Annotated in this window: 52 protein-coding genes (1 of these 52 running past the window's edge); 22 read left to right on the top strand and 30 right to left on the bottom strand. The window is 71.8% G+C overall.

The window, feature by feature from the left end:
- Complete coding sequence (locus tag FXF51_RS47615; RefSeq protein WP_187414977.1) at nt 1–1,326, bottom strand: S41 family peptidase; 1,326 nt, start codon at nt 1,324–1,326, stop codon at nt 1–3.
- A gap of 88 nt (nt 1,327–1,414) precedes the next feature.
- On the opposite strand from FXF51_RS47615, the gene FXF51_RS47620 reads away from it, so the two are divergent.
- Nucleotides 1,415–2,068 (top strand): response regulator transcription factor, encoded by a 654-nt coding sequence (locus tag FXF51_RS47620; RefSeq protein WP_148441439.1) that lies wholly within the window; start codon nt 1,415–1,417, stop codon nt 2,066–2,068.
- Complete coding sequence (locus FXF51_RS47625; protein ID WP_148441440.1) at nt 2,065–3,174, top strand: sensor histidine kinase; 1,110 nt, start codon at nt 2,065–2,067, stop codon at nt 3,172–3,174. Before FXF51_RS47620 ends, FXF51_RS47625 begins: the two co-directional genes overlap by 4 nt.
- Here FXF51_RS47625 and FXF51_RS47630 read toward each other — a convergent pair whose 3' ends face one another.
- The 4 genes from FXF51_RS47630 to FXF51_RS47645 form a co-directional block, all read right to left on the bottom strand.
- Complete coding sequence (locus tag FXF51_RS47630; protein ID WP_148441441.1) at nt 3,175–3,978, bottom strand: class I SAM-dependent methyltransferase; 804 nt, start codon at nt 3,976–3,978, stop codon at nt 3,175–3,177.
- Nucleotides 3,979–4,018: 40 nt separating this feature from the next.
- On the bottom strand, nt 4,019–4,597 hold the full coding sequence (locus tag FXF51_RS47635) for a hypothetical protein (protein WP_148441442.1): 579 nt from the start codon (nt 4,595–4,597) through the stop codon (nt 4,019–4,021).
- Between the two features lie 54 nt (nt 4,598–4,651).
- Nucleotides 4,652–4,846, bottom strand: a complete 195-nt coding sequence (locus tag FXF51_RS47640) for a hypothetical protein (protein WP_148441443.1) — start codon at nt 4,844–4,846, stop codon at nt 4,652–4,654.
- A 64-nt stretch (nt 4,847–4,910) separates the two neighbouring features.
- Complete coding sequence (locus FXF51_RS47645) at nt 4,911–5,429, bottom strand: DUF1772 domain-containing protein (protein ID WP_262380323.1); 519 nt, start codon at nt 5,427–5,429, stop codon at nt 4,911–4,913.
- 91 nt (nt 5,430–5,520) lie between these two features.
- Between FXF51_RS47645 and FXF51_RS47650 the strand changes: the two genes are divergently transcribed.
- Nucleotides 5,521–6,186 (top strand): TetR/AcrR family transcriptional regulator, encoded by a 666-nt coding sequence (locus tag FXF51_RS47650; RefSeq protein ID WP_148441444.1) that lies wholly within the window; start codon nt 5,521–5,523, stop codon nt 6,184–6,186.
- Nucleotide 6,187: 1 nt separating this feature from the next.
- Here the strand turns inward: FXF51_RS47650 and FXF51_RS47655 are convergent, their stop codons facing one another.
- The gene (locus tag FXF51_RS47655) at nt 6,188–6,817 is read right to left on the bottom strand and encodes a DUF4386 domain-containing protein (protein WP_148441445.1); all 630 of its coding nucleotides are present in this window, start codon (nt 6,815–6,817) and stop codon (nt 6,188–6,190) included.
- Nucleotides 6,818–7,034: 217 nt separating this feature from the next.
- On the opposite strand from FXF51_RS47655, the gene FXF51_RS47660 reads away from it, so the two are divergent.
- A complete protein-coding gene (locus tag FXF51_RS47660; RefSeq protein ID WP_148441446.1) occupies nt 7,035–8,132 on the top strand; it encodes a hypothetical protein in 1,098 nt (365 codons plus the stop codon).
- Between the two features lie 97 nt (nt 8,133–8,229).
- Nucleotides 8,230–11,355, top strand: a complete 3,126-nt coding sequence (locus FXF51_RS47665; RefSeq protein WP_148441447.1) for an amidohydrolase family protein — start codon at nt 8,230–8,232, stop codon at nt 11,353–11,355.
- Nucleotides 11,356–11,365: 10 nt separating this feature from the next.
- On the opposite strand, the gene FXF51_RS47670 is transcribed toward FXF51_RS47665, so the two are convergent.
- Together FXF51_RS47670 and FXF51_RS47675 are read right to left on the bottom strand one after the other, a co-directional pair.
- On the bottom strand, nt 11,366–13,111 hold the full coding sequence (locus FXF51_RS47670; RefSeq protein WP_148441448.1) for a serine/threonine protein kinase: 1,746 nt from the start codon (nt 13,109–13,111) through the stop codon (nt 11,366–11,368).
- 124 nt (nt 13,112–13,235) lie between these two features.
- Complete coding sequence (locus tag FXF51_RS47675) at nt 13,236–13,982, bottom strand: SDR family oxidoreductase (RefSeq protein WP_148441449.1); 747 nt, start codon at nt 13,980–13,982, stop codon at nt 13,236–13,238.
- A gap of 159 nt (nt 13,983–14,141) precedes the next feature.
- Here FXF51_RS47675 and FXF51_RS47680 point away from each other — a divergent pair, with 159 nt between their 5' ends.
- A complete protein-coding gene (locus tag FXF51_RS47680) occupies nt 14,142–15,416 on the top strand; it encodes an acyltransferase family protein (RefSeq protein ID WP_148441450.1) in 1,275 nt (424 codons plus the stop codon).
- A gap of 4 nt (nt 15,417–15,420) precedes the next feature.
- Here the strand turns inward: FXF51_RS47680 and FXF51_RS47685 are convergent, their stop codons facing one another.
- Nucleotides 15,421–16,176: a glucose 1-dehydrogenase gene (locus FXF51_RS47685; protein WP_148441451.1), complete on the bottom strand. Its 756-nt coding sequence runs from the start codon at nt 16,174–16,176 to the stop codon at nt 15,421–15,423.
- Between the two features lie 44 nt (nt 16,177–16,220).
- Nucleotides 16,221–17,063, bottom strand: coding sequence for a helix-turn-helix transcriptional regulator (locus FXF51_RS47690; RefSeq protein ID WP_148441452.1), 843 nt, complete (start codon nt 17,061–17,063; stop codon nt 16,221–16,223).
- Nucleotides 17,064–17,129: 66 nt separating this feature from the next.
- Here FXF51_RS47690 and FXF51_RS47695 point away from each other — a divergent pair, with 66 nt between their 5' ends.
- The 3 genes from FXF51_RS47695 (at nt 17,130) to FXF51_RS47705 (ending at nt 20,667) form a co-directional block, all read left to right on the top strand.
- Nucleotides 17,130–18,356, top strand: coding sequence for a cytochrome P450 (locus FXF51_RS47695; RefSeq protein ID WP_187414978.1), 1,227 nt, complete (start codon nt 17,130–17,132; stop codon nt 18,354–18,356).
- Between the two features lie 87 nt (nt 18,357–18,443).
- Nucleotides 18,444–19,094 (top strand): TetR/AcrR family transcriptional regulator C-terminal domain-containing protein, encoded by a 651-nt coding sequence (locus FXF51_RS47700; protein ID WP_148441454.1) that lies wholly within the window; start codon nt 18,444–18,446, stop codon nt 19,092–19,094.
- 31 nt (nt 19,095–19,125) lie between these two features.
- Complete coding sequence (locus FXF51_RS47705) at nt 19,126–20,667, top strand: serine/threonine-protein kinase (RefSeq protein WP_148441455.1); 1,542 nt, start codon at nt 19,126–19,128, stop codon at nt 20,665–20,667.
- A gap of 424 nt (nt 20,668–21,091) precedes the next feature.
- On the opposite strand, the gene aroQ is transcribed toward FXF51_RS47705, so the two are convergent.
- Nucleotides 21,092–21,739, bottom strand: coding sequence for a gamma subclass chorismate mutase AroQ (aroQ, locus tag FXF51_RS47710; protein WP_148441456.1), 648 nt, complete (start codon nt 21,737–21,739; stop codon nt 21,092–21,094).
- A 66-nt stretch (nt 21,740–21,805) separates the two neighbouring features.
- Here aroQ and FXF51_RS47715 point away from each other — a divergent pair, with 66 nt between their 5' ends.
- The 5 genes from FXF51_RS47715 to FXF51_RS47735 all read left to right on the top strand — a co-directional run bounded on the left by FXF51_RS47715 (nt 21,806) and on the right by FXF51_RS47735 (nt 27,431).
- The gene (locus FXF51_RS47715) at nt 21,806–22,555 is read left to right on the top strand and encodes an MBL fold metallo-hydrolase (RefSeq protein ID WP_148441457.1); all 750 of its coding nucleotides are present in this window, start codon (nt 21,806–21,808) and stop codon (nt 22,553–22,555) included.
- Between the two features lie 64 nt (nt 22,556–22,619).
- Entirely contained in the window at nt 22,620–23,084 is a 465-nt protein-coding gene (locus tag FXF51_RS47720) for an RrF2 family transcriptional regulator (protein WP_222871793.1), read from the top strand.
- Between the two features lie 47 nt (nt 23,085–23,131).
- Nucleotides 23,132–24,313, top strand: coding sequence for an MFS transporter (locus FXF51_RS47725; RefSeq protein ID WP_222871794.1), 1,182 nt, complete (start codon nt 23,132–23,134; stop codon nt 24,311–24,313).
- Between the two features lie 65 nt (nt 24,314–24,378).
- Nucleotides 24,379–25,347 carry a zinc-binding dehydrogenase gene (locus FXF51_RS47730; protein WP_148441460.1) on the top strand — a complete coding sequence of 323 codons (969 nt, stop codon included), beginning with the start codon at nt 24,379–24,381 and terminating at the stop codon, nt 25,345–25,347.
- A gap of 401 nt (nt 25,348–25,748) precedes the next feature.
- A complete protein-coding gene (locus FXF51_RS47735) occupies nt 25,749–27,431 on the top strand; it encodes a tetratricopeptide repeat protein (RefSeq protein ID WP_148441461.1) in 1,683 nt (560 codons plus the stop codon).
- A gap of 74 nt (nt 27,432–27,505) precedes the next feature.
- Here the strand turns inward: FXF51_RS47735 and FXF51_RS47740 are convergent, their stop codons facing one another.
- From FXF51_RS47740 to FXF51_RS47770, 7 genes are all read right to left on the bottom strand, one after another.
- Nucleotides 27,506–28,309 carry a glycerophosphodiester phosphodiesterase gene (locus FXF51_RS47740; protein ID WP_148441462.1) on the bottom strand — a complete coding sequence of 268 codons (804 nt, stop codon included), beginning with the start codon at nt 28,307–28,309 and terminating at the stop codon, nt 27,506–27,508.
- Nucleotides 28,310–28,404: 95 nt separating this feature from the next.
- Complete coding sequence (locus FXF51_RS47745; protein WP_148441463.1) at nt 28,405–29,304, bottom strand: sugar phosphate isomerase/epimerase family protein; 900 nt, start codon at nt 29,302–29,304, stop codon at nt 28,405–28,407.
- 11 nt (nt 29,305–29,315) lie between these two features.
- Nucleotides 29,316–31,409: a PQQ-dependent sugar dehydrogenase gene (locus FXF51_RS47750; RefSeq protein WP_148441464.1), complete on the bottom strand. Its 2,094-nt coding sequence runs from the start codon at nt 31,407–31,409 to the stop codon at nt 29,316–29,318.
- A 188-nt stretch (nt 31,410–31,597) separates the two neighbouring features.
- A complete protein-coding gene (locus tag FXF51_RS47755) occupies nt 31,598–32,824 on the bottom strand; it encodes a S1C family serine protease (protein ID WP_148441465.1) in 1,227 nt (408 codons plus the stop codon).
- A 148-nt stretch (nt 32,825–32,972) separates the two neighbouring features.
- On the bottom strand, nt 32,973–33,635 hold the full coding sequence (locus FXF51_RS47760) for a response regulator (RefSeq protein WP_148441466.1): 663 nt from the start codon (nt 33,633–33,635) through the stop codon (nt 32,973–32,975).
- The gene (locus FXF51_RS47765; protein ID WP_148441467.1) at nt 33,632–34,792 is read right to left on the bottom strand and encodes a sensor histidine kinase; all 1,161 of its coding nucleotides are present in this window, start codon (nt 34,790–34,792) and stop codon (nt 33,632–33,634) included. Before FXF51_RS47765 ends, FXF51_RS47760 begins: the two co-directional genes overlap by 4 nt.
- Nucleotides 34,793–34,816: 24 nt before the next feature.
- Nucleotides 34,817–35,395: a hypothetical protein gene (locus FXF51_RS47770; protein WP_148441468.1), complete on the bottom strand. Its 579-nt coding sequence runs from the start codon at nt 35,393–35,395 to the stop codon at nt 34,817–34,819.
- 166 nt (nt 35,396–35,561) lie between these two features.
- Between FXF51_RS47770 and FXF51_RS47775 the strand changes: the two genes are divergently transcribed.
- Complete coding sequence (locus tag FXF51_RS47775) at nt 35,562–36,758, top strand: serine hydrolase domain-containing protein (protein WP_148441469.1); 1,197 nt, start codon at nt 35,562–35,564, stop codon at nt 36,756–36,758.
- A 312-nt stretch (nt 36,759–37,070) separates the two neighbouring features.
- Here FXF51_RS47775 and FXF51_RS47780 read toward each other — a convergent pair whose 3' ends face one another.
- A complete protein-coding gene (locus FXF51_RS47780) occupies nt 37,071–37,691 on the bottom strand; it encodes a hypothetical protein (RefSeq protein ID WP_148441470.1) in 621 nt (206 codons plus the stop codon).
- Nucleotides 37,692–38,013: 322 nt separating this feature from the next.
- Between FXF51_RS47780 and FXF51_RS47785 the strand changes: the two genes are divergently transcribed.
- From FXF51_RS47785 to FXF51_RS47805, 5 genes are all read left to right on the top strand, one after another.
- Nucleotides 38,014–39,081 carry a trypsin-like serine peptidase gene (locus FXF51_RS47785; RefSeq protein ID WP_148441471.1) on the top strand — a complete coding sequence of 356 codons (1,068 nt, stop codon included), beginning with the start codon at nt 38,014–38,016 and terminating at the stop codon, nt 39,079–39,081.
- 48 nt (nt 39,082–39,129) lie between these two features.
- A complete protein-coding gene (locus FXF51_RS47790; RefSeq protein WP_148441472.1) occupies nt 39,130–40,266 on the top strand; it encodes a M20/M25/M40 family metallo-hydrolase in 1,137 nt (378 codons plus the stop codon).
- A 94-nt stretch (nt 40,267–40,360) separates the two neighbouring features.
- The gene (locus FXF51_RS47795) at nt 40,361–40,810 is read left to right on the top strand and encodes a hypothetical protein (protein WP_148441473.1); all 450 of its coding nucleotides are present in this window, start codon (nt 40,361–40,363) and stop codon (nt 40,808–40,810) included.
- A gap of 13 nt (nt 40,811–40,823) precedes the next feature.
- Nucleotides 40,824–41,414: a cell wall protein gene (locus FXF51_RS47800; RefSeq protein WP_148441474.1), complete on the top strand. Its 591-nt coding sequence runs from the start codon at nt 40,824–40,826 to the stop codon at nt 41,412–41,414.
- 15 nt (nt 41,415–41,429) lie between these two features.
- Nucleotides 41,430–42,215: a MauE/DoxX family redox-associated membrane protein gene (locus FXF51_RS47805; RefSeq protein ID WP_148441475.1), complete on the top strand. Its 786-nt coding sequence runs from the start codon at nt 41,430–41,432 to the stop codon at nt 42,213–42,215.
- On the opposite strand, the gene FXF51_RS47810 is transcribed toward FXF51_RS47805, so the two are convergent.
- From FXF51_RS47810 to FXF51_RS47825, 4 genes are all read right to left on the bottom strand, one after another.
- On the bottom strand, nt 42,212–42,517 hold the full coding sequence (locus tag FXF51_RS47810) for a chorismate mutase (protein ID WP_222871795.1): 306 nt from the start codon (nt 42,515–42,517) through the stop codon (nt 42,212–42,214). The two genes, FXF51_RS47805 and FXF51_RS47810, sit on opposite strands and share 4 nt — an antisense overlap.
- Nucleotides 42,518–42,621: 104 nt before the next feature.
- Nucleotides 42,622–43,788 (bottom strand): 4-hydroxybenzoate 3-monooxygenase, encoded by a 1,167-nt coding sequence (locus tag FXF51_RS47815; protein WP_222871796.1) that lies wholly within the window; start codon nt 43,786–43,788, stop codon nt 42,622–42,624.
- 112 nt (nt 43,789–43,900) lie between these two features.
- The gene (locus FXF51_RS47820; RefSeq protein WP_262380326.1) at nt 43,901–44,158 is read right to left on the bottom strand and encodes a hypothetical protein; all 258 of its coding nucleotides are present in this window, start codon (nt 44,156–44,158) and stop codon (nt 43,901–43,903) included.
- A 65-nt stretch (nt 44,159–44,223) separates the two neighbouring features.
- Nucleotides 44,224–44,559, bottom strand: coding sequence for a hypothetical protein (locus FXF51_RS47825; RefSeq protein ID WP_148441478.1), 336 nt, complete (start codon nt 44,557–44,559; stop codon nt 44,224–44,226).
- Between the two features lie 185 nt (nt 44,560–44,744).
- Here FXF51_RS47825 and FXF51_RS47830 point away from each other — a divergent pair, with 185 nt between their 5' ends.
- Nucleotides 44,745–46,076 carry an esterase/lipase family protein gene (locus FXF51_RS47830; RefSeq protein WP_148441479.1) on the top strand — a complete coding sequence of 444 codons (1,332 nt, stop codon included), beginning with the start codon at nt 44,745–44,747 and terminating at the stop codon, nt 46,074–46,076.
- Nucleotides 46,077–46,128: 52 nt separating this feature from the next.
- On the opposite strand, the gene FXF51_RS47835 is transcribed toward FXF51_RS47830, so the two are convergent.
- From FXF51_RS47835 to FXF51_RS47865, 7 genes are all read right to left on the bottom strand, one after another.
- A complete protein-coding gene (locus tag FXF51_RS47835; RefSeq protein WP_148441480.1) occupies nt 46,129–47,514 on the bottom strand; it encodes a hypothetical protein in 1,386 nt (461 codons plus the stop codon).
- A gap of 114 nt (nt 47,515–47,628) precedes the next feature.
- Nucleotides 47,629–49,404, bottom strand: a complete 1,776-nt coding sequence (locus FXF51_RS47840) for a pectinesterase family protein (protein WP_148441481.1) — start codon at nt 49,402–49,404, stop codon at nt 47,629–47,631.
- Complete coding sequence (locus FXF51_RS47845) at nt 49,401–50,603, bottom strand: polysaccharide lyase family 1 protein (protein ID WP_148441482.1); 1,203 nt, start codon at nt 50,601–50,603, stop codon at nt 49,401–49,403. The genes FXF51_RS47840 and FXF51_RS47845 overlap by 4 nt, the downstream gene beginning before the upstream one ends.
- A complete protein-coding gene (locus FXF51_RS47850) occupies nt 50,603–51,889 on the bottom strand; it encodes an ABC transporter substrate-binding protein (protein ID WP_148441483.1) in 1,287 nt (428 codons plus the stop codon). Before FXF51_RS47850 ends, FXF51_RS47845 begins: the two co-directional genes overlap by 1 nt.
- Nucleotides 51,890–51,896: 7 nt before the next feature.
- On the bottom strand, nt 51,897–53,315 hold the full coding sequence (locus tag FXF51_RS47855) for a glycoside hydrolase 43 family protein (protein WP_148441484.1): 1,419 nt from the start codon (nt 53,313–53,315) through the stop codon (nt 51,897–51,899).
- A complete protein-coding gene (locus FXF51_RS47860) occupies nt 53,312–54,184 on the bottom strand; it encodes a carbohydrate ABC transporter permease (protein ID WP_148441485.1) in 873 nt (290 codons plus the stop codon). Before FXF51_RS47860 ends, FXF51_RS47855 begins: the two co-directional genes overlap by 4 nt.
- Nucleotides 54,181–55,095 carry a carbohydrate ABC transporter permease gene (locus tag FXF51_RS47865; protein WP_148441486.1) on the bottom strand — a complete coding sequence of 305 codons (915 nt, stop codon included), beginning with the start codon at nt 55,093–55,095 and terminating at the stop codon, nt 54,181–54,183. The genes FXF51_RS47860 and FXF51_RS47865 overlap by 4 nt, the downstream gene beginning before the upstream one ends.
- 183 nt (nt 55,096–55,278) lie before the next feature.
- On the opposite strand from FXF51_RS47865, the gene FXF51_RS47870 reads away from it, so the two are divergent.
- Nucleotides 55,279–55,580, top strand: partial view of a LacI family DNA-binding transcriptional regulator gene (locus FXF51_RS47870; protein WP_148441487.1) — the 5' portion only. 706 nt of this gene lie beyond the right edge of the window; 302 of the gene's 1,008 nt are visible here — the first part of the coding sequence; it begins with the start codon at nt 55,279–55,281; its stop codon lies beyond the right edge, outside the window.

The raw sequence follows: 55,580 nt of genomic DNA on the forward strand, positions 1-55,580 counted from the left end.
CTAGTTCTCCCCGCGCAGCAGGTCGAGCGCCTTGGCCACGCCGGGGTCGCGCCCGGTGGCCAGGTCGAGCGCGGTCATCGGGGCGTGGTGATCCACAGGCACGCCCACCGTGTCGATGGTCTCGCGGGCGGGTCCGAGGTGGCGGACCTTGGGCAGGATCAGGACGCTGCCGTCGTCGAGCAGGTATCCGTCGCCCGGGCCGGAGACGGCTCCGGCCGTGCGCGTGCCGACGAGGGCGCCGATGCCGTTGCCCTTGACGGCCGCGCTGAAGTCGTCGCAGGCCGAGGCGCAGCCGCGGTCGGTGAGGACGACCAGGCGCGCGCCGACCAGCGGGACGCTGTCGTCGGTCCTGTTGGGCACGCAGTCGCCCTCGAACGGGCAGAAGTAGCTGGTGACCTTGCCGTGCGCGAACGCGCCGAGCAGCCGCGTCACCTCGCGGGGCGACCCGCCGCCGTTGCCGCGCAGGTCGAGGACGACCGCCTCCGGCTTGCCCTGCAGCTTGGCGATGACCTGGTCGGCGGCGCCCTGGAAGAAGCCGGGCAGCTTGACGTAGATCGCGCCGCCGGGCAGCGTCTTCGACGTCACCGCCGGGGGCTGCCGCGTGACGGGGGCCGGCTTGATCTCGACGGTGCGGGTCCGTCCGGTCGTGGGGCGCTTGAGCGTGAGCCGGGCCGGGCCGGGAGCGCCGAAGGCGTCAACGAGGCTCTGGTTGACGGTGTCCCCGATGAACGCCGGCACACCGTTGGCCTTGACCAGGATGTCACCGGGCCTGACGTCGGCCTTGGCGGCGGGGCTGCCGGGCAGCACCTGCGTGATGAACAGCGGCGGCCGGGCCGCCGGGTCGAGCCGCGAGCCGTAGGCGGCCGACACACCGGCGATGCCGATGCCGGTCGGCTCGCTCTCCTCCGGCCTCGGCTCGACCCAGTTGGCGTGGTTGTCCTGGAGCCCGGCGACCATGCCGGTGATCGCGGCGCGCAGCGCGGCGGGGTCGCCGGCGCCGAGCGCCTCGGCGAAGGCGGCCCAGTCGGTGTCGCGGTTGCCGGTCAGGGCGGGGAGCTGGAGGTCGTCGCGGTCGGCGCCGCGCCGCATCAGCTCCTGGGTGTAGGCCGACATGGCGTTGCGCAGTAACGTCCTGGAGTCCAGGGCCGGGCCGCTGTAGTAGTTGTCCAGCACGCAGTAGTACGCCTGCCGGAGCGTGTTCACCGAGGTCGGGGGCGCCGACTGCGGCGGTGGCGCCGTGCTGGTGGCGCAGGCGCCGGGGACAGGCTGGGGCGTCGGGGTGAGGCTGACCGCCAGCAGGGCGGCGGCGACGAAGGTTTTGATCATGGCCATGAGGATGGCCGGGGGCGGGTTTCACGGCTGTGAACGTGACCGTTAACGCCGCTGTTACCACCCTTCGGATATGCACGTCGATATGCGGGTTCTGGTAGTGGAAGACGAACGTGATCTGGCCGACCTGGTGGCCGTGGGGCTGCGCCGCCACGCCATGGCCGTCGACGTGGTGTACGACGGGGCCGCCGCCGTGGAGCGGCTGGCGGTGCACGACTACGACGTTCTCGTGCTGGATCGCGACCTGCCCGAGCTGCACGGCGACCTCGTCTGCCGCGAGGTGGTGGCGCGCGGCAGCCGTACCAGGATCCTGATGATGACGGCGGCGGCGTCGGTGCCGGACCGGGTGGCGGGGCTCGGCATGGGAGCCGACGACTACCTGCCCAAGCCGTTCGACTACGCCGAGCTGGTCGCGCGGGTGCGCGCCCTGGGGCGGCGCAGCCGGCCGCAGGCGCCGCCGGTGCTGTCGCGGCACGGCATCGTGCTCGACACCCACCTGCTGCAGGCTTCGCGGGACGGGCGGCACCTGCACCTGTCGCTCAAGGAGTTCGCCGTCCTGGAGGTGCTGATGCGGGCGGAGGGCGCGGTGGTCAGCTCGGAGCGGCTGCTCGAAGAGGCGTGGGACGAGCACACCGACCCGTTCACCACCGTGGTGCGGGTGGTGGTCAGCCGATTACGGGCGAAGCTGGGCGACCCGCCGTGCATCCAGACGGTCCCCGGCGCGGGATACCTGCTGTGACGACGATCCGGGTACGGCTCACGCTGATCTACTCCGGGCTGTTCCTGCTGACCTCGGTCGTGTTGCTGATCACCGTCAACGTGCTGCTGCGGCAGGCGATGGACGCGCGGATCGGCCCGCTCGTCGCGCAGCCGCCCGAGCGGGTGTGGCTCGGGCCCGGGGAGCGGCCTCCGGCGCCGCGGCTGCCCGACCTGGTCGACGACGTGATCAGCTACCAGTGGGAGATGACCGTGTTCACGGTCGCGGTCCTGTCGCTGGTCTCGCTGGTCGTCGGCTGGACGATCGCCAGGCGGATCCTGCGCCCGCTGCACCGGATCACCGCCACCGCGCAGCGGCTGTCCCTGTCGACCCTGCACGAGCGGATCGCGCTCGCCGGGCCGAAGGACGAGCTGAAGGAGCTGGCCGACACCTTCGACGCGATGCTCGACCGGCTCGAACGCTCCGTCGCGGGGCAGCGGCGGTTCATCGCCAACGCCTCCCACGAGTTGCGGACGCCGCTGGCCGTCCAGCGGGCGGCCATCGAGATCGGGCTCCCCGAGGACGTCGGGGAGATCCGCGACAAGCTCCTGCTGCACAACCGCCGCGCCGAGAACCTCATCGACGCCCTCCTGGTGCTGGCCCAGGCGGAGCACGGCCTGGACGACAGAAGCCCGGTCGCCCTGGACGAGGTGGTGCGGCTCGTCCTGGCCGAAGGGCGCCCGGACGAGGTCGCCGTGACGGCGCGGACGGAGCTGTTCGCCGTCGAGGGCGACCCCGTCCTGCTGAACCGGCTCGTCACGAACCTGCTCGACAACGCGGTCCGCTACAACCATCCGGGCGGGACCGTCGAGGTGACGCTCGCCGGCGGGGTGCTGACGGTCCGCAACACCGGCCCGCACGTGCCCGTCGAACGCTTCGGCGATCTCTTCGAGCCCTTCCGGCGGCTGCACACGACCCGTGGACAGGGCGCCGGGCTGGGGTTGTCGATCGTCGCGTCGATCGCGAAGGCGCACGACGCGGAGATGCGGGCGAGCCCCAACCCCGGGGGCGGGCTGGAGATCGTCGTCACCTTCCCCGGGTCGGCCGAGCCGGTGACCGGGCGGCGGGAGCTCAGCCGGGCGCCCTGATCAGGGGGTGCGGGCCGCGACGACCGCCAGCGTCAGGTACGGCACCGTGAACCGGCCGCCGAGCCCGTCGATCGCGGCTCCGACGCCGTCCAGCACCTCGGCCAGCTTGCCAGCCGGGAGCCGGGTGAGCGCGCCGGTCGTGGGCAGCAGGTCCAGCCACTCGTCGCGGGTGTAGTCCCGCTCCCACTCGAACCGCCACAGCTCCGGCTCGCCGAACCCGCCCGCCTCCCGGATCCCGTCGGTGAACTTGGCGAACATCTCCGCGTAGACATCGCGCGCCGGCCGCGCCTGCTGGCCCGCGAAGGGTGAGTCGGGCATCACCCTGCGGAGGACCTCCGCGTACGCCCGCGCGATGGCGGGTGGAGCGTCGAAGACGTGCGCGAAGATCGCCAGCGGCCCGCCGGGACGCAGCAGCCTGGCCGCCTTGGCCGCGCCCGCGACCGGGTCCACCCAGTGCCACGCCTGGCCTGCGATGACCGCGTCGAACGTGCGGCCCGCCGGCTCCCACGCCTCGAACGTGGCGGCCTCGGCCTCGACCCCGCTGCGGCGCGCGACTTCGAGCATGCGCTCGTCGGGGTCGACGCCCAGCACGGTGCAGCCGGCCGCCTGGAACTGGCGGGCCTCGATGCCGGTGCCGCAGCCGACGTCCAGGACGGCGGGGCCGGGGCTGGCGGCGACGACGCGCTTGACCAGGGCGCCGGGGTAGGGCGGCCGGGCGCGGTCGTAGCGTTCCGCGTCCGCGCCGAACGACTCCGCGTACTCCCTGGCTTGGTGCGCTGGTTGTCCTTGCGATGAAGTGGGCATGCGCCCACCATAGTGGGCGGTCGCCCACCACGGCAAGCGGTCACCTCGTGAGACGGTCGCGCGCCAGCCGCCTGAGGTGATCGGGGACGGGGCAGGCGTCCATGGCCCGCCGCAGCAGATCCGCGTCGAAGCCGTGCGTGGCCAGGTGGCCGAGCAGCGGGTCGTACCGATCGGGCCGGTCCCGCATCAGCTCCGTGGCCAGGCGCAGCTCCAGCCGCACCACCGGCACCCGGTGGGAACCGCAGACGACCGGGACGTGGTGCCGCCACGGCCCGCTGCCCACGCACTCCAGCGCGTCGGAGTCGGTCTGGCGCTCGACCGTGCTGAGCTCCAGCACGACCCCGTTCACCTCGAACCTGGTGAAGTACTGCGCCGACCCGGGCAGCCACTGCGCCGGGTGGAGGCAGGGGAAGGCGGAGAGGGCCGCGGCGAAGGCGTCCAGGTCCTTCCTGTCGGCGAGCAGGACGTCGATGTCGCCGGCGGGGAGCCGCACGCCCTGGAGGAGTGCGGCGCTGGTGCCGCACACGCGATACGCCGGCCGCTCTCCGTGGGCCGCGAGCGCGTCGAGGGCCAGGTCCAGCGCCGTGGTGACGTCCATGCGGGTCAGCTTCTCGCTCATGGACGTCAACGTAACGACGCCGGAGGCACGCGCGTCAGGCCTGTCGCGGCGCGATCAGTAGACGGCGCGGCCGACCCGGACGGGCACGCCGGCGGACCACCGGCCGGAGGTGACGTCCTGCGCGCGGGCGTAGGCGTTTGCCGGACGGCCTGGCCCTGAGCAGTCGAACTTGCCGGTCTGCTTGCCCCAGCTCCCGACCTCGGCCATCATCGGGCGGTTCCAGGTGAAGGTCTTGCTGTCGGGACTCATGGCGTTCGCCTCTCCGGCGGGGCCAGGGCGACCAGCGCCACGGCCGCGTTCATGATCCTGCGTGTCACGGGACGTTGCTCTCCAGCGGGAGATCGGTCCGGTTCAGCGGTGCGGGTCTGTCGTGGTCGAGGCCCTGGGCGGCGATCAGGCACGCGAACGCGGCGAGGGCGAGCACCGCGCGCAGGAGGTGCAGGCCGAGCCACCGCTGCCGGATCTCGTGCCAGCCGGCGGGCGGCTGGGCGGGATCCCAGCCGTTCGCGATCCGGTTGAGCGGCTCCATCCCCGCCACGGTGAGGGCGACGGTGGCGACGAGCAGGATCAGCGCGGCCGTGCAGGCGCCGAACGCCGGCCATCCCCGCTGCCACGACAGGGCCGAGGCGACGAGCGTCACCCCGATGCCGGCCAGCAGGAACGGCGGCATGGCCCGGCCGTAGTCGGCGTTGAGCGCCTGCCAGTACGTGACGTAGGCCGCGCCCGGCATCCGCGCCACCGAAGGGGCGATGACGACGAAGAGGACGCCGCCCGCGTACAGGCCGGCCAGCGCCGTCGCGACCATCCGGGACACGGTGAGCAGCAGGGACACGGTGCGCCTCCCCAGACGACACTTTGACTAGAACCGCACCTTTTCATTAGATACGCTTCTAGTCAATATACTTCTGAAATCATGGTTCGCGATGTCCGAGCAGAAGAAGCGCCGCGCCTACTCCAGCGCCCTGCGCCAGGAGCAGGCCCAGGCCACGCGGCAGAAGATCGCGACGGCCGCACGGGAGCTGATGATCAGGAAGGGCTACGCCGACACCACCATGGCGGAGGTGGCGCGCGAGGCGGGCGTCGCGGTTCAGACGCTGTACACGTCCTGCCCGGGCGGCAAGCCGGCGCTGGCCAAGCTGGTCCATGACATCACCCTGGCCGGAGACGCCCGTCCCACGCCGCAGAGCGACCGCCCCGAGGTGCAGGCGATCATCGACGAGCCGGACCCCGTCCGCAAGCTGGCCCTGTACGCCGCCATGGCCACGGCGATCCTGCGGCGCGTCACACCCGTGCACCGCGTGCTGCGCGCGGCGGCCGCCGCGTCGCCGGCCGACACGGGGCTCCAGGACGTGCTGGCCGGCATCGAACGTGAGCGCCTGAGGGGCAGCCGCGGCCCCGCCGAGCACCTGCACGCGATCGGCGTTCTGCGCCCGGGCCTGCCCGCGGCCAGGGCGGCCGAGCAGATCTACGTGCTCACCTCGACGGAGAACTTCGAGAAGCTCACCGAGGTGTGCGGGTGGAGCGCGGCCGAGTACGAGGAGTGGCTGGCCACCCTGCTGGCCGCCGCCCTCCTCAGGCCCGCGACCTGATTCAGGCGTGCCGGGGAAGGCCCCTGACGATCAGCCATCCGGCCAGAACCAGGCCCTGCACGGCGAGCGGCGTCGTCATGGCCAGGTACAGCGGGGTGACGACGCCCGTGCGGCCGAACAGCACCAGGAAGCTCGCCACCAGGGCCGGCACGATCCCGGCGATCCCCCACGCGGACAGCCAGCGCGGGACGGATCTCGACCGGTGGAGGATCCAGAACAGCAGGAGATCGCCGAGGCCCAGGGAGACGACGACCGCGACGTGGTTGACCAGGTCGCGTGCCGTACGCAGCACCGAGGCGGCCGACTCCGACTCCAGCACCAGGAACAGGGGCAGGAGGAGCACGCCGACGAGGTGGAAGCCCGCGGCGATCATCCTGAAGCCGAGGAACCCCAGGCTGAGCGCTTCGCTCTGCGCCTTCAGCGCCGGATACAGGCACAGGGCGAAGCCGACGTAGGCGGGGATCATCACGAACTGGGCCACCGCGCCGATGACGATCTGGCTCTCGTGCGCGGCGACGAGGCCGAGGAAGTGCGGCTCCTCCAGGACGGGGACGACGCTCGACACTCCGGCGATCATGCCTGCGATGATCAGCACGCCCGCCACGACGGTTGCTCGCCTGCGCGAATCCATCTCACCCTTCCCTTACACCTGTAAGTCGAAGGCCGACCCTACCCTTACACCCGTAAGGCCGCAAGGAGTTACCCCGCATCTCCTAGCAAAAGCGCTGATCAGGGACGCGTAACAACGTCAAAACGGCTTCACGCAGGCACCCGATCGAGCATCCTGGGCATGGCCAGCAGCCTCCCGAGCATCGCCCTTCTGTTCCCCCCACCCTGAAGAGGTACTCGTGACTCGGTATGCCATCGACCATGCCCGCAACGTGCTCGTCGCCCTCTGGAGCACCGGCATCGGCGACACCACCACCCTCGTCGCCGAACTGCCCGAGCTGGATGACGCCGGGAACATCCGCCATCTCGCCGCCCAGCTGACCAGGCTGTCGGAGATCTGCTGGCGCTCCTACACCCACCCGGCCAGCGCCGCCGACCGGCACGGCCCGCACAGCCTCGGCTGGCGCAGGCAGCAGGAGCGCGACGCCTTCGCCACCGTCCTGCCGACGCTGATCGCCGCCCACCGGGCCGGTCCCCGGACGGCCGCCACCCAGGTCGGACGGGCCGCGAACGCCGTCGCCACGACCCTGCACACGCTGGGCGTCCCCGGGCTCGACACGCACATCACCACGGACGTCGCCGCCGAACTGGCCGCCATCGAGCAGGCCGAGCTGGGCGACCTGTCCGACCGGGCCGAGCAGGCCGTCGCGCTCAGCCGCGAGGACGCCTCGCCGCTGCAGATCTCGCAGGCCGACACCCTGCTGCGGGCGCAGCCCTTCGGCTGCCCCGCGCTGCTGACCCAGATCGACCCGGCCGCCGCCGCCGTGGCCGCCGCCCACTGGTACCACGCCGCCGTGACCGTGGCCGCCCGGCACACCGGCCTGCACCAGGTGCACGTCGTGGCCTCGGCCGAGCAGCACAGCAAGCCGCTGGCCCTGGAGAGCCTCACCGAGATCACCGCCGTCCTCACGTCAGGCGGGCGCCCCCTGCACGTGGTCATGCCGCTGATCCGCAACGCGCTGCACGTCGCCGACGGTCACCTGCGCGGCATCACCGACATCCACGAGCGCGTCATCGCCGCCCAGGACCTGCTCAGCAAGGCCGACGCCGACCACCCCGATCTGGGTCTCGAACCGAGCACGATCTTTGTGCCGCTCACCCCGCTCGATCCCGCCCGGCCCGCTCCCGACCTGCTCGACAACCTGCTGCACGGCATCCACACCTGCTGGCAGGTGTACCAGGACGGCCAGACGGAGGAGGGCAGGGACGAGCTGCTGCGGCAGTTCCTCGGCGAGCTCCGCCGGGAGGCGCTCGACCACACCGACCGGCTGCTCTAGCGGATCATCCGGCGGCCCTTGACCGATCGTCTTGACCAACGTATGCACCTCGTAGACGAAGATCCGAGTCAAGCGCGAGCAGTGGAGGGAAGCCCCGATGTCACCTGACGCCCCTGGCTCGATGTCCCGCCCGACCCGCCGGACCGTCCTGGCCGGTGGCGCCGGCGCCGCCCTCGCCGCCGCGATCGCGCCCGTCGCGGCGCCGCCGGCGAGGGCCGCCGCCAGGGGCCGGACCTCGGTCGCGACCGGCACCGACTTCGCCGTCGCCCCCTCGCCCGACGGCCGCCTGCTGGCCTTCGACATGCTGGGCGTCCTGTGGGTCTGCTCCGCCTCGGGCGGCACCGCCCGCAGGCTCACCAGCGACCTGTACGACATCGCCCAGCCCGACTGGTCCCCCGACGGCTCCAGCCTGGTGTTCCAGTCGTACCGCGACGGCGTGTTCAACCTGTGGACGATCCGGCCCGACGGGTCCGCGATCAGGCAGTTGACCAAGGGCCCGTTCGACCACCGCGAGCCCCGCCACAGCCCCGACGGCCGCACCATCGCCTACTCCTGCGACGCTGGCGGCAGCTACGGGATCCACCTGCTCGACGTCGCCACCGGGACGTCCCGTGCCCTGGCGGACACCTCCGTCGAGGAGTACGAGCCGGCCTGGTCACCCGACGGCACCAAGCTCGCCTTCGTCGTCGCCGACACCAGGATCGACGTCATCGACGTGGCCACCGGCACGCGCAGCACCGCCGTCACGGTGCCCGCCGGTCAGGTCATCCACCAGCCGTCCTGGCTGCCGAACGGCACCGACCTCGCCTACCACCTCTTCCGCGCGGGCCTGAACGAGGTGGCGAGCACGACGGGCACCCTGGTCGCGGGCGAGGAGGTCTTCCCGTTCCAGGCCCGGTTCCTCCCGGACGGGCGCTACTTCTACACCTCGTCGGGCGCCATCAGGTCCCGCCGCCTCGGCTCCGCCGCCGCCGGCACGGTCGGCTTCACCGCCGCGCTGACCACGACGACCCCGAAGTACAGGAAGAAGGCCAGGGTGTTCGACGCGCCAGGCGCGTTCCCCGTCGTCGGGATCGGCAGCCCGGCGGTGTCCCCTGACGGATCCACCGTCGCGTTCCGCGCGCTCAACGACATCTACCTGGGGCGGCTCGGCGACACCCCGCGGCCGCTCTTCCGCGACCGCTGGTGGAAGGCCGATCCGGACTTCTCACCGGACGGGCGGCGGCTGGCCTTCGTGACGGACCGGACGGGAACGCTCAACATCTGGGTCCGCGACCTGTCCACGGGCGCCGACCGGCAGCTGACCAGGCTCACCGACTCCGCCGCCCTGTCGGTGCGATGGTCACCCGACGGCAGCGAGATCGCCTACCTGGACCAGGACGGCGCCCTCTGGGTCCTGGACGTGGCCTCCGGCGAGCCGCAGAAGATCTTCAACGCCACGTTCGAGCCGGGCAGGCCGACCTGGTCGCCCGACGGCAGGACGATCGCGCTGGCCGCCGTCGTGCCGTACTCGCGGCGCTACCGCGAGGGCCTGTCCAAGATCCTCCTGGTGGACCGGACCACCGGCGCCGGCACGTACGTGGACCCGGCCCCGCACCGCTCCCTGCAGACGCGCGGCGACGACGGCCCCGTCTGGTCGCCGGACGGCACCATGCTGGCCTTCGCCATGGAGTCGGTGATCTGGGTGCTGCCCGTGGACGCGACGGGACGGCCCACCGGCCCCGCCCGCCGGGTCACCCGCGAGGTGTCCGACGCCCCCGTCTGGGCGGGCGACTCCGCCACCCTCCTCTACCTGAACGGCGGGCGGCTGCGCCGCGTACGCGTGGACGGCGCCGCCCCTCGCACCGTCCCGCACCGCCTGACCTGGCGTAACGACCCCGGCCCCGAGCAGGTGGTGATCCACGCGGGGCGCATGTGGGACGGCGTGTCCGCGACCGTCGCCCGCGACGTGGACATCATCGTGCGCGGCCAGCGGATCACCGCGGTCGAGCCGCACCAGGACGGCCGCCCCGGCGCCCTCGTCGACGCCCGCGACAGGTTCGTCATGCCCGGCCTGATCGACATCCACCACCACCGCGAGATGCAGGGCTACGCGTACGGGTCGCGGCAGGGCCCGCTGTGGCTGGCCCTCGGCATCACCACGACCCGCTCACCGGGCTCACCCGCGTACCACATGGTGGAGGAGCGCGAGTCGGTGCAGTCGGGCGCCCGGCTCGCGCCGCGCTACCTGGGCACCGGCGAGGCCATCGACGGGCCGCGCATCTACTACAACTTCATGCGGCCGACGTTCAGCCACGACCAGCTCGCGCTGGAGCTGGAGCGGGCCGCCGACCTCGACTACGACGTGCTGAAGTGCTACGTGCGGCTGCCGGTGATCTGGCACCGGGAGGTGATCGACTGGGCGCACCGCCGGGGCAAGCCGGTGACCTCGCACTATCACTACCCGGCGATCGCCATGGGCGGCGACCAGACCGAGCACGTCGGCGCCACCAGCCGGTTCGGCTACTCCCGCACCGTCACGAACGTGGGCTCCGCCTACTCCGACGTCATCGCCATGTTCAACGCCTCGAAGATGGCCAGGACCCCCACCCTGTTCAACTCCACCGCCCTCTACCGGGACGACACATCGCTGGCCACCGACGAACGGGTGCTGCGCCTCTACCCGAACTGGCGGCTGGCGGCGCTGCGGGCCACGGTCGCCACGGCGCAGAACGCCGACCCGGCGGCCATCCAGGTGACGTTGAAGAACCTGGCCAACCAGGTCGCGCAGCTCGCGGCGATGATCCGCGGCGGCGGGGTGGTCACCGTCGGCACCGACGCGCCCATCGACCACGTCGCCGTGAGCCTGCACATGAACCTGCGCGCCATGGTCAGGTACGGGCTCACGCCGCTGGAGACGCTCACCGCCGCTACCAGCACGTCCGGCGCCTACCTGGGCCTGCCGCTGGGCAGGATCGGCAAGGGCAGGTACGCGGATCTGGCCATCGTGGACGGCGACCCGCTCGCCCGTATCGAGGACGCCGCCAACGTCACCGCCGTCCTCGTCGGCGGCCGGCACCACACCGTGGAGCAGCTCCTGGCCCCTTACCCGCCGTCCACCGGTCAGGCCGCGGGCAAGGTCAAGGATCCCGTCCCCGCGCACCCGAGCACCGCGGGCTACTGGTGGAACGACCCCGCGGAGCTGGACAGGGCCCGCGTCTCCTGCTGCGACCACCACGCGTGACGGTCGACCCCTACGGCTTGGCGATCTTGCCGCCCGCCCGCCAGTTCCGGTAGGTGGTCGTGAAGACCGACTCGTAGGTGCCGGTGCCGCTGACCGGCACCTTCCAGGTGAGGCTGAACTTCGTCGGCCGGTTCTTCGCGTCGATCGTCAGCCGGTAGTTGAGGTAGGAGGCGCCGCTCCCCTCGCTCACGTCCGCGCCCAGCCAGGAGCCCAGCAACGTCCGCAACCGGCCGCCCGCCTCGCTCGCGCGCAGGACACCGGTGTAGGTGCGGCCCTCCGGGTGGATGTCGGTGCTGTTCAGCACGACCTGCTGGATGACGGACGGGCCCGCCGTGCCGGCGACCAGGAGCGCGTACCAGTCAACGCTCTCCGGGGTCTGCTCCTCAAGCACCTTGGCGGCGGCTCCCGCCCGGTCCCGGTAGAACAGCCCGGCGGCGACGACGTAGCGGCCGGCGGACTCCTCGTAGGGGTTGATCGCCATGGTGAAGTCGTCCTCGGCCCTGGCGTCACCGCTCGACAGGCGGCCGGTCGCCTTGGCGCCGGCGCTGCTCTGGGTGAAGCCGCCCTCGAAGGTGAAGTCGGCGGTGGGCGTCACGCTGAGCGACAGGTCGAGGGCCGCGGCCAGGTCCACCGCGGTGCGCGGCACCGGCGACGACGCCACGGGGCTCGCCACGGCGGACCCGCTCGGCGCGGCCGAGGGCGGCGAAGAGGCGCGGACGCCGGTCTTCGCACCCGACGGGAGGTTCAGCACGACCGCCGCCGTGGCTCCGATCGCCGCCACGGCGGCGACGAAGGGCGAGAGCCGGCGCAGGAGGCTGCGCGGCGGCCGGGGCGGCGGCTCCGGCGGCCAGGAGGCGGCGTCCTCCTGCACCGACCAGACGCGGTTCAGCCGGGCCGTCACGTCGGACGCCGGGCTGCCCGCCCTGACCCCGGCGTCACCGTGCCGGTCGCGCCAGGCTTCGGCGACCGCCGCGAGCACCTCCTCCATCGCGGGGCGCGCGCCCGGCTCCTTCGCCAGGGCCGCGTCCACGGTCGGCCGCAGCTCGCGCGGCACCGCCCCGGTGTCCACGGCGTCGTTCATCACCCGGTACGACAGCACCTCGGGGCGGCCCATCCCGTACGGCAGCTTGCCCGTCGCCGCGAACACCACGACCATCGCCCAGCCGTACACGTCGGCGGCCGGGCCGGTCGGGCCGCCCGCGTACTCCTCCGGGCTCACCCAGCCGGGAGAGCCGATCACCAGGCCGGTGCCGGTGAGCGACGTGCCGTCGAGCGAGCGGGCGATGCCGAAGTCGACCAGCCTCGGGCCGGCCGGCGACAACATCACGTTGGACGCCTTGAGATCGCGGTGCACGACCTCCGCGGCGTGCACCGCGACCAGGGCCTCCGCGAGCCCCGCGGCCAGCCCGAACAGGTCGTCGCCCGCCAGCGGGCCGCGCTCCTTGACGTGCTCGTCCAGCGTGCGGCCGTCGATGAACTCGGTCGCCAGCCACGGCTGCTCGGCCTCGGCGTCGGCCGCGAGCATCCGTACGCAGCAGGCGCCCTGCACCCGGCGGAGCATCGCCACCTCGCGCCGGAACCGGACCCTGAACTCGTGGTTGGCGGCGTAGGTGTGGTGGATGAGCTTGACCGCGGCCCGCTGCCCCGCGGCGTCCACGCCCGCGTAGACGATGCCCATGCCACCGGCGCCGAGCCGCCCGATGATCCGGTACGGCCCCACTTTCTCCGGGTCCTGCGGGCGCGGCGGGATGCTCACGAGGTCCTGCTTCGACGGTGTGCCAGTGATCGCCAAGTGATTATGTCAGCCCGCCGCGCCGTCCCCGGCACCTCGGCCGCCTCCACGTCCATGCCGCCGGTCGGCAGGGCGGCAGGACGCCGGGTCAGGGCTTCCTGCCCGGCCAGTCGCGGTAGTGGATCCGGCCGAGGGCCGCGCCCTCGTCCGGCACCAGCGCCCGCTCGCTCACCTCGGTCCCGAAGTAGCGCGCGTGCGGGTCGGTGACGACCTCGCGCGTGTCGCCCCAGGAGGCCAGCGCCTCGCGGAAGAACTCGTCCATCCGGAACTCGTCGGGCCCCGCCACCTCGATCCCGCCGTTCAGCGGCGCGCCCAGCGCGGCCCGGCCGACCGCCTCCGCCACGTCGTCGCCCGCGATGGGCTGGAAGCGGACGGGCGCGATGCGGACCCGGCCGTCCTCGGTGGCCTCGTCGGCGATGCCGCGGACGAACTCGAAGAACTGCGTGGCGTGCACGATCGAGAACGGGACACCCGACTTCGCGATGAGCTCCTCCTGCGCGCGCTTCGCCAGGAAGTAGTCGTTGGTCGGCGTGCGCCCGGTGCCCACCACCGACAGCGCGACATGATGGCCGACGCCCGCCGACACCTCGGCCGCGAGCAGGTTGCGGGTCGAGGTCTCGAAGAACTCCAGCACCCGCGCGGCCTCGAAGGACGGCGAGTTCGACACGTCGACCACCACGTGCGCGCCCGCCAGCGCTCCGTCCAGCCCTTCGCCCGTGAGGGCGTTCACGCCGGTCCTCGGCGAGGCCGCCACGGCCTCGTGACCCTGCCCCTCCACCCAGGACACCAGCTTCGACCCGATCAGGCCGGTCCCACCGATCACCACGATTCTCATCGCGCCGCCTCCTCCGTCACTACGGAGATTAGGCAGCTGGGCAGGCCAGGGGCAGCCTACGGGAAGGAATATTCGCGATAGCTTTCCCTATTGACAAGATGGCACCTGACCTGGGCTTACTCTAAGCATTCGCTCAGGTTGACCCCATAGCGTGACTGGGTGTCTATCAACCTGGCCGACCTGAGAGGCGACGGCGGGCCGCGGGCCGGCGTCCTGACGCAACCGCCCCCGCCCGTGCGCAGGCAGACCTGGCTGGACGCGCTGCGCGGCGTGGCCGTGCTCGCCGTGCTCTTCGAGCACCTGCTGGACCCGCTCTTCCCCGAGATCCGCTCCGCCGTCAGCCCGTGGTTCGACTTCGGGCAGTACGGCGTCATGGTGTTCTTCCTCGTCAGCGGCTACGTGGTGCCGGCCTCGCTGGAGCGGCGCGGCGACGTCACCGGGTTCTGGATCGGCCGGCTGTTCCGCCTCTACCCGCTGTGGGCGCTCGTGGCGGTCGCCGGGACGGCGTTCGGCCTGCTGCGGGTGTACTCGGAGCTGCCCGTGCAGCTCGGCGAGCACCCGGTGACGGCCGGGCTGGCCCACCTGACGATGCTGCAGGACTTCTTCCAGGTGGTCAGCGTCGTCAACGTGTTCTGGACGCTCTCCTACGAGATGGTGTTCTACCTCCTCGTCACCGCGATCTTCGTCTTCGCGCCGCACCGGCCGCGCACCACCGGCACCCTCGTCGTCGTGATGGCGGGCGTGCTCGCGGGCGGCCTGCTGCCCGCCGGCGCCCTGTCCAGGGGGCTCGGCGTCGAGGCCGTGGTGCTCGCCGCGACCGCCGTGCTGGTGGCCGGGCTCGCCGCGGTCCTGCGCGGCGGCCCGCACGCCCGGCTGGCCGGGGCCGCCGCCCTGGCCGTGCCCGCCGTCGTGCTGATCGGCTGGAACAGCCGGATCGGGGCGTGGCAGAGCCTGGCCATCGTGGCCACCATGTTCGCCGGCACGGCGCTGCACCGGCTCGACCGGGGGCAGCTCCACCGCCGCGCCCGGTGGGTGGTCGGGCTGGTGCCCGTCGTGTGCGTCGCAGCCGCGTTCTGGTTCGGCCCCGGCTGGGGGATGGGCCAGGAGGAGGCGATGGCGTTCAGGTGGAGCTGGTCGGCGGCCGTGGTGGCGGCCTGGCTCACCTTCGTGGCCTTCCGGCTGCTGCCGGTCGCCATGCCCGGGGTGCTGGTGCGGCTCGGGCTGATCAGCTACTCCGTTTACCTGGTGCATCCGCTGGCCGTGCAGGTGTTGCGGCGGCTGGTGCCGTATCCGGGGCAGGTCGCCTGGGCGGAGCGGGCCACCTGGGCGGCGGCGCTGGCGGCCGTCGTGGCCGCCGTCGCCACGCTCTGCTACCGGTACGTCGAGCTTCCCGCCCAAGGGGTCGGCCGCCGCCTGATCCGCGCCCGTTCCTGAGGGTTCACCCGGTCAGCCCCGAGGCGGTGGCGACCAGGCCGCCGTCGATGACCAGGTCCTGCCCGTTGACGTACGAGGCCTCGTCCGAGGCGAGGAAGGCGACCGCGCCCGCGACGTCCTCGGCCGTGCCGAGCCGCCCGGCGGGCACCGCCGCGAGCACGGCGGCCTCCGCCTCGGGGGAGATGTTGTCGTGGAACATCGGCGTCTCGATGTAGCCGGGGCTGACCGAGTTGACCCGGATCCCCCTGGGCGCCAGGTCGGCGGCGAGCGTGTGCGCCAGGTTGTGCACCGCCGCCTTGGTCGCCGCGTAGATCGAGGCGCCCGGCAGGCCGCGGTGCAGCGTCCACGACGCGTTGATCACGATCGCGCCGCCGTCCGCGAGCAGCGGCAGCGTCTTGTGGACGGTGAAGAACACCCCCTTGAAGTTGATCGTCACGATGCGGTCGAACTCGGCCTCGGTGACCTCGCCGAACGAGGCGACGCCCGCGTTGGCGAAGACCACGTCCAGCCGCCCGTACCGGTCGCGGATCGTGGCGGTGAGCGCGTCCAGGTCGGCGAGGTCCGCGACGTCGCCGCGTACCGGGAGCACCCGGTCGTCGCCGCCCAGCTCGTCGTGCGCGGCCTTCAGCCGCGTCTCGTCCCTGCCGGTGATGATCACCCGCGCGCCCTCGGCGAGCAGCCGGTGCGCGGCGGCCAGGCCCATGCCGCTCGTGCCGCCGGTGATGAGTGCGATCCTGCCGTCAAAACGTCCGTTCGTCATGGAGCTCAGCCTGCCTGCCGGGCCGCGGGCGAAACAGTGCGTGCTCAGCCTGGGTCTGACACCACCACCTTGGCCAGCCGCTCACCGGTGCCGGGCAGCGGGTTGTACAGCTCCAGGTGCCAGTCCGGCCGGTCGGCCACCGTCAGGGTCGTCATCTCGAAGTGCAGGTCACCGGCGGCGGGGTGGCGCACCGCCTTCACCGCCTGGACGGGCGCGCCCACCTCGTGGCGGGCCCAGAGCTCGGTGAACTCGGGGCTGACCGCGCTGAGGTCGTCCACCAGCCGGCCGAACTCCGGGTCGCCGGGGGCGTGGCCCGCGTCGGCGCGGAAGGCGGCGACCACGGCCGGGGCGGCCGCGTCCCACTGCACGTGCATGTCGCGGTAGCGGGCGTTGGTGAAGAACGAGACCAGGCAGTTGTGATCGACGTCGTCGTAGCCGAACACCGCCCGCGTCGCCGCGTTGATCGCCAGCAGGTTCCACCGGCTGTCGCGCAGGATCGCCGGTCGCGGCGTCCACGCGTCGAGCAGGCGGCGCAGCTCCGGCGTGACCTCCGCGCCGCCCCGCGCCCCGCCGGCGAGCGGCGGGTTGAGGCCGGCCAGCAGGTACAGATGCGCGCGCTCCGGCTCGCTCAGGCGCAGCGCCCGGCCGATCGCGTCGAGCACCTCGGCCGAGACGTTGATGTCGCGCCCCTGCTCCAGCCACGTGTACCAGGACACGCCGACCCCGGCCAGCACGGCGACCTCCTCGCGGCGCAACCCCGGCGTCCTGCGCCGGCCGGCCGCCACCATGCCGACGTCGCCGGGGGCGAGCCGCGCCCGGCAGGCACGCAGGAAGTCGCGGAGCTGCTCGCGGCGGTGCCGCCTGGCCTCAGGAGTCTCGCTGGTCATACGTCACGGTAACGTCGCCGGGTTATAGTCAGGGCAATTGCCAGCTTCCGGGCGAAGGTGATGGGCATGTCCCTGGGCGACCTGTACGAACCGCTCCACCAGCACCACGCCGATCCCTACCCCTTCTACGAGCGGGCCCGCCGCGAGGAGCCGCTGTTCTACTCCCCGGCCATCGGAGCCTGGGTCGTGACCAGAATGGCCGACGTGCGCCGCATCCTGCGCGACAGTCGCACGTTCTCCTCGGCCAACACCCTGCGCCCGTTCACGCCGTTCCCTCCGGCCGTCGTCGCCGAGCTGAGCAAGGGCTACCCCAACCTCGCCTCGTACATCACGATGGACGGCGACGAGCACCGGCGGCTGCGCGGCCCCGCCTCCGCGGCGCTCACCCCCGAACGCGTGGACGCGATCGAGCCGTACATCACCGAACGCGCCACCCGGCTCATCGACGGCTTCGCCAAGGACGGCGGCGTCGAGTTCATGGCCGGCTACGCCAACCGGCTGCCCGTGGACGTGATCGCCCGGCTGATCGGCTTCGCGGAGGAGGACAGCGCCGCGTTCGGCGACGACAGCCGGACCGCCGCGTCCATGGGGATGGGGCACCGGTTCAGCTCCGAGGAGGAGCAGATCGAGTGCGCCCGCACGTGGGTGCGCTTCCAGCAGCTCATCGAACGGTACGTGACCGCGCGCCGCGCCGATCCCCGCGACGACCTCATCAGCGACTACATCGCCGCGTTCGCCCCCGGCGCCGAGCCGCTCACCTTCGAGGGCATGGCCGAGCTCATCGGGCTCGTGCTGGGCGTCGCCGTGCCCGGTCACATCACCACCTCGGCGCTGCTCGGCAACGGCCTGCTGCGGCTGCTGTCCCAGCCCGAGCAGTGGCGGCTGTTGTGCGAGCGGCCCGGCCTCGTGGCGAACGCGGCCGAGGAGATCGCCCGCTACGACACCCCGACGCACATCTTCCTGCGCGTCTCGACCGCCGACGCCACCGTCGGCGGGCAGGACTTCCCCGCCGGGACCGAGTTCGCGCTCTGCCTCGCCTCCGCCAACCGGGACGACGACGCCTTCGAACGCGGCGAGATCTTCGACATCACCCGGGTGCCGCGCGCGAACGTGGTCTTCGGTCAGGGGCCCCACTACTGCCCGGGGGCGGGGCTGGCGCGGCGCGAGGTCGAGATCTCGCTGCGGCTGCTCACCGAACGGCTGCCGGGGCTGCGGCTCGTGGCGGAGCAGCGGATCGAGTACCGCGGCACGCTCGACCACCGGGGGCCGCTCGCGCTGTGGCTGGAGTGGTGAGAGCGCGGGCCGAGTAATCCAGGCACCTTGCGTCCGAACTGATCATTCTTCTAAGTTAGGGGCCGTAACTTAGGAGGGGATCGCCCCGTGAAGACCGGCGGACGCACGGCCAGCTTCACGCTGAGCGACGTGATCGAGGCCGGCATCCGCATCGGCCTGGTCCGGCTCAGCATGCAGGGCGTCGCCGACGCGCTCGGCGTCACGACGGCGGCGCTCTACCGCCACGTGGCCGGCCGTTCCGCGCTGGAGACGCTGATCGGCGAGGCGATCCTCGACAAGCTCAAGCTCGTGGACGACCCCGCCGAGCCGGCCGCCGCCCACCTGGCGAGCTTCGCCATGCAACTGCGGCGCTTCACGCTCGGCCATCCGGGGACGGCCCAGTACCTGCAGCGGCTGTTCCCGCGCGGGCCGTCGGGCCTGCGGCTGCTGGAGCATCAGATCGTCGCCCTCGGCCGGCGCGGCTACGACCCGGCCGCCGCCGTCGCGCTCTCCTCCTCGATGGCCACCATGGCCATCGGCGCCACCGTGGCCGAGCAGGAGCGGGCGAGCCTGCTCGGCACCCCGGCCGTCGAGGAGGCGCTGGCCGTGATGGCGGGCTCCGAGCTGCTGCGGCAGGCCAGTGCCGGCATCCCCGACCACACCCCGGAGGACTACTTCGTGTTCCTGATCACAGCGGCCGCCGAGGGGCTGGTCGCCCGGCTCCCGCCCGGCCACCCGGTCCCGAGGACGGCGTCCTGAACGCCGCCCGGCACGACGTCGAGGAGCTCCGGTGCCCGAGCCGATGAGCCTGCTGCCCGACGACCCCGCCGAGGTCGGGCCGTACCGGCTGGAGGGCCGGCTCGGCGCGGGCGGGCAGGGCACGGTCTACACGGCGCGCGGTCCCGGCGGCCCGCTCGTCGCGGTCAAGCTGCTGCACTCGCACCTGATCACCGACGACGAGGCCAGGAACCGGTTCCTGCGCGAGGTGCAGACGGCCGAGCGGGTGGCGCCGTTCTGCACGGTGCAACTGCTGGACTCCGGGTTCCTGGGAGCCAGGCCGTACATCGTCAGCGAGTACGTGGACGGGCCCTCGCTGCAGGACTCGGTCAGGGAGAGCGGGCCGCGCGGCGCGGCGGCGCTGCAGCGGCTGGCGATCAACACGGCGACGGCGCTGGCCGCGATTCACGCGGCCGGGGTGGTGCACAGGGACTTCAAGCCGGGCAACGTGCTGCTGGGCCCCGACGGGCCCGTGGTGATCGACTTCGGCATCGCCAAGGCCCTGGACGTGAGCCAGTCGGTGGTCAGCAGCCAGCCGATCGGGAGTCCCGCGTACATGGCGCCCGAGCAGATCGCGGACGAGGACGTGGGGCCGGCCGCCGACCTGTTCGCGTGGGCCGCGACCATGTACTACGCGGCCACCGGGCAGCGGGCCTTTCCCGGCGAGTCCATTCCCGCGACCCTCAACTCGGTGTTGCGCAGCGAGCCGGACCTGAGCGGGGTGGAGGGGCGGCTGCGGCTGCTGCTGGCGGAGTGCCTGGACAAGGAGCAGGCGGGGCGGCCCACCGCCGCCCAGGTGGTCGAACGCCTGCGTGCCCTGTCCTGGCAGGACGTCCCGGCCGATGGCCGTGACCAGCCCGCCCACGCTGGTGGGGTTCCGACCGGGTATGCCGCCGGCGGGCACCTTCCCACCGCCCCGCACACCCGCCCCGGCCGGCGCGTGCCCGCCATCGTGGCGGCGGGCGCGGCGCTGGTCCTCGCCGCCGGCGTCGGCATCAGCGTGTACGCCCTCACCCCCGCCACCGCCCAGCGACAGGCCGCGCTGCGACCGCCGCCGAGCACGTCGCCCCCGGCCTCGGCCCCCGTGTCCACCCCGTCACCCGCCCCCACCGCGTACGAGCTGCTCGTCACGAAGAAGCCGGGCAAGACCGCCGGCCCGGCTCCGGCGTCCCCGACAAAGACGCCCCGCAGGTCCGCGACCCCGGCCCGCGACTCCGACGCGATGCCGGGCAGCAGCGCCACCACCGCCACCAAGAAGCCGAGGAAGACGCCCGAGCCGACCCGCAAGCCGTCCGCCACCAGCCAGCCGCCCTCGCCCAAGCCGTCGCTCCAGCCCTCCACGGGCACGGTCACGTGGAACGACGTCGGCGAGTACTGCAAGGCGCACGGGCAGACGCTCATGTACGGCGCCGGCTGGTCCGGCATGAAGTGTTCGGACGGCGCGGAGGTCTCGGTGACGGCGGTGTGCGCGTGGAAGTACCCGGCCTACGGCCAGGCCGTGGGGGTGCCTCCGGAGAACCCGTTCATGCCGTCGGCCACCTGCAATCTCTCCTGACCCGGCCAGCCCGTTTAGTCCCGTTCTGGTGCGGTAGGGGCCGCTTGTTGGCGGAATGTGAACGGGGCGATCACATCAGAGCGATCGCCCGGCGCCACAGCAGGAGGTGACGATCATCCTCGCGGCATTGGCCATCCCGGTGGCTGCTCTGATCGGTCTGATGCTCATGACTCTTCTGGAGGACGCGCTCCTGGCGCCTCCCGCCGACTCCCGAAAACCCGACGCCGCCGACCCGGCGCCCGCCTCCGAACCGGCGCTTGAAGCGGCCCTCGCACCAGCGGCGACGGCGACGGCGGAAGCCACGGCTGTGATTCTCCCGCTGCCCGCGCGCCCCTACGCCTCCGGCCGAGGGCGCCCGGCCACACGGCGGCCACGAAGTTGCGCCCGTGTCACCGCGCGCGTGGACGACCCGAGGTGCGCCGCGTCAAGAACCCGGCATCCCCTGCCGCGCTCGGCCTGAGCGCGCGCAGAGCGGGACGAGCGCCGCGTCGAGGGCGTCGCGGTGCAGCCGGTCCAGCCCGGTACGCGCTTCCACGTCGAGCCTGGCGGCGGCCGACGCGGCCCAGCAGCGGCCGACGGAGGCGCGTACCGGTGCGGTCTCCTTCAACAGGCGCAGCAGGCGCGGCGTGAGCCGGTCGAGCCGCGGCCGGATCTCGGTCTCCAGGTCGGCGTGGCGGCGGGGCCGCAGCTCGGGATGGGCCCGCCAGCGCGCGTGCAGCCCGCGCTGCACCCGCTTGCCCGCCTCGATCTGGGCGCGGAAGAACCGCACCCCGTCCTCCGGCGGCAGCCCGGCCCGCGCCGACTCGGCGGCGACCGTGTCGAGCAGCCGCCGCTCGCGGGCGGGATCGTCGATCGGGCGGTCGCCGGCGAGCTTGGCCGCCGCCACCTCGTCGGCCAGCAGCAACCGCCGCACGACCAGGTCGACCAGTTCCTCCATGCCGGTGGGCGCGCCGACCGCCGACCAGCCGACACCGCCTCTGGAACCGTCGGCCGACGCTTGAGCGCTCCCGTGCAGCAGCACCGCCGACACCACGGCCACCGCCAGTGACGCGGACCTCACCGAACCGGTCATGACCACCCGCCCCTGAATTGACTACAGTGAGTAATATAGATGTCACATAACGCTATAGGGGCGGGAATGCAGCTTCACTTCGTCGGCACCGGCTCGATCTTCCACGACCGCCTGAGCGCCTCCGCGCTGCTGGACGGCAAGCTCCTCATCGACACGCCGAACGGCTCGATCAAGGCGATGCGCCGCTCGGGGATCGACCCGGCCGTCGTGGACATCTGCCTCATCACCCACTTCCACGCCGACCACTTCTTCGACATCATCTTCCTGCTCATGGAGCAGGGCCTGCTGCGCGAGCGGGAGCGCGAGCTGGTGCTCATCGGCCCGACCGGGTTCGCCGAGCGGGTGGCGCACCTGTTCGAGATCAGCTACCCGGGCACCTGGGAGCAGGTGCGGCCCCGCGTGCGCGCGCGCTTCGTCGAGTTCGGCCACGAGGGCGGCGAGTGGTCCGGCGACGGCTACCGCGTCCAGGCCCTGCGCGTGGAGCACACCACGCCGATCGCCCTCGGCTACTCGATCACCGACGCCGCCGGCACCGTCTTCGGCTACACCGGCGACACCGTGCTGTGCCCGTCGGTCGAGCGGCTCGCCGACACCAGCGCGGCCCTCGCCCTCGACACGTCCTTCCGCACCTCCAAGGTGGGCCACATGGGGCTGGACGACGTGGAGCGCATCGCCGACGACCACCCCGGCCTCACCCTCTTCCCGACGCATCTCGGCGAGGAGGTCACCGGCTCCGACCGGCCGAACATCGTCTTCCCCGAGGACGGGCAGAGCTTCGAGCTCGGCCCCGGCGGCCTCGTGCCGGACAACGGCTGACAACGCCCCGCGGCTCCGGACGACACGCGACTCATCGGGGATGTGTAATATCCCGATTGTGCAGATGGGTGAAGGAGTCGAGTGGGGGTTGCACTGCTGTGTGACCCTGGGCTGGCTGCAGGACGAGGGCCCCGTGTCGATCCGCAAGCTCGCCGCCTGGTTCGACCTCCCGCAGGAGTACCTGAAGAAGCGGCTCCAGGCCTTGACCAAGGCCGGGATCCTCACCTCCGTCCCCGGCGCGAGAGGCGGCTTCTCGCTGGCCAGGCCGCCCGAGCAGATCACCGTGATGGACGTGGTGACCGCGCTGGAGGGGCCCGCCGAGGCGTTCCGCTGCGTCGAGATCCGGCAGCGCGGCGTCGGCGCGGAAGGCGGGCAGTTCCGCCGTCCCTGCGGGATCTCCATGGCGATGCGGCGGGCCGAGCTGGCCTGGCGGCGGGAGCTGGCCGGGCAGACGATCGCCGGCCTCATGGCAGACGCCTCCCCCTCGGGCGAGCGCACCCGGCGCACCTACGCCCGCATGCGCGGCTGATCGATCGCTCCCCCTCACGGCGGGCTCACCCCGGAAGTGGAATGAGGATGTCTGGTATCCCGATAAGAACCCTGGTGCTGGGGCTCGGCACGTTCGCCGTCGGCACCGACGCGTACGTGGTGGCCGGGTTCCTGCCCGCGATGGCCCGGTCGTTGCAGGTGACGGAGAGCGCCGCCGGGCAGTCGGCCACCGTCTTCGCCGTCGCGTACGCGGTGTTGTCGCCCGTGCTGGCCACGTTCACGGCCCGGGTGCCGCGCCGGGCCCTGCTGACCGGCGCGCTTACCGTGCTCGCGCTGGCCAACCTCGGCTCCGCGCTGGCGCCCGACTACCCGGTGCTGATCGTCACCCGGGTGCTGGCCGCCGCCGGCGCCGCCGCCTTCACCCCCAACGCCGGCGCCGTGGCCGCCGCCATGGCCGCGCCCCACCAGCGGGCCCGCGCGCTGGCCGTGGTGATCGGCGGGCTGACCGTGGCCACCGCGCTCGGCGTGCCGCTCGGCAACCTCGCCGACAGGACGCTGAACTGGCGGATCGCGCTCGGGCTGGTCGCCGCCCTCTGCGCGCTCTGCGCCGCCGGCGTGCTCGCCGTCCTGCCCGCCCTGCCTGGCAGCCCGAGCGTCCCGCTGCGCACCAGGCTGCACGCCCTGCGCCATCCGGGCGTGCTCGCGGTGCTGCCGCTGACCCTGCTCGGCATGATGGCCAGCTACGGCCTGTACGCCTACGCCGTCCCGCTCCTGCACGCGCTGGGCGCCACGCCGGAGTCCGAGATGTGGCTGCTGTTCCTGTACGGCGCGGGCGCCGTCGCCGGCAACCTGGTCGCGGGCAGCGCGGCCGACCGGTACGGGCCCGTCCGCGTGCTGTCCGTCGGGTACGCGGCGCTCACCCTCACCCTGGCCGCCTTCACCTGGGCCACCGGCGCCGGGTCGCACCTGCTGCCGGTGGCCGCGCTGCTCATGGCGGCCTGGGGAGCGAGCACCTGGTTCCAGACCCCGGCACAGCAGTTGCGGCTGATCTCCGCCGCGCCTCAGGAGACCGCCGTCGTGGTCGGGCTGAACGGCTCCGTGCTCTACCTCGGCATCGCCCTGGGGACGGCGCTCGGCGGGCTGCTCCTTCCCGTGGGCGCGCCGGTCGCGCTCGGCGTGAGCGCGGCGCTGGCCGCCTGCTCCCTGCTCTACCTGGCCGCCACCCGCCGGGCCGGCGAACGGGCCGTCGTTCACCCGCGGCAGGAATAGGCGTGATCTCCGGACGGCTGTCGTAGATGGCTCATGAGGAGCGACGACGTCGAGGGAGTTGCGGAATGCGTGCTGTCTGGTTGAGGGAGTTCGGCGGGCCCGAGGTGTTGCGGGTGGAGGAGACGCCGGATCCCGTGCCGGGTGAGGGGCAGGTGCTGATCGAGACCGCGGCCGTCGGCATCACATTCGTGGAGACGCAGGTACGGTCCGGCTCCGCGCCCATGCCGCTGCCGGAGCTGCCGATCATCCCAGGCAACGGCGTGGCGGGCACCGTCGTGGCGGTGGGGCCCGGCGTGGACGCCGCCCTTGCGGGGCAGCGGGTGGCCAGCACGACCGGCGGCACCGGCGGCTACGCCGAGAAGGTGGCCGTCGACGCGAGCCTGGTGATCCCCATCCCCGAAGGGCTGCACAACCGCGACGCGGTCGGCCTGCTGAACGACGGGCGCACCGCCCTCGGCATCGCCCAGGTGGTCGCGCCCGCGGCCGGCGAGTGGGTGCTGATCGGGGCCGCCGCCAGCGGCGTCAGCAGCCTGCTGATCCAGCTCGCCACGCGCGCGGGCGCCCGGGTGATCGCCGCCGCCGGGTCGCGGACCAAGCTCGAACTCGCCCAGAGCCGCGGCGCCGAGGCGGGCGTGGACTACACCCAGCCCGGCTGGGCCGAGCGGGTGCGTGAGGTGACGGGCGGCGCGGGCGTGGACGTGGCCTGCGACCCGGCGGGCGGCGACATCGGGCGGGCGGCGTTCGAGCTGGTCCGTGAGGGCGGGCGGTTCCTCGCGTTCGGGGCAGGGAGCGGTTCGATGACGGTGATCGAGCCCGAGGAGGCGGCCGGGCGGGGTGTCACCCTCGTGTCGATGGGGGCGGCCTTCTCCTCGCCCGAGGCCGTGCGGGAGCTGTCCGTGCGGGCGCTGGCCGAGGGCGCCGCCGACCGGATGCGGCCGGTGATCGGGCAGACGTTCCCGCTGGAGCGGGCCGCCGACGCGCACGCGGCGATCGCCAAGCGGGCCACGCTCGGCAAGACGCTGCTCATCCCCTGACAGCCCGGCGGGAGGTCAGCCGCGCGGCAGCCAACGCCCATCGATCGCCGAGCGGGATCGTGCCTCGTGGTCACGGCGTGGATCGCGGCTCCGTGTCGCGCGCCTCAGTGGGTCACGGGTGGGCCGCACCTCGGCGGGCGCGGGGGGGAAATGACCGGGCCCGAAGTTTCCGGCGCTCGAATGAACGGCGGGCGCCGCCTTTTGTATTTCGGTGGCCCGGAACAGTCGCGCCGGTAAGGTTTCCGATTCGACGTGCGGTAACTTGGAAATGTGGTGCGGCAGAGACATCATCGCGTTTCGGCCCGGTCGATATTTGATTTCGCACCGTGGCGCACGCTCGCGGGCGGTTTTCCGCTCGGGCCGGCGCGATATGTCATCTCCTCGGTGAGCGAGGTCTCCCCATGGCAGGAATACCCGCGGCACTGCGGCGGCGACGCAGCCCCTTCATCGGACCGCGGCCGTTCACCGCTCACGACGAGAGCCTCTTCTTCGGCAGGTCCGACGAGATCCGGCTGCTGCTGGAGCTGTGGCGGCGCAACAGGCTGACGATCCTGCACTCCGACGCCGCCGCGGGCAAGACCTCGCTGCTGCGCGCGGGGCTGATCCCGGCGCTGCGCGCGGACAACGCCAACGTGCTGCCGCTCGGGCGGGCGGCCTCGTGCCAGGTGTGGCCGGCCGCGGCGCTGCCCGGCCACAACCCGTACGTGCTCACCCTGCTGTCCTCCTGGGACCCCGAGGAGACGCCAGGAAGGCTGGCGGCGCTGTCGGTCGGCGAGTTCGTGCGCGGCAGGCAGACGCACGACAGCGACGGCCGGCCCGCCCTGACCTTCGCCGCCGTCGATCAGGCGGAGGCGTTCCTGCGCAGGCAGGAGCCGGGCAAGGGGCACCGCCGACGGCTGCTGGACGAGCTCTTCGAGGCGCTGGCCGCCCGGCCGAACCTGCGCCTGCTCCTGTCGGTGCGCTCCGACTACCTGGACGACCTGCGCCACGAGGTGAAGGACGCCGACCGGCCGGAGTGCGCCGAGTACCATCTGCGGCCGCTCTCACCCGAGGCCGCCACCGTGGTCGTCAGCCGATCGGCGCAGGCCATGCGGCTGCACTTCCCGCCCGCCGAGGTCGAGGAGCTGCTGGAGGAGCTGCGTACGATCAGGGACGAGAGCGGCCGGGTGAGCCGCCTGACCCGGGCGATCGACCCGCTGCTGTTGCAGGTCGCCGGCGCGCACCTGTGGCGCGAGAAGCCCGGCCACGACCACTTCGCGCACCTGCGGTCGGAGGTCGACCGGGCGCTGTCCGACTGGTGCGGCAGGACGCTCGCGGTGGCCGCGGCGGAGCACGAGCTGTCGCCGCGCGAGCTGGACCGCTGGCTGCGGCGCACGCTGCTGCACCGGGGCGGGAGCGGCACGGCCGGCACGGTGGAGATCACCGACGCGTTCCTGCACTCGATGGAGGACCGCCACCTCATCACGGACGCCCGCCACAACGCCGGCCCCGACCTGCGGCAGCGGCGCCTGCTCGCCCCGCTGCGCAGGCTCGACGCCGGGCAGTGGCCGCAGCCGCCGCCTGACCCCGCCGCGCTGCTCTGCGCCGCCGTGCGCGCCCGCGCCGAGGGCGAGCCCGACCGGGCGAGCCGGCTGGCCCGCGAGGCCGCCAGGGTGTGCCCGCCGAAGGAGATGCGGGTGCGCGCCGACATCGAGTCGCTGCTCGGCAACCTCAGCTTCGAGCAGCGCGCGCTGGACGAGGCCAACGCCCGCTATCTGGCCGCCGCCACCCTGTACGAGGCGCTCAACGACTGCACGTCGGTGGGCTGGATCCTGGCCGCGATCGGCCGCATCTCGCTGATCCAGGGCAGGCGCGGCACGGCCGTCGAGCACATGATGGCCGCCGTCAGCAGGCTGCCGAACGACCCGGTCGTACGCACCGGGCTCGGCCAGGCGCTGCGGGCGGCCGGCGAGACCACGGCGGCGCTCGACGTGCTGAGCCGCGTGCTGGAGCGCGACGAGGTGCCCGAGGCCAGGCGGACCCGCAACGAGATCGCCAGGGAGCTCGATGGCGGCCGGCTCACAGGAGGCATCGCTGATCAGTGAAACCGCTTTGCACACCCTGATCACAACATGCGACGCCTTTCCAGGATGGACCTTCCAGCCTGAGCGGCGGGGCGTCACCCGCGCCGTCTGGCGGCCTCCAGGCGGTCGGGCCTGTTGGTCATGATGCCGTCGACGCCGTGGGAGATGAGCCGCTGGATCAGCGCGGGCCGGTCGGCCGACCAGGTGTAGACGCGCATGCCCCGCTCGTGCACCTTCTTGACGTACCGGGCGGTGAGCCCGGTGTGCGGAAGCGTGAGGCCGTCGGCGTAGCGGGCCACTTCGCCGAGCCGTCCGGAGGCGGGCCTGCCGAGCAGCGCGATGGGCAGGCCGGGCACCATGTCGCGCAGCACGCGCATCGAGTGCCAGCCGAACGCCTGCACGGTGAGCCGCTCGGAGGTCCACGACTCGCGCTCCTCCTGCAGCTCGACGGCCACCCGGCGGTCGATGTCCGGGCTGCGCGGGGAGTGCTTGACCTCCAGCAGAAGCCCGGCGCCCGTCTCACGCGCCGCCTCCAGGGCGCGCTTGAGCGTGGGCACGCCCTCGCCGCGGAAGCGCTCGGAGAACCACGAGCCCGCGTCCAGCCGCTGGATCTCGGCGAGCGTGAAGTCGGAGACCCACCACGGCTTGCGCTTGGGGAACAGCTTCTCGACGTTGGTGGTGCGGCTCAGGGTCTCGTCGTGCATGAGCACGAGCCGGTGGTCCTTGGTCTGCTGGACGTCGAACTCGCACGTGTCGGCCCGCTGGGCCCTGGCCACGGCGCAGGCCACGATGGTGTTCTCCGGCGCGTGCGCCGCGCCGCCGCGGTGGGCGATGTTGTCCACCTGCGGCGGCGCGGCGGTGATGATCGCGGTGATGACGACGCCGAGCGAGTGGTACATACTTCCCCCCAGGCCCCATATGTCTCGCATGGAGAAAAGTTCCCGGGTGACCGTTTTCTACCGCTTGTCGGCGTCGTCAGCACGAACTTTTTAGACTAGAAGCGGATCTTGCGCAGGTAGCGGTAGCCGACCTGCGACGTCTGCCGCGGCGTCACGTCGGGGGTGTCGTTCTCCACGATGTACTCCCTGACCTGATGGGCGTCGAACACCCGGCGGAAGTCGATCGTGCCGGTGCCCAGGTCGGCCATGTCACCGTCCAGGTGCCGGTCCTTGACGTGGTACTGCAGCACCCGCTGCGGCGCCCGCCTGATGACGTCGATCGCGAACTTCACCGGATCCCTGGCCCCGCGCCCCACGCCGCCGGTGACCGCCCAGTAGATGTCGATCTCCAGGTGCACCAGGCGCGGGTCGAGCTCTGAGGTGAGCACGTCCCACGGGGTCACCCCACCGCCGAGGTCGGTCGTGAACTCGTGGGCGTGGTTGTGGTAGCCGTAACGCAGCCCCGCCTTGCGGGCGGCCAGCGCCTCGACGTTCATCCGCTCGGCCCAGCCCTTCCACTCGTCCAGGCTGGTCGAGGCCAGGTACGGCACCACCATGTAGGTCTGGCCGAGCGTCAGCGCGTTCTGGATCTTCGTCTCCAGCGCGGCGTCGTCGGGGCTGATTCCGTCGTGGCTGGAGCTGGCCTGGATGCCGAGCCCGTCCAGGAAGTCGCGTAACTGCTGCGCCGTGCGGCCGAAGTAGCCCAGCGCCAGCTCGACCTTCGGGTAACCGATCTCGGCCAGGTAGGCGAGGGTCGTGTCATAGTTCTGGGCCAGGTCGTCGCGCACCGTCCAGAGCTGGATGCTGATCTGGCCCGGAGGGACCCGCTCCCTGCCGCCGTGGTGGTGCGGCGGCGTCGCCGCCGCGGCCGGGGACGCGGCGGCCAGCGCCGCCGCGCCGAGTCCGAGGCCCGCCGCGAGCAGGGTGCGCCTGCTGGGGCCGTAGCCGTAACACATGAGGGTGTCTCCTAACTCGTGGGCTCCAGCACGACCTGCGTGCTGGAGGTCAGCGGCGGCAGGCCGCCGGTGCCCGGGTCGGTGTAGGTGGCCACGAAGACGCCCGTGAGCTCGTCCGTCTCCGGGTCGTGGCCGCTCGGCTCGGTGGTCTGGATTGAGCCCGTGCAGCCACGGGCGGTGGTCTGCGGGTGGCCGTGGTCGTCGTGGCCGAGTATGTAGTCCACGGTCACGTTCGCGCAGTTCACCGGCTGGTCGTCGGTGACGCGGACCTCGAACTCGACCACGTCGCCGAAGGTGAACGGCTGGCCCGCCACCGGGCGTACCAGCTCGACGACCGGCGCGGCGTTGCCGACCACGATCCGCACCGACGTGGCCGCCGACCTGCCGCTGGGGTCGCTCACCCGCAGGGTGGCGTCGTAGATGCCGTTCTGGGTGTAGGTGTAGGAGCCGCTCGGGTCGCGGGAGTCCACCCGGCCGTCGGCGTTGAAGTCCCACGCGTAGCGGATCCGGTCGCCGTCGGCGTCGGCGGTGCCCGTGCTGGTGAAGCTCACGGTGAGCGGGGCCAGGCCGTTCGTCACCGAGGCCTGGGCGGCCGGGATCGGGGTGTGGTTGCCGGTGTTGCCGATGTAGTCGACGCGGGCGAGCTGCGCGTCCGGGTTCTCGCTGAAGAAGCCGTCGCCGTACTCCAGGACGTAGAGCGCGCCGTCGGGGCCGAACTCCAGGTCCATCGGGTTGTCGAAGACGAACGAGGGCAGCACCGGCTCGATCCGCCGCCCGTTGCCGTGGAAGGCCTTGACGTAGTCGCGGGTCCACTCGTAGAAGAGCGGGACGCCGTCGTAGTACTTCGGCCACCCCACGGCCGTGCGTCCGCGCGTGTCGGCCGGGTCGAAGTCGTAGGCCGGTCCCGCCATCGGGCCGATCCCGCCGGTGCCCAGCTCGGGGAACTCCGCCGACGGCCCGTAGGAGTACCACACGTCGGGCTGCACGACCGGCGGCAGCCGGCGCAGGCCGGTGTTGTGCGGCGACTCGTTGACGGGCGCCGCGCAGTCGAAGGTCGCGCCCGAGGCGCCGGTGGCGAAGTCGTAGTCCACGTACGGCAGCCGCGCCGTCGCGCAGTACGGCCAGCCGTAGTTGCCCGCCCTGCGGACCACCGTCCACTTGCCGTGCCCCGCCGGGCCGCGCGCGGGGTCGGCCTCCTGCTGGTCGGGCGAGTAGTCGGCGACGTACAGCTCGCCGGTGCGCCGGTTCAGCTCGATCCTGAACGGGTTGCGCAGCCCCATGGCGTAGATCTCCGGCCGGGTGCCCGCCGTGCCCGGCCTGAAGAGGTTGCCCCTGGGGACGGTGTACGAGCCGTTGTCGCGCACGCTGATGCGCAGGATCTTGCCGCGCAGGTCGTTGGTGTTGCCGGCGCTGCGCTGGGCGTCGAAGGCCGGGTTACGGTCGGCCCGCTCGTCGATCGGGGTGAAGCCGTCCGACTGGAACGGGTTCGTGTCGTCGCCGGTGGACAGATAGAGGTTCCCTGCCGCGTCGAAGACGATGTCGCCGCCGACGTGGCAGCAGATGCCCCGGTCCACCGGGACGTCGAGGATGCGCTGCTCGGTGCGCAGGTCGACGGTGGTGCCGCCCCACCGGAAGCGGGACAGCCTGATCAGGCCCTTGAAGGGCGCGAAGTCCGCCGGGGTGCCGGTGAACGGGGCGTCGCCCTCGTTGACGTCCGGCGTCGCCGGGTCGTCCACGGGGGTGTTCAGCGGGGGCGAGTAGTAGAGGTAGACCCAGTCGTCCTTCTTGGAGCCCTTGCCGAAGCCGGGGCTCAGGGCGATGCTCTGCAGCCCTTCCTCGTCGTGCTGGTACACGTCGAGCCGGGCGGCGAGCGTGTTGAGGCCGGTCTTCGGGTCGTGTAACCAGACCTCGCCCTTCCTGGTCGTGTGCAGGACCCTCGAATCGGGTAACACCGCCAGGTCCATGGGCTCGCCCGGGTTGTCGTTGAGCGTCACCTTCTGGAACTGGGAGTCGGGCGGCGGCGCCGCCGCACCTGCCTGGGCGGCGCCTGCCGGCATGAGGATCGCCGCAGCAGTCAGGGCCGCGATTGCGGTTCTCGCGCTCATGCCTCTCTCCTTCGGTCTACTCGGGGAATAAGAGAGGGCAAATTAACGTGAATGTAACCCGAGTTACGCCGATCGAGGAGGGCCTAATCGCCACCGATCCGCGCATCTTCCCCACCGGATCGGATTAAGTGCCGCAACGCGAAGAGCGCCTCCGCCCGTACGGGTGAAGGCGCTCTTCAGGGTGTGTTCTACTGCTGCTGCTTCGGCTCCTCCATCGTGACGGTCACGGTCTTCTCCTCGCCGTCACGCTGGTAGGTGACGGCGACCTGCTGGCCGACCTTGTACCCGCGCACCTGGCCGACGACCGTGTCGCCGCCCTGCACCGGCGTCTCGCCGATCTTGGTGATCAGGTCCCCCTGCTTCAGCCCGGCCTTCTCGGCGGGGCTGCCCTGGGTCACCTGGCGCACGAGCGCGCCGGTCGCGTCGCCGCTGGCGTCGGTGACGCTCACGCCCAGGTACACGTGGCTCACCGTGCCCTTGCTGATGAGCTGCTCCGACACGTGCTTGGCGGTGTTCACCGGGATCGCGAAGCCGAGGTTGACGCCGTCGGCGGCGACCGCGCTGTTGATGCCGACCAGCTCGCCCGCCGCGTTCACCAGGGCGCCGCCGGAGTTGCCCGGGTTGATCGCCGCGTCGGTCTGGATCATGCCGCCGAGCGTGGTCGTCTCCTGCTGTTGCTGCTGCCCCTGCCCGCCCCAGCCCGGCGGGAGCTGCTGCTCGTCCTGGCCGCTCCCGGAGGTCACGGTGCGGTCCAGGGCGCTGATGATGCCGGACGTCACGGTGCCGTCCAGGCCCAGCGGGCTGCCGATGGCGAGCACGTCGTCGCCGACCTTGAGCTGGTCGCTGTCCCCGAGCGCCACCTTGGCCAGCCCCGACACACCCTCGGCCTTGATGACCGCCAGGTCGGTGGCCGGGTCGGTGCCGACCACGGTCGCCTTGGCCGTCTTGCCGTCGTTGAACTTGACCGTCAGCCCGCCGTTCTGCCCCGAGACGACATGGTTGTTGGTCAGGATGTAGCCGTCCTGCGACAGCACCACGCCGGAGCCCTCGCTCGTCTGGCCCTGGATCATCACCACGGACGGCTGCACCTTCTCCGCCACCTGCGCCACTGTGTACTGGTCGGCGGCGGTGCGGAAGACCGGGCTCGGGTTGCTCACGGTGGCGGTCGCCACGGGCTGCGGGCTCCCCCCTGCCAGGTACGCGCCCACCGCCCCACCGCCCAGCGCGGCGGCCGACATGGCGGCCACGGCGGCCAGCGCCAGCCCCGCGATCGCCTTACGGGTCAGCATGAACCCGGTTCGCCTCGGCGGCGGAGGCGGCGGCAGCACCGGGCCGGGCCGGGTGAACCCTCCGGCGGAGGGCGGGGTGTCACCGAACTGGCTCCAGCCACCGGTACGAGGCTCGTTCGCGTCCATGTCATCTCCTGTAGTGCCGATGACACAAGAGTGAGCCATGGTGCGTAAATCCCGACTAAGCGGCGATTGCCCGGTATGCGCAACTGCTGATCTCGGCCTTATCGGTGCTGGCAGCGGTGATCGGCGAGCCGCGAAAATTCCTCCGGAATCAGCCTCCCGGCACGATCAGCCCCGTCTCGTACGCCGCGATCACCGCCTGCGCCCGGTCGCGCAGCCCCAGCTTGGTCAGCACATTGCTGACGTGCGTCTTCACCGTGTGCTCGCTGACCACCATCTCCCGCGCGATCTCCGCGTTGGACAGCCCCCTGGCCATCATGCGCAGCGTCTCCTGCTCCCGCCCGGTCAGCACCGACAGCCGCTCCGACGGCGGGGCGGCGGAGCGCGGGGCGGCCCGGGAGGTGAAGTCGGCGATGAGCTTGGTGGTGACCGAGGGGGCGAGCAGTGACTCGCCGGCCGCGACCACGCGTACGGCGTGCACGAGGTCGTCACGCCTGACGTCCTTGAGCAGGAACCCGCTGGCCCCGGCCCGCAGCGCGTCGTAGACGTAGTCGTCCAGGTCGAACGTGGTGAGCATGAGGACCCGGCAGTCGCCGGCCGCGCAGACGGCGCGGGCGGCCTCGATGCCGTCCATGACCGGCATGCGGATGTCGAGCAGGAGCAGGTCGGGGCTGTGCTCGCGGACGGCGGCGATCGCCTGGACGCCGTCGCCCGCCTCGGCGACGACCTCGATGTCCGGCTGCGCGTCGAGGATCATGCCGAACCCCGCGCGGACGAGCTCCTGGTCGTCCGCCACCACCACGCGGATGCTCACGACGCCGCCTGCGGGAGCCGGACGAGCACCCGGAAGCCGGGCCCGCCTGGGCGCGGGCCCAGTTCGGCGGTGCCGCCGCACGCGGCGGCGCGTTCCCTGATGCCGATCAGGCCGTTGCCGCCCGAGGGCAGCGCCGCGTCCCGGCCGCGGCCGTCGTCGGTGATGTCGATCATGAGTGCGTGGTCCTGCCAGGTGAGGGCGATGTCGGCGCGGGTGGCGCCCGCGTGCTTGACGATGTTGGTGAGGGCTTCCTGGGTGATGCGGTACGCCGCCACCTCGGTGTCGGGCGACAACGTCCCGGGCGAGCCCGTGGTGGAGTATGTCACGTTCAACCCGGTCGATCTGACCTGCTCGGCGAGGGCGGGCAGCCCCTCGATGGTCGGCTGGGGGCCGCGCGGGCCCTCCTCCTCCTTCAGCACGTTCAGCAGGCGGCGGAGCTGCACCATGGCGTCGCGCCCCGCGCCGGCGATGGCGTCGAAGGCGGCCACGGCCCTGGCCGGGTTCGAGGTGACCGCCACCGGCCCGGCCTCGGCCTGCACGACCATGACGCTGACGGCGTGGGCGAGGATGTCGTGCATGTCGCGGGCGATCCTGGCCCGCTCCCGCTCGGCGGCGCGCTCCGCCTCGATCTCGCGCTCGCGGGCGAGCCGGACGGCCCGCTCCTCCAGCGCGGCGGCGTGGGCGCGGGAGGCGGCGGCGGCGCGGCCGATGGCGTACGCGGCGACGAACTGCACGGTGCCGCGCACGCCCGACTCGGCCGAGCCGACGATGAGCAGGCCGCCGCCCAGCGTGACGGCGAACGCGATCCACCGCTTCCACTTGCTGGAGTAGGCGGCCAGCGTGTAGAGGGCCACCAGCCCCGTGTACCAGATCGGCTGGGAGGCCACCTCTTCCTCAAGGTCGTAGAAGCCGGTGGGGACGCAGACGGCCAGCAGCACGAGCACCGGCGCGCGGCGTCGCCAGATCAGCGGCACGGCGGAGACGACCACGACCGCGTAGCCCCACCAGTGCCAGGGCCCGCCGTGCGGGTTCTCACGGGAGAGGAACGGCCAGAGCTGGATGAGCAGCACCAGGGCCGCGAGCGCGCCGTCCACCAGGATCGTGGGCAGGCCGCCGTACCAGCGGCGGAACCGCGCGACCAACCGTGACTCGGACATAAGCCCCAATTGTGCCCCTCAGTCTCACGCGACGGCGACCGCGTGGCGGGCGGGCGCCCGGCGCGCGAGCGGGACGAACGAGATCAGCAGGCACAGGGCGCCGAGCGGGATGAGGTCCTTGTCCATGAACGGCAGGGCGAGGTCGAGCAGCACCAGGACGGGCATCCACGCCTTGACCCTGCGCATGACCGCGAGCTGCAGCACGAGCGCGAGCTGGGCCAGGTAGAACAGGAACGGGCCGCCGTCGTACACCACGATCGACACCCCTGGCACGCTCTGCACCTGGTCGAAGAGCACGCCCATCCCGTCGTGGTCGTCGGCCATGAACCCGACCACGAGGTCGATGCCGAACTGCGCGAGCAGCGTCGCGATGCCGGCGCTCCCCGCCACGGCGCTCACCGTGGACAACGTGTCGCGCCCGGCCATGGCGCGCAGTTGCCAGAAGATGTGCGCGAACAGCACGAGAGCTGCCATGAACGCGAGGTGCCCGGTGGTCCAGGCGAGGCCGGGGCCGCGGCTGCCGTCGAGCCCGTCGATGATGCGGATCACCCCGTAGGCGAGCGTGAGCAGGGGTGCGGCGATGAAGGCGATGCGGGAGTTCATGGCGGTAATCCTGGGCCCGGGGAGGGCGACCGGGCATCGCCGGTGCGAGGGATTCGGCGGCTCCCTCGCGGGAGGGAGGAGAAATGGGCCGTGTCGGCGATTCGCGGCGGGGGTGGCTCTCAGCAGGATTGCGGTCATTCCCACGAACGGTCCTGAGGAGATCACCATGTTGAAGACCGCAGCCGCCTGCCTCGCGCTGGCCACCGTGTTCGTCGCGACGCCCGCCCACGCGAGCGCCCCGACCTGCCAGCCTCCCACCATGATCCAGCCGGATCCCGGCGCGGTGATCCCGCCGATCAACGGGGCGGCCCTGAGCAGGGCCATCGGCGACCTGCCCGCGGCCGACGCCACCGCGGCCGTGGTGCGGGTGGGCGGCACGAAGGGCTCGTGGCGGGGCGTGAGCGGCGTGGCCGACCTGGCGACGGGGCGCGCGGCGTCGGAGCACGTACGTTTCCGCGCCGGCAGCGTGACCAAGATGTTCACCACCGCGGTCGTGCTGCAACTCGTCGCGGAGGGCAGGCTGTCGCTCGGCGACACCGTGCAGGACCACCTGCCCGGCCTGCTGCCCGCCTCCTACCCGGAGATCCAGGTGGGGCAGCTCCTGAACCACACCAGCGGCCTGCCCGCGCCCGACCTGCCCGACGGCTTCGGCTACGTCTACGAGACCAGGTTCAAGAAGTGGACCCCGCGCGAGTACGTCGCCCTGGCCGTGCGCAACCCGATCGAGTTTGCCCCGGGCACCAGGCAGCACTACCTCAACATCAACACGTTCGTGGCCGGGCTGCTGATCGAGCGGGTCACGGGCGAGACCTACGAGCACGAGGTGACCGACCGCGTCCTGCGGCCCGTCGGCATGCGCGACAGCTACCTGCCCGGCGCCTCGACCAGGATCAAGGGCCCGTACCACCGGGGGTACCAGAGCGTGGCCGCGGGCTTCGAGAACGCGATCGCCTACGGCGACGGGCACGTGGTCGACATGACCAGGACGAGCGTCACCTCCACCTGGGCGTCGGGCGACCTGATCTCGACCGCGGCGGACCTGGAGAAGTTCGTCAAGGCGCTGTTCGGCGGGAAGGTCGTGCCGCCGGCCCAGCTCGAACCCATGTTCACCGTGCCGGACGTGACGATGTTCGACGAGTGCGGGAACACGCCCGCCACCTACACCTCGGGCATGACCAGGATGGTGCTGCCGGGCGGGATCGTGGCGTACGGCAAGACCGGGGCCCGCTACGGCTACGCCAACGGGGTCGGGGCGACCAGGGACCTGTCGCGGACGCTGGTCTACTCCGTCAACTCCACGGGCGCCAAGGACTCCGGCCAGAACCAGCGCACGCTCGGCGTGGTGCTGGCCTCCTTCTCCTGAGGCGGCGGACTGGAGATGTGAGGGCCGGCATACCACCCTCACATCTCTGACGGCGCTCGCTCAGCGGCGCCGGCGCCTGCGCCTGCGGGCGCGGCCACCGCCTGCCCCGCCGTTCGCCCCCGGGTGCGTCGGTTCGGGTCCCGGAATCCGGAAGAACGAAAAGAACCCCAGATATCGCTGCATCGCGGCCATGATGTCCCCCTTCACGGAACGGGTCGCGCGCCGGACGGCTGCGCGCCCGGCGCAAGCCGGACTGACCCGCAACCCTACCCGCGAATCGACAGCAAAACCCTTCTGACCTGGGTTTTCTCGCTACTTGTAGGACAGCTTGCGACGCTTGAACATGGGGTGCTTGGTCTCCCAGTAGCGCCAGCCCTCCACGCGGGACGGCACGTTCGCGATCCCGGCGGAGATCTTGACGTGCGCGCAGGTGCCGAGCACCGACCAGGCCGACCAGCCCACGCGGTAACCGAACACCCGGTACCACATGTTGCCGTACATGCCGTCGCTGATCTCCTGCGTGTACTCGTGTCCGCTGTAGACCATGTGCCGCTCCTCAAGGTGCGGCAGGCCGAGCCGGCGCAGGTTGTAGATGACCTCGCCCTTGTCGATGACCTTCTCGGCCTCGTTCTCCGTCTCCAGGAACGCGGTGACCTCGTGCTCGCGCGTGACCGAGACCGTCATCGAGCCGCCGGGGCCGTCGATGTAACGGGTGCGGGGCACGAAGAAATTGCGCGGCGACATCTGGTGGATCCGGAAGAAGGTGCGCGGCCGGCAGTTCCGGCCGTCCTCGTCGTCGTGACTGTGGTCGACGAAACCCTTGTCGAACTTGTGATGGTCGGGACCGTCGTCCTTGTCGCCCGCGCTGGCCGCCGGCGCCATGGTCACGGCCAGCACGGCCGCGAGAATGCCGCGCGCGGCGGGCTTCGCCATTTTTCTCATTGGGGTGAACATTCACCGTTCCTTTCGGAATGCGACCCATAGTCGCCAGACCGGTACGATGCTTACAGTTGCCGCGAGCCAGATGACAACGCCACGCCGAATTCGAATTTCCCGTACTGGGAAAGAGCCGGTGAAAGAGCGTCAATATCGGACCGCCATTCCGTAAAGTGCATGTATCCCACTCATGTGACGCTGTGCTATATGACGACTTCGCAGCGTGATGGCGATATATCCGATTGTGTGGGTGTTGAGGAAGATGGAGCCTTCCTTACGTACCTCCCTACGGCAGATTCCGGGTTTCGGGAGGTACGTAATGCACCGCAGAGTCAGCCTGCTCTCCGCCGTCGTTCTCGCCGCCCTGGCGGGCGCGCTCGTACCGGCCAGTGCCGCACAGGCCGAGGCCGCCAACGGGCTCGATCCCCGGCCCGCCGGCTGGACCGCCACGGACTCGCAGTCGGAGCGCAGGACCGTCTCGCAGTACTGGACCACGGGGCGCATGCTCGCGGCGCAGCCCCTCGACGCGCCCGCGCCGCGGCGCACCCAGTCGCGCGGGCCGTCCGAGGGCGACCCGTGGGCCACCCGCGGCGCCGCGGCCACCACCACCCGCCGCAGCCCGTGGAGCACGCGCGGCGCCGCGTGGTCGGTCGGCGGCACCACGCCTGTCACCACCGCGCGGCAGTCCCTGGTGCCCAACAGCCCCGGGCTGCAGTGGACGGACGGCGGCGCGGTCGTGCGCACCACCGGCAGGGTCTTCTTCACCACCGCCGACGGCCGCAACTCCTCCTGCTCCGGCTCCGCCGTGACCAGCGCCAACGAGAGCGTCGTGATCACCGCGGGGCACTGTGTGAAGCTGAACGGGGCCGCGCACAGGAACTGGGTGTTCGTGCCGGCCTTCGACGACGGGCGGCGGCCCTTCGGCACCTGGGTGGCCAGTGCGATGCTCACCACCCAGCAGTGGAACGCCAGGGAGGACATCAACTTCGACGTGGCCGCCGTCGTGGTCGCGCCGCTGAACGGGCGGACGCTGACCGACGTCGTGGGCGGCCAGGGCATCGCCTTCAACCAGGCCAGGCAGCGGCAGATGTTCGCCTTCGGCTATCCGGCGGCCGACCCGTTCGACGGCTCGGAGCTGATCTACTGCAGCGGGCGCGCGTTCAACGACACCGTCATGACCCGGGACCAGGGGCTGCGTTGCAACATGACAGGCGGGTCCAGCGGCGGGCCGTGGTTCCAGGGTTTCAACGAGTCGACCGGCCTCGGCTGGCTCAACTCCGTCAACAGCTTCACCTACAACTTCGCGCCGAACTTCATGTTCGGCCCCTTCTTCGGTGACGAGGCCATGGCCGTCTACCAGGCCGCACAGAACACGGACGCCCTCTGAGCGCTCGGTGCATGATGGCTGGTGATCCCTCTCCCCTGGAGGCTCGCCATGCCGGATCCGCTACCGCTGCTCGAACGCCTCATCGCCGTCGACTCCGTCAACCCGGACCTGTCCCCCGGCGGCGCGGGCGAGTCGGCCGCGGCCGATCTCTGCGCGCGGTGGCTGGGCGAGCGGGGGTTCGAGGTCCACCGCCTGGAGCGGCGGCCCGGCCGCCCCTCCGTGGTGGCCGTGCGCCGGGGCGCCGGGGGGCGCTCGATCATGCTCAACGGCCATCTCGACACCGTCGCGTACGGCACGTACGACGGCGAGCCGCTGGTCCCGCGCGTCGAGGACGGGCGGATCTACGGCCGGGGCGCCTTCGACATGAAGAGCGGCGTCGCCGCGATGATGGCCGCCGCCGCCCGCGCCACCGAGGGCGGCCCGCTGCGCGGCGACGTCATCGTGGCGTGCGTGGCCGACGAGGAGCACGCCAGCTCCGGCACCGAGGAGGTGCTGGAGAGCTTCACCGCCGACGGCGCCGTCGTGGTCGAGCCGAGCCTGCTGGAGGTGACGCTCGCGCACAAGGGTTTCGCCTGGTTCGACATCGACGTACTGGGCCGCGCCGCGCACGGCTCCCGCCCGGACCTGGGCGTGGACGCGATCGCCAAGGCCGGTCACTTCCTGGTGGCGCTGGAGGCGCTCGGCCGCCGGCTGGCACACGCGGGCGGGCACCGGCTGCTGGGCCCCGGCACCGTGCACGCCTCACTCATCCAGGGCGGGGAGGGTCCCTCCACCTATCCGGCGGCCTGCCGGATCACGGTCGAGCGGCGCACCGTCCCCGGTGAGACCGAGCAGGGCGTGCGCGACGAGCTGATCGGAGTTCTCGATCACCTTGCCGCCACCGTCACCGAGTTCGACTACCGCCTGCGCCCCGGCCTGTACCGCGAGCCCTTCGAGGCGGACCCCGACGCGCCGATCACGCGCGTCCTGCTGCGCGAGGCCGAGCGGGCGCTCGGCCACCCGCCCGTCATCCGCGCCGAGCCCTTCTGGACGGACTGCGCCCTGCTGGCCCGCGCCGGCATCCCGTGCCTGCTCTTCGGCGCGGACGGGGGCGGCGCGCACGCCGACACGGAGTGGGCCGACCTCGCCTCCGTGCACCGCGTCACCGAGGTGCTGGCCGCCACGGTGACGTCCTTCTGCTCATAAATTCGGGCATTGACGAAAAATCCTTACATGGTACTCATAGATCAAGTCGGAAAGCTTCAACCCCCCTAGCCAAGATCGTCCAAGGAGGACGCGCATGGCGCGAAGCACGGCCAACGACCCGCCCGCCGACTTACTCGGCCCCGTCCGCGGAGAGGTCTCCTGGTTCTGCTGCGGCACCTCGTGGGGCCCCTGCAGCAGCACCGGCAAGGGAGCCTGCGGCACCTGCAACTCCGGCAACCTCCAGCACGCCTGGCCCAACACCTCCGACGCCTGCTGGGCGATCACCCGCCCCGACAGCTGCGGCGTCAGCCTGTCCCGCCGGACCTGCGGGTTCCGGCACCGCATCACGGCGCTGTGCACCGGCGCCAGCGTCGTCACCGCCATCGCCGACTGCGGCCCGCAGACCGACCTGTTCTGCGGCGAGCAGAGCTGCTGCGGCGCGACCTGCGCGAGCAACCGCCTGATCGACCTCACCCCCGCCGCCTACAGCCAGATCGCCAGCCTCTCGTCCGGCCTGCGGCCGGCGGAGATCTCGACGGCCTAGGGAGGCGAGCCGAATGCGCAGCAGAAGAGACGTGCTCAAGTCCGCCGTGCTCGGCGGCGGCGCCGGTGTCGTCGCCGCGACCGCGCTGGGCTCACTCGGCCCCGAGGCGGCATTCGCCGCCCAGAAGGTCGAGCCCGGCGCGCCCGACCCCGACTTCGCCGAGGGCCGGATCCGTTCGATCAAGGAGAACACGCTGCTCGTCCTGGGCTCCGACCTGGTCTTCCACACCATCAGGGTGGTGGACGGCACCAGCCTGTGGAAGCTCGGGCCCGTCCCGTTCGACCAGGCCAAGCCCGGCGACGGCCTGTACGCCAGAGGCGTGCGGATGCCCGACGGCATGCTGGCCGCCGAGGCCGTGTGGCTCAACATCGTCAACATCAAGGGCCACATCAAGAACATCACCGGCCAGACCATCCACCTCGACCACAACGGGCACGACGTGCTGTGTCACGTCGTCGCCGGCAAGTCGGTCGCCATCCACTCGCAGGCGCCGGCCACCGCCGACCTGTCGATGCTGAAGGTCAGCCAGCACGTGCAGATCCTGGGCGCCTGGCGGCCGGACACCAACGAGGTCGACATCGCCACCGTCTTCTCCCCGCACTAGCAAGGAGGCAGTGCCATGCACGGGATCGCCGCGTCGCAGCCGTACGTCATCGCCGCCTTCCTCCTGTGGGCCGGCCTGGTGAAGCTGTTCGGCAGACGGATGCGGGCGCAGGCCGGGCGGACCGCCCTGGCCCGGCTCACCGGCCCGGCGCGCGCGGTCCCCGCGCTGCGGCTCGTCGGCCTGGCCGAGCTGGCCGTGGCCGCCGCGCTGCTGGTTCCTCCGCTGCGTCCGCTGGACGGGGTGGCGGCGGCGCTGCTGTCCGCCGGGTTCCTGGCGTACCTGACCTACGCCGCCGTGGCCGCGCCCGCCTCGTCGTGCGGCTGCCTGGGCACGCACTCCCGGCCCGTGGACGTGCGGGCCTTCGCCCGCGCGGGCCTGCTGCTCGCCGCCGCGCTCCTGACGGCGACAGCGCAGGGAGGCGAGGCGGTTCCGCTCGTGACGGCGGATCCGCTCGTGGTCCTGGTGGAGGCCGTGGTCCTGATGGAGGTCGTGGTCCTGCTGGCGCTGTCGGCCGAGCTGGACCGCTACTGGCTCGTCCCGCTGCGCCGCCTGCTGGTGCGGGTGCGCCGCCCGCTGGCGATCCCGCCGCCGGCGGACGTGCCGCTGGAGGCGTCGCTGCACCTGCTCCGCCGCAGCCTCGCCTACTGCTCGGCCGCGGCCCAGCTCACCTCGGACGTGCTGGAGTCGTGGGACGAGGACGGCACCCGCTTCGTGGTGTACGGGGCACGGGGACGCACGGCGGTCTTCGCCGTCCCGCTCGCCGGGGACGACCCGGCCGGCGTGCGGGTCGCGCTCGTCTAGTCGCGTCTCGACGCCGCGTGGCTGCTGGCGATCAGCTCGTGGTGCCGGACGACCTCCGCGATGATGAAATTCAGGAACCGTTCGGCGAAGACGGGGTCGAGTTTGGACTCCTCGGCCAGCGCGCGCAGGCGGCGAATTTGGGCCGCCTCCCGCGCCGGATCGGCCGGCGGAAGCCGGTATTCGGCCTTCAACCGGCCGACTTCCTGGGTGCACTTGAAACGCTCGGCGAGCAAGTGGACGAGGGCGGCGTCCAGATTGTCGATGCTGTCCCTGAGCCGATGCAGCTCCTTACGGACGAACATTTCCTCATCAGGCTGATCAGCAGAGGTTTTATCCATATAAATACGCCCCCTCGACTCAACATAGCCCTAGAAGGGGAAATATTAGCAGAAAATGGACATTCGTTTCACGCCATGAGATCGGCGAAGGCGCGGGCCGCGGCGTCCGAGGTGAACAGGCGCTCCAGCCGCGCCCTGGCGAGCTGCCGCCGGAACGCCCCCGCGGGCGCGGCGTTCCCGGCCTCGTGCATCATCTCGCTCATCCACCGGGAGAACTCCTGGCTGTCCCACACCCGCTTCAGGCACGTCTCCGAGTACGCCGCCAGCGGCCCCTCGTCGCCCTCCCGCAGCGCCGCCCGCAGGCCGCGGGCCAGCACGTCGGCGTCGGCGACGGCCAGGTTCATGCCCTTGCCGCCCATCGGGGTGATGATGTGCGCGGCGTCCCCCACCAGGAAGAGGCGGCCGTAACGCATGGGGTCGGCGACGAAGCAGCGCATCTCCACGAACAGCTTCTCCGTGATCGGCCCGGTGGGCAGCTCCGCGTCGCCGAGGCGCAGCCGTAACTGCTCCCAGATCCGCTCGTCGCCCCAGGCGTCGAGGCTGTCGCCCGGCGCGCACTCCAGGTAGAAGCGGCTCGCCTTCGGTCCGCGCGCGAACTGGGCCGAGAAGCCCGCCGGATGGATGCCGAAGAGCGGGTGGCGCGGCGCGGGCGCGTCGGCGAGCACGGTGAGCCAGCCGATGCCGTGGTCGTAGGTGTAGGTGGTCAGCGCGCCCTCCGGCACGGCGGCGCGGCTGACGCCGTGGAAGCCGTCGCAGCCGGCGACGTAGGAGCAGGCGATCTCGTGCACGACCCCGTCCGTGTCCCGGTACGTGACGGTCGGCGAGGAGCCGTCCAGGCCGTGCGGGGTCACCTCGGCGGCCTCGAAGCGCAGGTCTCCCCCGCCCTCCAGGAAGGACTTGACGAGACGGACGACGAGGACCTGCTGCGGCACGATCCGCCCCGCCCGCCCGTCGGCCAGGGCGGCGACGTCGAAGAAGCGCGGCTGCCCGTCGAGACGGATCTCCAGCATGCCGTCGCTGTGCGTGCCCGCCAGCACGCTGTCGGCCAGGCCCCACTCCTCGAAGACCCGGGCGGCGGCGTGTTCGAGCACTCCGGCGCGTTGCCGCTGCTCCACGTACGGGCGGCTCTGCCGCTCCAGCACCACGCAGCCGACCCCCGCGCGCCGCAGCAGGTTGGCCAGGGTGAGACCGGCGGGCCCCGATCCGATGATGACGACCTCGATGCTCTCCCGCATGCTGGGCATCCGACACCAAGATCGACAAATGCGCAAGCCCCGGCCGCGCTACCTGGAGAGCGCCTGACCGCTCAGGCGTCCATGCCGCACTGTCCGGAGCGCGCCTGACCGCTCAGGCGCCCAGGTCGCGGACGATGTTGTCCAGCCGGACGGCCAGCTCGTCGAGCGTCTGATCGGTCGGCGCGCCCTCGGGAAGCTGCGCCATCACCTCATCGCGCCGGGCGATGACCAGCCCCTTGTGGGCGTCGTCCACCTCGGCGGCGGGAAGGACCACGCAGTCCCCCCGGACGAAGACCAGTGTGGCGTCCGGATGCTGTGAGTCCAGCAGTTGACGGACACATTCCCTGTCTACCAGCGACATCGCGGACATCCGGCGCTCCTCGCGTTCCTGCGTTCCCCCAGCAGGGCGTTTACCCACGTGGCGGGGGTGAAACCTCAGCCGAACGCGGGCGGCCCGCCGTCCGAGCGGGATCGCCGCACCCCGGTCACGATCAGATAGACGGCCGCGCCCAGCGCCACCAGGGCGGGCGGGACGGCCAGCGGCGGCCGGCCGGCGAGCAGCGCCAGCACGGCCAGCACCACGCCGGCGAGCAGCAGCAGCCCGGCCGTCAGCAGGCGCAGGCCCAGCCGGTTGGCGGGCGGCGGGTCCTCGTCCCACTCCCCGTGGCCCGCGCCGTGCACCCCCGGCACGCCGGTGTCGCTGACCCCGTTCGCGGCGGGCGGGTCCCGCAGCACGGGGGCGAAGAACTCGTCGTCGTCACGGTCTTTCATCGGCTCGCCTCCAGCTCGTCCGCTCCTTCTGCCCCGTGTCTGCGGGCTGTCACGTCTTTGGCCCTGACCTGCGGAAACGCCACTTGAAAGCCACCACGTTTCGTTCGCCGGTAATTACGGAGAGTGACCGTATGGTGTGCTCAGTGGCCCCAGCGGCCCCTCAGCAAGCGAGAGGATCATCGAGCATGGCGCAGGAACCCAGAATCGACGTCGAGACCAGGGCCTCGGACATCGAGAGCAGCCTGACCTCCGAGCAGGTCGAGCGAATCGCCGACGCGCTCGGGCAGCAAGGGGTCTGGTTCGCCACCCCGCCGGAGCGCGCGGGCGAGACCCGGCCCGCCGACCAGGTCTGGGAGCTGGTCGGCGACCGTCCTCACCAGGGTCAGACGGCCACCGGCCGGGCAGCCGTGCACCTGGCAGACGGTCACGACGCCCTGACCAGGCCGCTGATCCTGGCCGACGGCTTCAACTACGGCCCGAGCGACCTGGACGAGCTCTGGCGGCACTTCAACAAGCCGTACCAGCCGGGGGTGCCCGGCTTCCTCGACCAGCTCAGGGCCATGGGCATCGACGTGGTGCTGCTGGGCTTCGACCAGCGGCACATCGCGATCCAGGCCAACGCCACCGTGGCGGTCACCGCCGTGCTGCGCACGATCGAGGAGCGGCGCGGCGACAACCCGCTGGTCGTGGGCGGGGTCAGCATGGGTGGAATCGTCACCCGGTACGCGCTGGCCCGCATGGAGAACGACCGGATCGACCACCAGACCGACAAGTTCTTCTCCTACGACTCGCCGCACCTCGGCGCCTGGATCCCGCTGGTGCTCCAGCAGCTCGCCTACATGCACGAGGCGCTGGCCCCGCGCTCCGGCGGGCCGGGGCAGGCCGAGCTGATCCGCAGCCCCGCCGCGCAGCAACTGCTGTGGGGCTGGGTGGACAGCCCTGACTACTCGGGCCCTGTCACCGACTCGCCGCTGCGCAAGGAGTTCCTGGAGGACCTGCGCAGGGTGGGCTGGTTCCCGATGCGCCCGTACAAGCTGGGGCTGGCCAACGGCACCGGCAACGGCGTGGGGCTCGACCTGCCGCCCGGCACTCCCGTCTTCGACCTGCAGCACGAGGCGCTGCAGCTCACGGCCCGGGTCCAGCCGGACGGCGGCGAGCTGCAGAACATCGGCACCGTGCGCTTCGGCGCCCCGGTGTGGACCAGCGCCACCTCGCACGTGCGGGCGTTCGACGGCGCACCCGGCGGCACGCTCGACTCGTGGGGCAAGCTCGCCGACGCGGTCGGGCTGCCGATCGAGGACCGGTTCAGGGCGAGCGCGTTCGTACCGGCGGTCAGCGCGATCGCGCTGGCCAGGGACCCGTTCCAGTGGCAGTCCGACCTGTACCTGGACCTCAGCGACCTGCCGAAGGACGAGACGTTCCTGGACGCGTTCTGCTGCGACGCGACCAACACGGAGCACAGCTCGGTGTCCCGGCCGCTGATCGAGTGGTTCCTGGAGCAGCTCGCCGGTTGGTGATCGCAGGCATGAAAGTGCCGGCTCGCGCGCTCGCGAGCCGGCACTCGCCGTTCTAGCGGATGCCCCGGTGCACGCACAGGAGCTGGTCGTGGGTGGCGTTCTTGTCGCGGTAGGCGACGATCGCCGGGGCCTCGGCGCTGTAGTGGTGCGGCAGCCGCTGGTCGGCGGTCCAGCCGGAGCCGTTGAAGCTGCTCCACCACAGGCTCTGGTCGGCGGCGCCGCGATGCACGCAGTACAGCCGGTCCTTGTAGACGGTCAGGGCGGGGCCCTCGGTGGCGTGGTGGCCCGGCAGCTTCTGGTCGGGGCTCCAGGCGTGGCCGTCCCAGCGCGTCCACCACAGCGCCGTGTCGTTGCCCGCGCCGCGGTGCACGCAGTAGAGGTGGCCGCGGTAGACGGCCAGGGCCGGGTTCGAGGCGCTGAGGTGCTGCGGCAGCCGCTCGTCGGGGCTCCAGGTGGAGCCGTCCCAGCGGGTCCACCACAGGGCCTGGTCGTTGCCCGCGCCGCGGTGCACGCAGAAGAGCTGACCGTCGTAGGCCGCCAGCGCCGGGGCCGACTCGCTGAGGTGCTGCGGGAACTGCTGGTCGGAGCTCCAGTACGAGCCGTCCCAGCGCGCCCACCACAGCGAGGTGTCACCGCGGCTGCCGCGGTGCACGCAGTAGAGCCGCCCGTCGTAGGCCGCCAGCGCGGGGGCCGCCTCGCTGAAGTGCCGGGGGAACGGCGCGTCGTCGCCCCAGCCCTCCTCGGCGTCGTAGCTGGTGAACCACAGGCTGGAGTCGCCGTCGCCGCCGCGGTGGGCGAGGAAGAGCCGGTCCTGGAACTCGGCCAGGGCCGGGCCCGTGATGCTGAAGTGGTCGACGAACCTCTGGTCGGGGCTCCAGCCGTCGCCCGGCTCGTGCACCGTCCAGTACAGGCTCGTGTCGCCGCCGCTCTGACGGGCCGGGATCAGCATGCCGGGCGCGGTCCACGGCGAGGCCAGCCTGACCCCGTACGGGCGGGCGATCGTGGCGATCCACTCGGCCTTGGCGCGTACGGTGCGCTCGATGACCGGGACCAGCCAGGAGCCCAGCACCGCGCCCGCGATCTCGCCGACGATCTGCGGGATCTCGGCGGCGAGCAGCGCGGCGGACTCGTTGAGGTGGATCTCGTAGCCCCACCACCTGGCCACGGGCCAGACGTCGGCGCCCATGGTGCGCAGCTCGCGCTGGAGGGTGCGGACGCGCTCCTGCTCCTTGGAGGTGAGCTCGGCGATCTGCCGCTCGCTCTCCCTGCGGGCGTCCAGCGCTCCGGCGTCCTCCAGCAGCTCCGTCTCCACGGCCACGTCCACGGCCGCCGCGGCCACCGGGTCGTCCTGGGCGTGCAGCAGCGCGGCCTCGGTGCCGAGCACGCTCTCTTCCGTCCCGTTGGCCGCGATTTTCGCGGCCCGCGTCTCATCGGTCATTTCCAGCCCCCTGGCGTGATGGATGCACGAACTTCGCCATCGTAACCAGGCGTGCTGATACGGCTACTCTAGGTCTGGATTGTTCCGAGTAAAGACGCGGGCCGGGCCTCTCGGCTACGGGCGCCAGCCCGCCAGGTAGCGTTCCACGGTGTGCCGGGGCGCCTGCCGGTCGGTGAGCTGCGGCCGGTCGGCCGTGACGGCCGCGCCGGGGCCGGTGTTGCGGTACTCGGCGAAGCGGCCCTCGCCCGCCCACGGGTCGTCCATGACGTGCGCGCCGAGCCAGGCGTCGCGCACCACGGCCGCGCCCGAGTTGCCCAGGGAGACCGACTTGGCCGGGTCGCCCTCCAGCCGGCCGCCGTTGACCAGCACGGTGCCGCCCGCGAGCACGTTGCCGGGGCCGACGGACCTGACCGTGCAGCCGTCCAGGACGGTCGTGCCCTGGCCGCGCACGATGTCCGCGTCCCCCTCGGCGTAGCAGCCGCGCAGGTAGGTGCGGCGGCCGTCGGCCTGGAGGACGCCGGCGTTGCCGAGCAGCCTGGCGCCGTCGAAGGCGGTCCTGTCCCCGGCCAGGCGCGCGGCGGGCGCCGGCCCGGGATTGACCGTCTCGTCGGTGGCGTTCTGGAGCGTGACGTCCCGCACGGTGACGCCGTCGGCGAGCACGGCGAGGGTGGCGCTCTGGGCGGTGCCCCAGGTGCCGCCGTAGAACTTCGCCGCCCCGGCGGACAGGTCGTAGGTGATGACCACGTCCTCGGCGTTGCCGGTCGCGCCCTTGATCGTCAGGTCGCGGCGGCCCGCCCAGACGCGCGGCATCTCGCGGTAGACGCCCGGCCCGACGGTGATCTCCGCGCCGCGCGGCGCCGCGCCCACCGCCGCCTGGACGCTGGCGAAGTCGCCGGTGCCGTCGAGCGCGACGGTGATGCGGCGCGGCGCCCGCCGCTCGGCGCCGAGCGGGCCCGCGCCCCGGCTGACGATGCCGGGCACCTTGTCGGCGGGGTCGAGGGTGTAGGCGTAGTAGGCGGACGGGTCGAACGCCGCGCCCGCGCTGTCGGAGCGGCCCGGCGAGTCGCGCAGCACGTTGCCCCGCTGCACCACCTGCGAGGCCGGGTCCTTGGCCACGATCGGGTCGGGCACGCCCTGGTAGTAGCTGTTCTCCACGACCAGTCTGCCGCCGCCGCGGATCATCGTCCCGTACATCGCGGTGTCCTGGACGTAGTTGTTGTACCAGTGCGCGGCCTCGGTGTTGTCGATGCTGGCGTTGCGCTGGTGGGTGCCGCGGATCCAGTTGTGGTGGAAGGTCACCTTGGTGACCACGTTGGCGGTCCAGCCGACGCCGACGGCCTTGTTGTGGTCGCTGAAGACGTTCCAGGAGACGGTGACGTAGTCGCTGTCCTTGCGGATGTCGAGCAGGCCGTCGCCGGTGCGGGTGAAGTGGTTGTGGTCGATCCAGACGTGGTGGGCGCCGTCCATCTGGATGCCGTCGTAGTCCTTGGTCTTGCCGTCCCAGTCGCCGGGCACGTACGAGTCGCGGATCGTCAGGTTGCGGATGATGACGTTGTGCACGCCGTTCAGGAAGAACCCGCCGTGCACGATCTCGGCTCCCGCGCCCTCGCCGACGATGCTCTTGTCGGAGGCGACGGCGATCTCCTTGCCGTACGGCTCCATCGTGATCGAGCCCCTGACCTTGATCACGTAGGGCTCGGCGGCGGTGGCGTACCGCTCCAGGTCGGTCAGGTTGTCCACGGTCACGGTCCGGCCCGCCGCGCCGCCGGTGGTGCCGTCCACGCCGAGGGCGTTCAGCCCGGCGAACCCGTCGGCCCGCTGCTCGGCCTGTGCGGGTGCGGGCACCAGAAGGAGCCCCGCGACCAGGGCGAGGATCGCCGCCGCCCTCATGAGATCCTCCCGGCTCCGGCCTTCGCCCTGACCAGCGCGGGCACGGCCCGCGCCGGGTCCACGCGCCCGTGCAGGGCGGGCGTCCAGCCCACGTCGGAGCCGAGATCGGGGTCCTTGACGGCGTTGTAGGCCGCCAGGACGTTCACCGGCCTGCCGTTCACCAGCGTGCCCTCCTCGTGGATCGCGGTGCCGCCCCAGCCATGGATGACCTTGTCGGGAGTGGTCCCGCTGAACGTGTTGTTCTGCGCGTAGATCGCGGAGTTGACGCCGACGCCCCACGAGTACTGGTAGTCGCTGCCGGCGGGGACCACGTAGGCGTTGTTGTAGACGTGCACCCGGCCGTGCCGCACGCGCGGCGCCCGCTGGTTGAGCCCCGACAGCAGGTTGTGGTGCAGGGTGACGCGCAGCTTGCCCGCGTCGTGCTCAGGGTTGTCGGTGTTGCCCCACAGCAGCGACTTGTCATGTCCGGAGAACACGCTCCAGGAGACGGTCACCAGGTCGCTGCCCCTGACGACGTCGAGCAGCCCGTCGTGGCGCAGGAAGCGCTTGCCGAAGTAGAACGGCTCCGCCTGGTCGGGGCGGTCGCCGTCGGTGAGCGTCACGTGGTCCACCCACACGTGCGTGGACTCGGAGATCATCAGGTTGTCGTAGTCGGTCTTCCAGTCGCCGCCGCTCCACACCGGGAAGCAGTCGTAGGCGTCGTGCACGGCGAGGTTCCTGACGATCACGTTGTCGGCCTTGTCGACCATCAGGCCGAGGCCCGTGAGCTCGGCGCCGCGTCGGCCGACGAGCGTGGTGTTCGAGCCGATGCCGATCACCACGTCCTTGCGCTGGTTGGCGGCCGACGCCTTGCGGGCCTCCTCCATGGGGCCGCTCGCCGGGCCGGTCCAGTGGGCCGGGTCGTAGGCCTCCAGGTACCGCTGAAGGTCGTACTCGGGGACGGCGTAGTCGGCGCAGCTCTTGCCGCCCGCGTCGAGGGCGCCCTCGACGTACACGATCTTCGGTTCGTCCCCGGCGACGGCCGCGGCCAGCTCTTCGCGGGTGCGTACGGTGACCGCGCGGCGGGCGGCGGCCCCACCGGTGGTGCCGCCCTCGGCGGCGGCCCACCCGTCGTTCGGGGCGAGCGTCTGACGGCCCAGGTCAGGGGCCGGATGTAAGGCCGTGACCGCGGCGACGGCGAGCGCCGCGACCGCGTGCATCAGCCGTTCCTCTTCTTGTACGCGGCCTGCGCCTCGCTCAGCTTGGCCGCGAACTCGTCCAGGAAGGCCTTGGCGCTGGTCTGGCCCAGCAGCACCTTCTGGAACTGCGGCTCGGCCCAGGTCTTGGTGATCTGGTTGAACTCCGGCAGGTGGTAGGGCATCTGCACGACCTTGGTCGCCGGGTCGTTCAGCACCCGCTGCGCCTCGGTGATGTGCGCGGCGTCGGAGGCGGGCACGTCGGTGTTGGCGGGGATGACGCCGGTCTGCTCGGCGAGGTAGCCGCCCGTCTCCTTGGCGGCGAAGAACTCGGCGAGCTTGGCCGCGGCGTCCTTGTTCTCGCTGGCGGAGAAGACGGCGACGCCGCCGACCGGGTTCGACAGCACGGTCTGGGGGCCCGCGTCGGCCTTGGGCACGGAGAAGGAGGCCACCTTCTCGTCGCCGAGGGCCTTCTTGTGGTCCTGGTAGGAGCCCAGGTTGTGCTGCATGATGGCGATGCTGCCGGCGGTGTCGAACTGGGCGACCATCTTGACGTAGTCGTTCTGCAGGTCGCCCTCGGGCGTGTTCTTCTTGTACAGCCCGGCGTACTTCTCCAGCGCCGTCACGTTGCGCGGGTCGTTCAGCGTGGCCTTGCCCGCAGCGTCGAAGAACTCGGTGACGCCCGACTGGCCGTAGACGACCTCCAGCATCTGCGCGATGGAGCCGGCGCCGCCGCGGATGGTGAAGCCGAAGCGGTTCTCCCCGGGCTCGGTGAACTTGTCGACGACGGTGAAGAACTCCGACCAGGTCTTCGGCGCCTCCACCCCGGCCTCCGCGAACCAGTCCTTGCGGTACCAGAACGCGCCGGAGTTGGTGGAGATCGGGTAGATGTACATCTTCCCGTCGGGGACCACGTTCTTGACGGTCGTCAACAGGGCCTCGTTGAACTTGCCGTTCAGCGCGGGGTTCTTGGCGATGCGCTCGTCCACGGGTTCGAGCGCCTTCTGGGCCACCAGGGTGCCGAGCCCGGAGGTCGAGATGTCGGCCACGTCGGGGGTGCCGCCGCCGGCGATGGCGGTGTCGAGCTTCTGCGGCGCCTGCGCGATCGGCACGCCCACGTAGTTGACCTTGATACTGGAGTTGGCCTTCTCGAACTCGGCGATGGCGTGCTGCCAGACCGGTGTGCGGGCGGGCCCGGCGTTGGTGTCCCAGAAGGTGATCTCGGTCTTGCCGTCGGAGCCCGAGCCGGAGCCGCAACCGGCCAGGACGGCCACCAGCATGACGGCGGCCAGCGGCGCGTGTGGTCTCATGTGCCCACTACCTTTCGATGTCCACGGTGAACGCCTCGAAGATCGCTTCGCCGGTGCCGTCCCCCGCGGCGAAGAGGCCGAGCACGGCCCCCACCCATCGGCCCTGCGTGGCTTGGAAGGGAGCGCCGATCGGCCGGCCGCCGGCCAGGAAGGTGACCAGCGCGTTCTCGTCGATCCGCGCGCCGATCGTGACGGCGCCGTCCCCTTCGACCGGAACCGTCTCCATGTCGCCGCACGTCAGCACGAGCTTGCCGTCGCCGGTGCGCTCCAGGCCGACGAACGCAGCGGTGTCCCCCACCACGGCCAGGCCCGCGCGGCCCTCGCCCGCCAGCGTGAGGGTGGTGGTGACCGTGCAGGGCTCGCCGGGCAGCCGCTGGCCCAGCACGGACGGCCGCGCGCGCAGGTCGTCGGGGCCCGGCACGCAGGTCAGCCGCAGCGTGCCGTCCCGCAGCTCCCACGAGGAGGGAACGGGGTTGGCCTGCCAGCTCCACTGCAGCCCGAGCGCCGGACCGGCGAAGTCGTCGGACGTCGCGGGCGCGGCCGGCTCGCCGCCCGGCACCGGCACCCGGTGCTCGGCGACGGGCTCGCCGCCGTCGCCCATGACCGGCCAGCCGTCCTCCCCCCAGGCCATCGGCTGCAGGTGCACCACCCGGCCGAACGGGCCGCGGTCCTGGAAGTGCATGAACCAGTGCTCACCGGACGGGGTGTCCACCCAGCCGCCCTGGTGCGGGCCGTTGACGTCGGTGCCGCCCTGCTCCAGCACGATGCGGTCCTCGTACGGGCCGAAGACCGACTCCGCGCGGAACACCGACTGCCAGCCCTGCTCGACGCCCCCGGCCGGCGCGAAGATCCAGTAGGCGCCGTCGCGCTTGTACAGTTTGGGCCCCTCCAGCGTCCGGTACCCCGGCAGCAGGTCGGCGTCGATGACCAGGGCGCCCTCGTCCAGCACCGCGCTGCCGTCGGGGGCCATGCGGTTGACGGTGAGCCGGTTGTTGACGCCCGCGCGGCTCTTGGCCCAGCCGTGCACCAGGTACGCCTGCCCGTCGTCGTCCCACAGCGGGCACGCGTCGATCAGCCCGAGCCCCGGCTTGACGACGTGCGGCTCGGTCCACGGGCCGCGCGGGTCCTCGGCGCTCACCCAGCAGACACCGACGTCCGGATCGCCCCAGAAGATCCAGAAGCGGCCGTCGTGGTGGCGCAGCGAAGGCGCCCACACCCCGCAGCCGGGCCGCACGTCGTCGTGGCCCCTGGTGTACGCGTGGCCGATGATCGTCCAGTTCACCAGGTCGCGGGAGTGCAGGATCGGCAGCCCCGGCACCTTGGTGAAGGTGGAGGCCGTCAGGTAGAAGTCGTCGCCGACGCGGATCACGTCGGGGTCGGACCAGTCGGCGTTGAGCACCGGGTTGCGGTAGGTCTGAGTGCTCATCCCTTCACCGCCCCGGCGGACATCCCCTGGACGAGGTAACGCTGGATGAAGGCGAAGACGAGGACGACGGGCAGTGCGGCGACGACGCCGCCGGCGGCGAGGGCGCCGAAGTCGACGCTGTTCTCGCCGAGGTTGTAGGCCAGGCCCACGGGCACGGTGAACTTCTCCTGGTCGTTGATGAACATGAGGGCGAAAAGGAAGTTGTTCCAGCTGTGGATGAAGGCGAACGAGCCGACCGCGACCAGCGCGGGCCGCAGCAGGGGCAGCACGATGGCCAGGAAGCCGCGCAGCCGGCTGCAGCCGTCCACCCAGGCGGCCTGCTCCAGCTCGTACGGGATGTTGCGGATGAAGCCGCTGATCAGGATGAGCGAGAGCGGGAGCTGGAAGACCGTCTCGGCGATGACGAGGCTCCACAGCGAGTTCGTCAGGCTGAGCGTGCGGAAGATCTCGAACAGCGGGATGATCATCAGGGCGCCGGGGATGAACTGCGTGCAGAGCATCCCCACCATGAACGCGCCCTTGCCGCGGAAGTTGTAGCGGGCCAGCGCGTAGCCGCCGGCCAGCGCCACCACCGTGGTCGCGACCAGCGAGGCGACGCCGACCATCAGGCTGTTCTGGAAGAAGACGGCGAAGCCCATCCCGTTCCAGACCGTGTCGAAGTGCTGGAGGGTGATCGGCCACGGGAAGATCGCCGTCGAGCCGGCCGGGCGGAAGGCGAAGACCAGCATCCAGTAGAACGGCACCAGTGTGAACAGCAGGTACAGGGCCAGCGGCAGGTAGATCTGCCAGCGCGGCACCCGGTTGCCCGGCGCGCTCTGCGGGCTCTGGCGTTGCGGGGCGGCCACGGGCCGTTCGGCGACCACGGTCATGACTTCGCTCCGAACTTGCTCAGGCGCAGGTAGGCGATCGAGAAGAAGGTCAGGATGAGGAACGCCACGGTGGTCAGCGCGGTGGCGTAGCCGAAGTCGTGCGACTGGGCGGCCAGTGAGGCCACGTACAGCGGCAGGGTGGTGGTCTGGTGGGCGGGGCCGCCGCCGGTCAGCGTGTAGAGCAGGTCGACGTTGTTGAACTCCCACACGCAGCGCAGCAGCGTGGACAGGATGATCGCGTCGCGCAGGTGCGGCAGCGTGATGTGGAAGAAGCGGCGCGTCCGGCTGGCGCCGTCCACGGAGGCGGCCTCGTACAGCTCCTTCGACACCGACTGCAGGTCGGCCAGGAGCAGGATCGCGAAGAACGGCACGCCGCGCCACAGCTCGGCCACCACCGCGGCCCAGAACACGGTGTCCGGGTTCGCCAGCGGGGCGGCGCCGTACTCGATGAGGCCCAGGTCGGCGAGATAGCGCGAGACGCCGGTGAACGGGTTGTAGAGCAGCACCCAGATCGCGGTGGTGAGCACGCCGGAGACCGCCCACGGCGAGAAGACCAGCGCCCGCGAGATCGCCCGCCCGATGAAGCTCTCGTTGACGATCAGCGCGAGCGCCAGGCCCAGCAGGAACTGCAGCACGACCTCGACGGCCACCCACTTGAGACTGAAGCCGAGGCTCTGCCAGAAGATCGGGTCCTCGAACAGCAGCCTGCGGAAGTTCTCCAGCCCGGCGAAGCCGTTGTCCCAGGGCTGGGTCACGTTGTAGTGCTGCAGGCTGTAGTACAGGACGCTGAGCATCGGGTAGACGAGGAACCCGAGCATCGCCACGACCGAGGGTGCGATCAGCCAGTACGGGGTCAGCGTGCCTGCTCGGCGGGGTCTTGGGCGGGGCGGGGGCGCCGAGACGACGGCCACGTAACGGACTCCTTCGCGTGGTGCCGGTCTGCAATCGGTTGCAGGAAACGTTGCGTTAGCACGCTCGCAACGTCAATGGCATGCGAACCCGGCAGGAGTCACTATCAGGGCAAACGCCGAAATTTCGAAATTTTCGCTGGCATGGCCTGGCCTAATGCCCGACCTTCGGAGCAGAGTAAGACCATGACGGCCTCCGACACACCCGCCCCGCTACCCAAACTGGCGGTGATCGCCCGCGAGGCCGGGGTCTCGGTTGCAACCGTTTCCAAGGCGCTCAACGGCCGATCCGACGTCTCGCAGCACACCAGACGCCTGGTCGCCGAGGTGCTGGAACGGCGCGGCTACCCGCGCCAGCGGGTGCGTCCCACGCGGGGCAGCATGGTCGACGTCATGCTGCAGGGCCTCGACTCGCCGTACGCGCTGGCCATCCTCGGCGGCGTCGAGGACGCGGCCTGGCGGCTCGGCGTGGATCTCATCGTCTCCGC

This window comes from Nonomuraea sp. PA05, from assembly GCF_008086045.1.
Lineage (GTDB): Bacteria > Actinomycetota > Actinomycetes > Streptosporangiales > Streptosporangiaceae > Nonomuraea > Nonomuraea monospora.

What these genes read in the sequence shown, in the direction of transcription:
- FXF51_RS47615 (WP_187414977.1), bottom strand. Translation starts at nt 1,326, where the DNA reads ATGATCAAAACCTTCGTCGCCGCCGCCCTGCTGGCGGTCAGCCTCACC.
- FXF51_RS47685 (WP_148441451.1), bottom strand. Translation starts at nt 16,176, where the DNA reads ATGACGAACGGACGTTTTGACGGCAGGATCGCACTCATCACCGGCGGC.
- FXF51_RS47855 (WP_148441484.1), bottom strand. Translation starts at nt 53,315, where the DNA reads ATGAGCACTCAGACCTACCGCAACCCGGTGCTCAACGCCGACTGGTCC.
- FXF51_RS47840 (WP_148441481.1), bottom strand. Translation starts at nt 49,404, where the DNA reads ATGAGGGCGGCGGCGATCCTCGCCCTGGTCGCGGGGCTCCTTCTGGTG.
- FXF51_RS47620 (WP_148441439.1), top strand. Translation starts at nt 1,415, where the DNA reads ATGCGGGTTCTGGTAGTGGAAGACGAACGTGATCTGGCCGACCTGGTG.
- FXF51_RS47635 (WP_148441442.1), bottom strand. Translation starts at nt 4,597, where the DNA reads ATGAGCGAGAAGCTGACCCGCATGGACGTCACCACGGCGCTGGACCTG.
- FXF51_RS47755 (WP_148441465.1), bottom strand. Translation starts at nt 32,824, where the DNA reads ATGGACGCGAACGAGCCTCGTACCGGTGGCTGGAGCCAGTTCGGTGAC.
- FXF51_RS47665 (WP_148441447.1), top strand. Translation starts at nt 8,230, where the DNA reads ATGTCACCTGACGCCCCTGGCTCGATGTCCCGCCCGACCCGCCGGACC.
- FXF51_RS47695 (WP_187414978.1), top strand. Translation starts at nt 17,130, where the DNA reads ATGTCCCTGGGCGACCTGTACGAACCGCTCCACCAGCACCACGCCGAT.
- FXF51_RS47720 (WP_222871793.1), top strand. Translation starts at nt 22,620, where the DNA reads ATGGGTGAAGGAGTCGAGTGGGGGTTGCACTGCTGTGTGACCCTGGGC.
- FXF51_RS47785 (WP_148441471.1), top strand. Translation starts at nt 38,014, where the DNA reads ATGCACCGCAGAGTCAGCCTGCTCTCCGCCGTCGTTCTCGCCGCCCTG.
- FXF51_RS47690 (WP_148441452.1), bottom strand. Translation starts at nt 17,063, where the DNA reads ATGACCAGCGAGACTCCTGAGGCCAGGCGGCACCGCCGCGAGCAGCTC.
- FXF51_RS47725 (WP_222871794.1), top strand. Translation starts at nt 23,132, where the DNA reads ATGTCTGGTATCCCGATAAGAACCCTGGTGCTGGGGCTCGGCACGTTC.
- FXF51_RS47810 (WP_222871795.1), bottom strand. Translation starts at nt 42,517, where the DNA reads ATGTTCGTCCGTAAGGAGCTGCATCGGCTCAGGGACAGCATCGACAAT.
- FXF51_RS47820 (WP_262380326.1), bottom strand. Translation starts at nt 44,158, where the DNA reads ATGTCCGCGATGTCGCTGGTAGACAGGGAATGTGTCCGTCAACTGCTG.
- FXF51_RS47640 (WP_148441443.1), bottom strand. Translation starts at nt 4,846, where the DNA reads ATGAGTCCCGACAGCAAGACCTTCACCTGGAACCGCCCGATGATGGCC.
- FXF51_RS47815 (WP_222871796.1), bottom strand. Translation starts at nt 43,788, where the DNA reads ATGCGGGAGAGCATCGAGGTCGTCATCATCGGATCGGGGCCCGCCGGT.
- FXF51_RS47630 (WP_148441441.1), bottom strand. Translation starts at nt 3,978, where the DNA reads ATGCCCACTTCATCGCAAGGACAACCAGCGCACCAAGCCAGGGAGTAC.
- FXF51_RS47715 (WP_148441457.1), top strand. Translation starts at nt 21,806, where the DNA reads ATGCAGCTTCACTTCGTCGGCACCGGCTCGATCTTCCACGACCGCCTG.
- FXF51_RS47850 (WP_148441483.1), bottom strand. Translation starts at nt 51,889, where the DNA reads ATGAGACCACACGCGCCGCTGGCCGCCGTCATGCTGGTGGCCGTCCTG.
- FXF51_RS47835 (WP_148441480.1), bottom strand. Translation starts at nt 47,514, where the DNA reads ATGACCGATGAGACGCGGGCCGCGAAAATCGCGGCCAACGGGACGGAA.
- FXF51_RS47800 (WP_148441474.1), top strand. Translation starts at nt 40,824, where the DNA reads ATGCGCAGCAGAAGAGACGTGCTCAAGTCCGCCGTGCTCGGCGGCGGC.
- FXF51_RS47805 (WP_148441475.1), top strand. Translation starts at nt 41,430, where the DNA reads ATGCACGGGATCGCCGCGTCGCAGCCGTACGTCATCGCCGCCTTCCTC.
- FXF51_RS47675 (WP_148441449.1), bottom strand. Translation starts at nt 13,982, where the DNA reads ATGAGAATCGTGGTGATCGGTGGGACCGGCCTGATCGGGTCGAAGCTG.
- FXF51_RS47790 (WP_148441472.1), top strand. Translation starts at nt 39,130, where the DNA reads ATGCCGGATCCGCTACCGCTGCTCGAACGCCTCATCGCCGTCGACTCC.
- FXF51_RS47750 (WP_148441464.1), bottom strand. Translation starts at nt 31,409, where the DNA reads ATGAGCGCGAGAACCGCAATCGCGGCCCTGACTGCTGCGGCGATCCTC.
- FXF51_RS47765 (WP_148441467.1), bottom strand. Translation starts at nt 34,792, where the DNA reads ATGTCCGAGTCACGGTTGGTCGCGCGGTTCCGCCGCTGGTACGGCGGC.
- FXF51_RS47730 (WP_148441460.1), top strand. Translation starts at nt 24,379, where the DNA reads ATGCGTGCTGTCTGGTTGAGGGAGTTCGGCGGGCCCGAGGTGTTGCGG.
- FXF51_RS47745 (WP_148441463.1), bottom strand. Translation starts at nt 29,304, where the DNA reads ATGTGTTACGGCTACGGCCCCAGCAGGCGCACCCTGCTCGCGGCGGGC.
- FXF51_RS47860 (WP_148441485.1), bottom strand. Translation starts at nt 54,184, where the DNA reads ATGACCGTGGTCGCCGAACGGCCCGTGGCCGCCCCGCAACGCCAGAGC.
- FXF51_RS47735 (WP_148441461.1), top strand. Translation starts at nt 25,749, where the DNA reads ATGGCAGGAATACCCGCGGCACTGCGGCGGCGACGCAGCCCCTTCATC.
- FXF51_RS47825 (WP_148441478.1), bottom strand. Translation starts at nt 44,559, where the DNA reads ATGAAAGACCGTGACGACGACGAGTTCTTCGCCCCCGTGCTGCGGGAC.
- aroQ (WP_148441456.1), bottom strand. Translation starts at nt 21,739, where the DNA reads ATGACCGGTTCGGTGAGGTCCGCGTCACTGGCGGTGGCCGTGGTGTCG.
- FXF51_RS47740 (WP_148441462.1), bottom strand. Translation starts at nt 28,309, where the DNA reads ATGTACCACTCGCTCGGCGTCGTCATCACCGCGATCATCACCGCCGCG.
- FXF51_RS47830 (WP_148441479.1), top strand. Translation starts at nt 44,745, where the DNA reads ATGGCGCAGGAACCCAGAATCGACGTCGAGACCAGGGCCTCGGACATC.
- FXF51_RS47775 (WP_148441469.1), top strand. Translation starts at nt 35,562, where the DNA reads ATGTTGAAGACCGCAGCCGCCTGCCTCGCGCTGGCCACCGTGTTCGTC.
- FXF51_RS47780 (WP_148441470.1), bottom strand. Translation starts at nt 37,691, where the DNA reads ATGGCGAAGCCCGCCGCGCGCGGCATTCTCGCGGCCGTGCTGGCCGTG.
- FXF51_RS47770 (WP_148441468.1), bottom strand. Translation starts at nt 35,395, where the DNA reads ATGAACTCCCGCATCGCCTTCATCGCCGCACCCCTGCTCACGCTCGCC.
- FXF51_RS47845 (WP_148441482.1), bottom strand. Translation starts at nt 50,603, where the DNA reads ATGCACGCGGTCGCGGCGCTCGCCGTCGCCGCGGTCACGGCCTTACAT.
- FXF51_RS47795 (WP_148441473.1), top strand. Translation starts at nt 40,361, where the DNA reads ATGGCGCGAAGCACGGCCAACGACCCGCCCGCCGACTTACTCGGCCCC.
- FXF51_RS47650 (WP_148441444.1), top strand. Translation starts at nt 5,521, where the DNA reads ATGTCCGAGCAGAAGAAGCGCCGCGCCTACTCCAGCGCCCTGCGCCAG.
- FXF51_RS47655 (WP_148441445.1), bottom strand. Translation starts at nt 6,817, where the DNA reads ATGGATTCGCGCAGGCGAGCAACCGTCGTGGCGGGCGTGCTGATCATC.